Annotated in this window: 43 protein-coding genes; 20 read left to right on the top strand and 23 right to left on the bottom strand. The window is 67.7% G+C overall.

Annotated elements, in window-relative coordinates; genetic code table 11:
- Nucleotides 1–109 precede the first annotated feature (109 nt).
- Nucleotides 110–949, bottom strand: a complete 840-nt coding sequence (locus ACWEH3_RS04615; protein WP_355073162.1) for an HAD family hydrolase — start codon at nt 947–949, stop codon at nt 110–112.
- 155 nt (nt 950–1,104) lie between these two features.
- On the opposite strand from ACWEH3_RS04615, the gene ACWEH3_RS04610 reads away from it, so the two are divergent.
- The 6 genes from ACWEH3_RS04610 to ACWEH3_RS04585 are packed head-to-tail and all read left to right on the top strand — an operon-like array spanning nt 1,105 to nt 8,930.
- Nucleotides 1,105–2,082 carry an ABC transporter permease subunit gene (locus ACWEH3_RS04610; RefSeq protein WP_445110234.1) on the top strand — a complete coding sequence of 326 codons (978 nt, stop codon included), beginning with the start codon at nt 1,105–1,107 and terminating at the stop codon, nt 2,080–2,082.
- Nucleotides 2,079–2,999, top strand: a complete 921-nt coding sequence (locus ACWEH3_RS04605) for an ABC transporter permease (protein ID WP_355073166.1) — start codon at nt 2,079–2,081, stop codon at nt 2,997–2,999. Before ACWEH3_RS04610 ends, ACWEH3_RS04605 begins: the two co-directional genes overlap by 4 nt.
- Nucleotides 2,996–4,846: an ABC transporter ATP-binding protein gene (locus ACWEH3_RS04600; protein WP_450016885.1), complete on the top strand. Its 1,851-nt coding sequence runs from the start codon at nt 2,996–2,998 to the stop codon at nt 4,844–4,846. The genes ACWEH3_RS04605 and ACWEH3_RS04600 overlap by 4 nt, the downstream gene beginning before the upstream one ends.
- A 12-nt stretch (nt 4,847–4,858) precedes the next feature.
- Nucleotides 4,859–6,559, top strand: coding sequence for an ABC transporter family substrate-binding protein (locus tag ACWEH3_RS04595; RefSeq protein ID WP_450016883.1), 1,701 nt, complete (start codon nt 4,859–4,861; stop codon nt 6,557–6,559).
- Between the two features lie 32 nt (nt 6,560–6,591).
- Nucleotides 6,592–8,271 (top strand): ABC transporter family substrate-binding protein, encoded by a 1,680-nt coding sequence (locus ACWEH3_RS04590; RefSeq protein ID WP_450016881.1) that lies wholly within the window; start codon nt 6,592–6,594, stop codon nt 8,269–8,271.
- A complete protein-coding gene (locus ACWEH3_RS04585) occupies nt 8,268–8,930 on the top strand; it encodes a hypothetical protein (RefSeq protein ID WP_450016879.1) in 663 nt (220 codons plus the stop codon). The genes ACWEH3_RS04590 and ACWEH3_RS04585 overlap by 4 nt, the downstream gene beginning before the upstream one ends.
- Nucleotides 8,931–9,245: 315 nt before the next feature.
- Here the strand turns inward: ACWEH3_RS04585 and ACWEH3_RS04580 are convergent, their stop codons facing one another.
- A complete protein-coding gene (locus ACWEH3_RS04580) occupies nt 9,246–9,998 on the bottom strand; it encodes a TetR/AcrR family transcriptional regulator (protein WP_450016877.1) in 753 nt (250 codons plus the stop codon).
- Between the two features lie 105 nt (nt 9,999–10,103).
- Here ACWEH3_RS04580 and ACWEH3_RS04575 point away from each other — a divergent pair, with 105 nt between their 5' ends.
- From ACWEH3_RS04575 to ACWEH3_RS04565, 3 genes are all read left to right on the top strand, one after another.
- Nucleotides 10,104–11,186, top strand: a complete 1,083-nt coding sequence (locus ACWEH3_RS04575; RefSeq protein ID WP_450016875.1) for an alpha/beta fold hydrolase — start codon at nt 10,104–10,106, stop codon at nt 11,184–11,186.
- Nucleotides 11,187–11,407: 221 nt separating this feature from the next.
- The gene (locus tag ACWEH3_RS04570) at nt 11,408–12,145 is read left to right on the top strand and encodes a FadR/GntR family transcriptional regulator (protein WP_450016873.1); all 738 of its coding nucleotides are present in this window, start codon (nt 11,408–11,410) and stop codon (nt 12,143–12,145) included.
- A gap of 8 nt (nt 12,146–12,153) precedes the next feature.
- Nucleotides 12,154–12,870: a sterol desaturase family protein gene (locus tag ACWEH3_RS04565; RefSeq protein ID WP_450016871.1), complete on the top strand. Its 717-nt coding sequence runs from the start codon at nt 12,154–12,156 to the stop codon at nt 12,868–12,870.
- A 366-nt stretch (nt 12,871–13,236) separates the two neighbouring features.
- On the opposite strand, the gene ACWEH3_RS04560 is transcribed toward ACWEH3_RS04565, so the two are convergent.
- Nucleotides 13,237–13,791: a TetR/AcrR family transcriptional regulator gene (locus tag ACWEH3_RS04560; protein ID WP_450016869.1), complete on the bottom strand. Its 555-nt coding sequence runs from the start codon at nt 13,789–13,791 to the stop codon at nt 13,237–13,239.
- 119 nt (nt 13,792–13,910) lie between these two features.
- Here ACWEH3_RS04560 and ACWEH3_RS04555 point away from each other — a divergent pair, with 119 nt between their 5' ends.
- The 4 genes from ACWEH3_RS04555 (at nt 13,911) to ACWEH3_RS04540 (ending at nt 18,240) form a co-directional block, all read left to right on the top strand.
- Nucleotides 13,911–14,657: a carboxymuconolactone decarboxylase family protein gene (locus ACWEH3_RS04555; protein WP_450016867.1), complete on the top strand. Its 747-nt coding sequence runs from the start codon at nt 13,911–13,913 to the stop codon at nt 14,655–14,657.
- A gap of 134 nt (nt 14,658–14,791) precedes the next feature.
- Nucleotides 14,792–14,998 carry a heavy-metal-associated domain-containing protein gene (locus tag ACWEH3_RS04550; RefSeq protein ID WP_450016865.1) on the top strand — a complete coding sequence of 69 codons (207 nt, stop codon included), beginning with the start codon at nt 14,792–14,794 and terminating at the stop codon, nt 14,996–14,998.
- A gap of 16 nt (nt 14,999–15,014) precedes the next feature.
- Nucleotides 15,015–15,959 carry a hypothetical protein gene (locus tag ACWEH3_RS04545; RefSeq protein ID WP_450016863.1) on the top strand — a complete coding sequence of 315 codons (945 nt, stop codon included), beginning with the start codon at nt 15,015–15,017 and terminating at the stop codon, nt 15,957–15,959.
- A 34-nt stretch (nt 15,960–15,993) separates the two neighbouring features.
- Nucleotides 15,994–18,240, top strand: coding sequence for a heavy metal translocating P-type ATPase (locus tag ACWEH3_RS04540; protein WP_450016861.1), 2,247 nt, complete (start codon nt 15,994–15,996; stop codon nt 18,238–18,240).
- An 84-nt stretch (nt 18,241–18,324) separates the two neighbouring features.
- On the opposite strand, the gene ACWEH3_RS04535 is transcribed toward ACWEH3_RS04540, so the two are convergent.
- Both ACWEH3_RS04535 and ACWEH3_RS04530 read right to left on the bottom strand, forming a co-directional pair.
- Nucleotides 18,325–18,954, bottom strand: a complete 630-nt coding sequence (locus ACWEH3_RS04535; protein WP_450016859.1) for a ComF family protein — start codon at nt 18,952–18,954, stop codon at nt 18,325–18,327.
- Between the two features lie 200 nt (nt 18,955–19,154).
- Nucleotides 19,155–20,102, bottom strand: a complete 948-nt coding sequence (locus ACWEH3_RS04530) for a DNA-processing protein DprA (protein WP_450016857.1) — start codon at nt 20,100–20,102, stop codon at nt 19,155–19,157.
- 367 nt (nt 20,103–20,469) lie between these two features.
- Here ACWEH3_RS04530 and ACWEH3_RS04525 point away from each other — a divergent pair, with 367 nt between their 5' ends.
- A complete protein-coding gene (locus ACWEH3_RS04525) occupies nt 20,470–21,564 on the top strand; it encodes a threonine aldolase family protein (RefSeq protein ID WP_450016855.1) in 1,095 nt (364 codons plus the stop codon).
- Nucleotides 21,565–21,688: 124 nt separating this feature from the next.
- Here ACWEH3_RS04525 and ACWEH3_RS04520 read toward each other — a convergent pair whose 3' ends face one another.
- Together ACWEH3_RS04520 and ACWEH3_RS04515 are read right to left on the bottom strand one after the other, a co-directional pair.
- Entirely contained in the window at nt 21,689–22,033 is a 345-nt protein-coding gene (locus ACWEH3_RS04520; protein ID WP_450016854.1) for a hypothetical protein, read from the bottom strand.
- A 105-nt stretch (nt 22,034–22,138) separates the two neighbouring features.
- Complete coding sequence (locus ACWEH3_RS04515) at nt 22,139–23,002, bottom strand: SDR family NAD(P)-dependent oxidoreductase (RefSeq protein WP_450016852.1); 864 nt, start codon at nt 23,000–23,002, stop codon at nt 22,139–22,141.
- Nucleotides 23,003–23,087: 85 nt separating this feature from the next.
- Between ACWEH3_RS04515 and ACWEH3_RS04510 the strand changes: the two genes are divergently transcribed.
- The 3 genes from ACWEH3_RS04510 to ACWEH3_RS04500 all read left to right on the top strand — a co-directional run bounded on the left by ACWEH3_RS04510 (nt 23,088) and on the right by ACWEH3_RS04500 (nt 25,169).
- Nucleotides 23,088–23,909 (top strand): helix-turn-helix domain-containing protein, encoded by an 822-nt coding sequence (locus ACWEH3_RS04510; protein ID WP_450016850.1) that lies wholly within the window; start codon nt 23,088–23,090, stop codon nt 23,907–23,909.
- Between the two features lie 150 nt (nt 23,910–24,059).
- The gene (locus tag ACWEH3_RS04505) at nt 24,060–24,584 is read left to right on the top strand and encodes a helix-turn-helix domain-containing protein (protein ID WP_450016848.1); all 525 of its coding nucleotides are present in this window, start codon (nt 24,060–24,062) and stop codon (nt 24,582–24,584) included.
- A 12-nt stretch (nt 24,585–24,596) separates the two neighbouring features.
- Entirely contained in the window at nt 24,597–25,169 is a 573-nt protein-coding gene (locus ACWEH3_RS04500) for a PIN domain-containing protein (RefSeq protein ID WP_450016846.1), read from the top strand.
- A gap of 520 nt (nt 25,170–25,689) precedes the next feature.
- Here ACWEH3_RS04500 and ACWEH3_RS04495 read toward each other — a convergent pair.
- A complete protein-coding gene (locus ACWEH3_RS04495; RefSeq protein ID WP_450016844.1) occupies nt 25,690–26,178 on the bottom strand; it encodes a DNA-directed RNA polymerase subunit beta in 489 nt (162 codons plus the stop codon).
- A gap of 282 nt (nt 26,179–26,460) precedes the next feature.
- Here ACWEH3_RS04495 and ACWEH3_RS04490 point away from each other — a divergent pair, with 282 nt between their 5' ends.
- A complete protein-coding gene (locus ACWEH3_RS04490) occupies nt 26,461–27,387 on the top strand; it encodes a helix-turn-helix domain-containing protein (RefSeq protein WP_397076984.1) in 927 nt (308 codons plus the stop codon).
- A complete protein-coding gene (locus tag ACWEH3_RS04485; protein WP_397076983.1) occupies nt 27,384–27,590 on the top strand; it encodes a DUF397 domain-containing protein in 207 nt (68 codons plus the stop codon). The genes ACWEH3_RS04490 and ACWEH3_RS04485 overlap by 4 nt, the downstream gene beginning before the upstream one ends.
- Nucleotides 27,591–27,736: 146 nt before the next feature.
- Here the strand turns inward: ACWEH3_RS04485 and ACWEH3_RS04480 are convergent, their stop codons facing one another.
- From ACWEH3_RS04480 to ACWEH3_RS04420, 13 genes are all read right to left on the bottom strand, one after another.
- Nucleotides 27,737–28,075: a glycosyltransferase gene (locus ACWEH3_RS04480; protein WP_450016841.1), complete on the bottom strand. Its 339-nt coding sequence runs from the start codon at nt 28,073–28,075 to the stop codon at nt 27,737–27,739.
- A 36-nt stretch (nt 28,076–28,111) separates the two neighbouring features.
- Entirely contained in the window at nt 28,112–28,576 is a 465-nt protein-coding gene (locus tag ACWEH3_RS04475; protein WP_450016839.1) for a hypothetical protein, read from the bottom strand.
- Nucleotides 28,573–28,881 (bottom strand): hypothetical protein, encoded by a 309-nt coding sequence (locus tag ACWEH3_RS04470; protein WP_450016934.1) that lies wholly within the window; start codon nt 28,879–28,881, stop codon nt 28,573–28,575. Before ACWEH3_RS04470 ends, ACWEH3_RS04475 begins: the two co-directional genes overlap by 4 nt.
- A 315-nt stretch (nt 28,882–29,196) precedes the next feature.
- Nucleotides 29,197–30,291: a glycosyltransferase gene (locus tag ACWEH3_RS04465; RefSeq protein ID WP_450016837.1), complete on the bottom strand. Its 1,095-nt coding sequence runs from the start codon at nt 30,289–30,291 to the stop codon at nt 29,197–29,199.
- Entirely contained in the window at nt 30,288–31,655 is a 1,368-nt protein-coding gene (locus ACWEH3_RS04460) for a glutamate-1-semialdehyde 2,1-aminomutase (protein WP_450016835.1), read from the bottom strand. Before ACWEH3_RS04460 ends, ACWEH3_RS04465 begins: the two co-directional genes overlap by 4 nt.
- A 160-nt stretch (nt 31,656–31,815) precedes the next feature.
- Nucleotides 31,816–33,180: a GNAT family N-acetyltransferase gene (locus tag ACWEH3_RS04455; protein ID WP_450016833.1), complete on the bottom strand. Its 1,365-nt coding sequence runs from the start codon at nt 33,178–33,180 to the stop codon at nt 31,816–31,818.
- Nucleotides 33,177–34,535, bottom strand: a complete 1,359-nt coding sequence (locus tag ACWEH3_RS04450; protein ID WP_450016831.1) for a glycosyl hydrolase family 28-related protein — start codon at nt 34,533–34,535, stop codon at nt 33,177–33,179. Before ACWEH3_RS04450 ends, ACWEH3_RS04455 begins: the two co-directional genes overlap by 4 nt.
- A complete protein-coding gene (locus ACWEH3_RS04445; RefSeq protein WP_450016829.1) occupies nt 34,532–35,797 on the bottom strand; it encodes a Wzz/FepE/Etk N-terminal domain-containing protein in 1,266 nt (421 codons plus the stop codon). The genes ACWEH3_RS04450 and ACWEH3_RS04445 overlap by 4 nt, the downstream gene beginning before the upstream one ends.
- Nucleotides 35,798–35,808: 11 nt before the next feature.
- The gene (locus ACWEH3_RS04440) at nt 35,809–37,074 is read right to left on the bottom strand and encodes a hypothetical protein (RefSeq protein WP_450016827.1); all 1,266 of its coding nucleotides are present in this window, start codon (nt 37,072–37,074) and stop codon (nt 35,809–35,811) included.
- A gap of 83 nt (nt 37,075–37,157) precedes the next feature.
- Complete coding sequence (locus tag ACWEH3_RS04435; RefSeq protein ID WP_450016825.1) at nt 37,158–38,174, bottom strand: CgeB family protein; 1,017 nt, start codon at nt 38,172–38,174, stop codon at nt 37,158–37,160.
- Nucleotides 38,171–39,442, bottom strand: a complete 1,272-nt coding sequence (locus ACWEH3_RS04430) for a lipopolysaccharide biosynthesis protein (RefSeq protein WP_450016932.1) — start codon at nt 39,440–39,442, stop codon at nt 38,171–38,173. Before ACWEH3_RS04430 ends, ACWEH3_RS04435 begins: the two co-directional genes overlap by 4 nt.
- A gap of 146 nt (nt 39,443–39,588) precedes the next feature.
- Nucleotides 39,589–40,719: a glycosyltransferase family 4 protein gene (locus ACWEH3_RS04425; RefSeq protein ID WP_450016823.1), complete on the bottom strand. Its 1,131-nt coding sequence runs from the start codon at nt 40,717–40,719 to the stop codon at nt 39,589–39,591.
- Nucleotides 40,716–41,792 (bottom strand): glycosyltransferase family 4 protein, encoded by a 1,077-nt coding sequence (locus tag ACWEH3_RS04420; RefSeq protein ID WP_450016930.1) that lies wholly within the window; start codon nt 41,790–41,792, stop codon nt 40,716–40,718. The genes ACWEH3_RS04425 and ACWEH3_RS04420 overlap by 4 nt, the downstream gene beginning before the upstream one ends.
- Nucleotides 41,793–42,052: 260 nt before the next feature.
- Here ACWEH3_RS04420 and ACWEH3_RS04415 point away from each other — a divergent pair, with 260 nt between their 5' ends.
- On the top strand, nt 42,053–42,871 hold the full coding sequence (locus ACWEH3_RS04415; protein ID WP_450016821.1) for a glycosyltransferase family 2 protein: 819 nt from the start codon (nt 42,053–42,055) through the stop codon (nt 42,869–42,871).
- A gap of 42 nt (nt 42,872–42,913) precedes the next feature.
- Here the strand turns inward: ACWEH3_RS04415 and ACWEH3_RS04410 are convergent, their stop codons facing one another.
- Both ACWEH3_RS04410 and ACWEH3_RS04405 read right to left on the bottom strand, forming a co-directional pair.
- A complete protein-coding gene (locus tag ACWEH3_RS04410; RefSeq protein ID WP_450016819.1) occupies nt 42,914–43,057 on the bottom strand; it encodes a hypothetical protein in 144 nt (47 codons plus the stop codon).
- On the bottom strand, nt 43,054–44,238 hold the full coding sequence (locus tag ACWEH3_RS04405; RefSeq protein WP_450016817.1) for a class I SAM-dependent methyltransferase: 1,185 nt from the start codon (nt 44,236–44,238) through the stop codon (nt 43,054–43,056). Before ACWEH3_RS04405 ends, ACWEH3_RS04410 begins: the two co-directional genes overlap by 4 nt.
- Nucleotides 44,239–44,249 lie beyond the last annotated feature (11 nt).

Below are 44,249 nucleotides of genomic sequence, written 5' to 3'. Positions count from 1 at the left end.
CTAGCGACCGCCGCTTGCTCCTTCGTCGCGTACGCGGCGGTCGCTCGGACGCGAGCCATAAGGGGGCCGCGAACACGCCGCGCCGCAGGCGCGGCAAATCGAACACAGCTCACACCCACCAGCGTTCGAGTACGCGCGCGACTCCGTCGTCGGTGTTCGATTCGGCGATCTCGTCGGCGGCGGCGAGGGCTTCGGGGTGGGCGTTGCGCATCGCGACACCGTGGCCGGCCATGGTCAGCATGGGGACATCGTTGGGCATGTCGCCGAACGCGACGATGGTCGATTCGTCCACGCCGAGCCGCTGGGCGACCACCGCCAGCCCCGCGGCCTTGGTGATGCCGGGCGCGGACAGTTCGATGAGCCCGTGCTCGGTCGAGTAGGTGATGTCGGCGCGTTCGCCGATCAGCGGCGCGAGCACCGTGCGCATGTCCGAGCTGCGCGCACCCGGCAGCCGGATCAGCATCTTGATGGCGGGCGCGTCGATCACCTCCTCCCTGGCGACCGAGGTGTCGTCGGGATTGAGCCAGGCGTGCTCGTACTGGGGCGAGCTGACGAACTGGGGCGTCACCGCGTCGTGCGCGCTCTCGCCGACGCGTTCGGCCGCGAGGCCGCAGCCCGGCAAGGCACGTTCGGCGACGTCGGCGAGCCAGGCGAGCGTCGGCACGTCCAACGTCATGCTGACCAGCACCCGGTCGGCGGCGCTGTCGTAGATCACCGCGCCGTTGCCGCACACGCACAGCGGCGCGTACCCGAGCCCCTGCACCACCGGGTCGATCCAGCGCGGCGGACGGCCCGTGGCCAGCACGAACGGCACACCGTCGGCGATCAGGGCGCCCACCGCCGCCTTCGTCCGCGCGGTCACCCGCTCGTCGTGATCGATGAGCGTGCCGTCCACATCGGTGGCGACCATCTTCGGTTTGGGGAGGTGCAGGGGCGTCACCCATTCCATCCTGCCGGACAACCTGCGGCTCGCGCCCGGCCACCGTGCTCGGATGTGCCCCGGACATGCCCGGATGTCGTGTGGCACGCGCGCCGCGAACCACGTCCTTATGATCGGGGGCTAATACCGACGCTGGCCCGTCCAGCCGAAAGACCAGAGGACTGATGACCGGCTTCCTGCTACGACGCGCGCTCAACTATGTCGTGCTGTTGCTGCTGGCTTCGTTCCTGACGTTCAGTTTGGCGTCCCTGACGTTCCGGCCGCTGGACAGTCTCGAACAACGCAATCCGCGCCCGCCACAGGCAGTGATCGACGCCAAAGCCGAGGAGCTGCACCTCAACGACCCGATCCCGGAGCGCTACATCACCTGGCTGAAGGGCATTCCGCACGGTGATTTCGGCACGACGCTGGCCGGTCAGCCGGTCAGCGAGGAGCTGCCGCGGCGGGTCGCGGTGAGTCTGCGGCTGCTGATCGTCGGCTCCCTGGTCGGCACGGTGCTCGGCGTGCTGATCGGCGCGGCGGGGGCGATCCGGCAGTACAAGTTCAGTGACTACTTCACCACGGTGGTGTCGCTATTGATCTTGAGCACGCCGGTGTTCCTGCTCGCGACGCTGCTGAAATACGGTGCGCTGGAGATAAACTCGCTCACCGGATCGCAGATCTTCCTCTACACCGGCGAGACGTCGGCGAACAAGATCGAAGGATTCGGGCCGCAACTGCTCGACCGCATCCAGCACCTCATCCTGCCCACCACCGCGCTGGCCCTCGGTGCGATGGCGGGCTACAGCCGCTACCAGCGCAACGCGATGCTCGACGTGCTGCAGAGCGATTTCATCCGCACCGCCCGCGCCAAGGGGCTCACCCGCAGCAAGGCGCTGTACAAGCACGGCCTGCGCACGGCGCTGATCCCGATGGCTACGCTGTTCGCCTACAGTCTCGGCGCCCTGATCACCGGCGCGACGTTCACCGAGAAGATCTTCGGCTGGCACGGCGTCGGCGAGTGGCTGGTCGACTCGATCAACGCCCAGGATCTGTACGTCGTGGTGACGGTCACCGCGTTCGCCGGCCTGGTCGTGCTGGTGTCGGGTCTGCTGTCCGACATCGTGTACGCGATTCTCGATCCAAGGGTGCGTGTGGGATGACCGAAGCCGAGATCATCGTCCAAGGCGCGCCCGAGGTCGCCGCGACCGGGCGGCGCAAGCTGGTCCTGCGGCGCTTCCTGCGCAACAAACCCGCCGTCGCGGGCGGCATCGTCCTCATCACGCTGTTCGTCGTCAGTTTCGCACTGCCGCCCTTCCTGCCCTACGACTACCAGCAGCTGGACTACACCGCCCTGCTCAAGCCGCCGAGCCCGGAACATCCGTTCGGCACCACCCAGATCGGTCAGGACGTCCTCGCGCAGACCCTGCGCGGATTGCAGAAGTCCCTGGTCATCGGCCTGTGCGTGGCGCTGTTGTCCACCACGATCGCCGCCACCGCCGGTTCACTCGCCGGACTGCTCGGCGGCTGGACCGACCGGGCGATCATGTGGCTGGTCGACCTGCTGCTGGTGGTCCCGAGCTTCATCATCATCGCGCTGTTCGCGCCGCGCACCAAGGGCAGCGGTTCCATTCTGCTGCTCATCCTCCTGCTGTCCTGCTTCGGCTGGATGATCTCGGCGCGGATCGTGCGCGGCCTGACGCTGAGCCTGCGTGATCGCGAATTCGTCCGGGCCGCGCGCTACATGGGGGCGCCCACCCGCACGGTGATCCTCAGCCACGTCATCCCGAACATCGCCTCGATCCTGATCATCGACACCACCCTCACCGTCGGCTCGGCGATCATGGCCGAAACGGGGCTGAGCTTCCTAGGTTTCGGCGTGCAGCCGCCGGACGTGTCGCTCGGCTCGCTGATCGCCGCGGGGACCAAATCAGCGTTGACTTATCCCTGGCTGTTCCTGTTCGCGGGTGGTCTGCTGATCATCACCGTGCTGTGCGCCAACCTCGTCGGTGACGGACTGCGCGACGCGTTCGATCCCGGCGCGAAGCGGGCTCGGTCGAAGAAGAAGGCGAAGGCATGACGACGACGACCTCCACCGCGCCACTGCTGGAGATCACCGATCTGCGGGTGTCCTTCCCCAGCGAGGAGGGCCGCATCGACGCGGTGCGCGGCGTCGACTACACGGTCTCCGACGGCGAAGTGCTCGCCATCGTCGGTGAATCCGGTTCGGGCAAGTCGGTGTCCTCGCTGGCGGTGATGGGATTGCTGCCGGAGCAGGCGCGGATCACCGGTTCCATCCGGTTCCGCGGACGCGAATTGCTCGGTCTGGGCGATCGCGAACTGTCCAAGCTGCGCGGCAGTTCCATCAGCATGGTGTTCCAGGACCCGCTCTCGGCGCTCACGCCGGTCTACCGGGTGGGCGATCAGATCGCCGAAGCCCTGCTGGCGCACGGCAAGGCGAGCAGAGGCGACGCCGCGAAGCGTGCGGTGGAGCTGCTCGACCTGGTCGGTATCCCGGACCCGGAAGTGCGGGCCAAGGCGTTTCCGCACGAATTCTCCGGTGGCCAGCGCCAGCGCGTCGTCATCGCGATGGCGATCGCGAACGACCCGGCGCTGATCATCTGCGACGAGCCGACCACCGCGCTGGACGTGACGGTGCAGAAGCAGATCCTCAATCTGCTGCGCAAAGCGCGCGACATCACCGGCGCGGGCGTCATCATGATCACCCACGACATGGGCATCGCCGCGACCCTGGCCGATCGGGTCGCCGTCATGTACGCGGGCAAGATCGTCGAAACCGCCACCGCGAGCGAGCTGTTCAACGCGCCGCGGATGCCGTACACCGTTGGTCTGCTCGGCTCGATCCCGCGCATGGACGGTCCGCCGCGGCGACCGCTGATCCCGATCGTCGGCGCCCCGCCCGCCATGCACGCGCTGCCGCCGGGCTGCTCGTTCGCACCGCGCTGCCCGGTGTCGATCGGCGAATGCCGGGCGGCGGAACCGCCGCTGGAGGCAGTCGAACCGGGCCATACCGCCGCCTGCATCCGCACCGCCGAGGTCGGCACCGACGAGCTGTTCGACGCCTATCGGCGCGAGATCGCCGAGCCGGAGGCCGAAGCGCGGGTGGAGTCGGACGTGGTTTTGCGGGTTTCGGACCTGGTGAAGGTCTTCCCGATCACCTCCGGTGTGGTGCTGCGCCGCCGCAAGGGGGAGATCAGGGCGGTCGACGGCATCAGCTTCGAGGTCCGCGGCGGGCGCACCTTGGCGCTGGTCGGTGAGTCCGGCTCCGGCAAATCGACCACCCTCACCCAGATCCTCGATCTGGTCCCGCCGCAATCGGGCGCCATCGAGATCATGGGCAACGACGTCGGATCCCTGAGCAAGGCGCGCAAACGGGAGATCCGCCGCAAGATGCAGATCGTCTTCCAGGACCCCACCGCCTCCCTCGATCCCCGCCTGCCGATCTTCGACGCCCTCGCCGAGCCGTTGCGCATCGACGGGCGGCCGCGAGCCGAGATCGCCCACCGGGTACCGGAACTGCTCGAAAAGGTGGGTCTGCGCCCGGAACACGCCGACCGTTACCCCGGCGACTTCTCCGGCGGCCAGAAACAGCGCATCAGCATCGCCCGCGCACTCGCGCTGGACCCGGAGCTACTGGTGCTGGACGAGCCGGTCTCCTCGCTGGACGTCTCGATCCAGGCGGGTGTGCTGAACCTGCTACGCGACCTGCAGACCGAGCGCGGCCTCTCCTATCTGTTCGTCTCACACGATCTGTCCGTGGTGCGGAACCTGGCCCACGACATCGCGGTCATGTATCGCGGGAAGATCGTGGAGTACGGCCCGGCGGAGCAGATTTTCGCCGCCCCGCAACACGAGTACACGCGGGCGCTGATCGACGCGGTGCCGGTGCCGGCAGTCAGCAGATAGTAGGAGGGCGCGATGCGGATCCGATCCATCCGGGGCTGTGGTCGCCCGCGCTCGGCGCGCTGGGCGATTCCCGTCGTCGCGCTCGGACTCGTGGTCGCCGGGTGCGGCGCGGACGGCGCCGAGTCGGCGACCGGCCTGTCCGACGAGCTCGGCACGACCAGCGACATCAATCCGAAAAGCCCCGACGAGCTGCGCGAAGGCGGAAATCTCCGGCTGGCCGCCACAACGTTCCCAGCGAACTGGAACACGCTGTCCAACGACGGGAACGACGGCGAGATCGCGGACATCGAGCGGCCGCTGATGCCGCGCGCGTTCACCACCGACGCCGCGGGCCGGCTCACGGTCGACACCGACTACTTCACCGACGTCCAGCTCACCGGCACCGATCCACAGCAGGTCACCTACACCATCAACCCGAAGGCGGTGTGGTCCGACGGCGTCCCGATCACGTGGGAGGACATCCGTTCCCAGGCGAACGCGCTCAGCGGCGCGGACAAGCGCTTTCTGATCGCCATCACCAGCGGGTTCGACCGAGTCGAGAAGGTAGAGCGCGGCGTCGACGACCGGCAAGCCGTCGTCACGTTCAAGCAGCACTACGCGGAATGGCGTGGCCAGTTCGCCGGGAACATGGCGCTGTTCCCCAAGTCGGTGACCGCCGATCCGGAGACGTTCAACCACAGCCTGGTCGACCATATGGGTCCGACGGCAGGCCCATTCGTGATCGAGTCCACCGACCGCGGCCAAGGCCGCATCGTCTTGGCACGCAACCCGAAATGGTGGGGCGATCGGCCGAAGCTGGACACCATCACCTACAGCGTGCTCGATCGAGCCGCGTGGGTCGGCGCGCTGCAGAACAACGAACTCGACGCGGTGCGGCTGAGCACTATCGATGACGTCAAGACCGTCCGCAGCACCTCGGGCATGGTCGTGCGCCGGGCGCCGGGTAATCGCTGGCGCCACATCACATTCAACGGCGCCGCCGGCTCCATCCTCGCCGATCCGAAACTGCGCGTGGCCATCTCGAAGGCCATCGACCGCCAGGGCATCGCCACCGCCACCCAGAACGGTCTGGTGGAGCACCCTCAGCCGTTGAACAATCACATCTTCCTGCAAGGACAGGAGGGTTATCGAGACAACAGCCTCGGCTACGACGCCGCCGCCGCGGCGAAGGAACTCGACGATCTGGGCTGGAGACTCAACGGTGACGTCAGGGAGAAGGACGGGCGCAAGCTGGTCGTCCGCGACGTCATGTACAACGACCCCACGTGGGTACAGATCGCCCAGATCATTCAACAGAACCTGGCCGCCGTCGGTGTCGGGCTGGTGATCGATACCAAGCCGGGCGCGGGCTACTTCACCGAGGTCATCCAGCCCGGAGATTTCGATGCCGCGCAATTCGTGTTCTCCGGCGACGCGTTCCCGCTCAGCAGCATGCCGCAGATCTACGCCTTTCACCCCGACGATCTGCAGGGCAACTACGGTCGCATCGGGTCTCCGGAACTGAACGCCTTGATCGATCGCGCCCTCTCCGAGCTGGACCCGGCGAAGGCCATCGAGCTGGCCAACCAGGTCGACCGCGCGGTCTTCCAAGAGGGCCATTCCCTGCCGCTGACCCAGTCCGAGGGTAATTTCGGCGTCCGCGGCGACATCGCCAACTACGGGTCTCCCGGGCTTGCGTCGTACGACTACACCAAGATCGGTTTCCTGAAGTAGACACGCAGCAGCGCTGCGGGAAGGAGCGAACCATGCGGATTCGTTCACTGACGACACGACTGGCGATAGCCGCCGTCGCGATCGGGTTGGTGGCTTCCGGGTGTAGCTCGGACGAGGAGGGCGCGCCCGCGGGCTCGGCCGCCGAACTCGGCACCACCAACGACATCAACCCGCACGATGTCAGCGAGCTGCGCGAAGGCGGTAACCTCCGGCTGGCGATTTCGGCGTTGCCCGCGAATTGGAACGCCTTGTCCAACGACGGCAACGACGCCGAGACCGGCGCCATCGAACGGCCGATGCTGCCGCGCGCGTTCCGCACCAACGCGGCGGGCGAGCTCTCGGTCAACACCGACTACTTCACCGACGTACAGCTGACCAAGACCGATCCGCAGCAGGTCACCTACACGATCAATCCCAAGGCGGTGTGGTCCGACGGCACCCCGATCACCTGGGAGGACATCCAGTCCCAGGCGAACGCGCTCAGTGGCGCCGACAAGTCGTTCCTGATCGCCAACAACAGTGGGTTCGATCGGGTCGAGAAGGTCGAGCGCGGCGTCGACGACCGGCAGGCGATCATCACGTTCAAGCAGCACTACGCCGAGTGGCGCGGGCAGTTCGCGGGCAATACATTCCTGTTCCCGAAGTCCGTCACGGCTACTCCCGCGGCGTTCAACAAGGGTTTGGTCGACGGCATCACGCTGACCGCGGGGCCGTTCCTCGTGCAGTCCACCGATAGGGCACAGGGACGTATCGTCCTCGGCCGCAACCCCAAGTGGTGGGGCGACACACCCAAGCTCGACACGATCACCTTCAGCGTGCTCGACTCCTCCGCGCAACTGCCCGCGTTGCAGAACAACGAGATCGACGCGGTGGGCCTCGGCACCCGCGACGAACTGCGCACGGCGCGAAACACGCCGGGGATCGCCATCCGGCGGGCGCCGGGCAACAGCTGGAACCACTTCACCTTCAACGGCGCCCCCGGTTCCATCCTCGCGGATCCGAAATTGCGCGTCGCGATCTCGAAGGCCATCGACCGGCAGGGCATCGTCACCGCCATCCAGAACGGCCTGGTGGAGCATCCGAAGCCGCTGAACAACCATGTGTACCTCCAGGGCCAGGCGGGTTACCAGGACAACAGCCTCGGCTTCGATCCCGCCGCCGCGGCGAAGGAACTCGACGACCTGGGCTGGAAGCTCAACGGCGATGTCCGGGAAAAGGACGGCCGCAAACTCGAGATCCGCGACGTCATGTACCAGGAGGACACCTGGGTGCAGATAGCGCAGATCATCCAGCAGAACCTGGCCTCGATCGGGGTCAAGCTGAACATCGAAACCAAGCCGGGCAAGGGCTTCTTCACCGAGGTGATCCAGCCGGGCAACTTCGACGTGGGCCAGTGGACCTGGGTGGGTGACCCGTTCCCGCTCGGCAGCCTCAACCAGATCTACGGATACAACCCGAACGATCTGCAGGGCAACTACGGTCGCATCGGATCGCCGGAACTGAACTCGCTGATCGAGCAGACGGTTTCCGAACTCGACCCGAACAAGGCCAGGGAACTGGCGAACCAGGTCGACCGCAAGGTATTCGAGGAAGGCCACTCGCTGCCCCTGATGCAGTCCGCAGGCAATCTCGCGGTGCGCGCCGACCTGGCCAACTATGGCGCACCCGGCCTGGCGTCCTACGACTACACGAAAGTCGGCTTCTTGAAGTGAGTTCCGGACTGGGCCATCCGCTGGCCTATCCGATCAACGTGACGATCGGCGCCCTCGCGGTCTGTGCCGCTTGGGCGCCGTTCGGCACTCTGGATCAGGTGGCGGCGATCGCGGCCGTCGCGCTCGGCGTCTGCGGGTACACCGGGTATCGGCTCGCCCTCGCATTCGGCATACTCCGATTCAGTCGTCCGCCCAGCGCGCCGACCGTTCGGGTTGCCCGCATCCGTCAGCAGCATCGCTTGGTCGGCCGGTCGTGGTTGGAGGTGGGCGGCACAGGTCGCCCGCGGTGGGTTCCGGTGTACTTCGATCCCGCGCTGGTCACTCTCACCGAAACCGAGGGGGAACTCACCGACCGCACGATTCACGTCGCGGGACGACGCCTCTACCCGTCCGGCCGCATGCGCGACGTCGAACCGCCCGGTCGTCTCATCGATAACCCCAGCCGCCCCGACCCCGGCGCACCCGTCCACATCGCGAAGGCCACCCGCCTGCGGCGCCGCCTCCTGCTCGACTCCCAATCCACCGTCGCCGCCCCCATCGCCGCCCTCCTGTGGGTCTACCTCGACGGCGGCGGCTTCTCGGTCTTCCTTGCCGCCACCACCATCGCCGCCGCCTGCACGATCTGGCTCTCCGCCGTGCAGGGCTCCGACCCCACCTGAATCGCCGGCCAAGAGCACCGCAGCGCCGAGCACTCGCGCGCGGCCGTCCGCTCCGTGAAACCACACGCCACCTCGCGAAAGTGCCCATGCGCCAGGCGCGCATCGACGTCCATCAGTGTCCGTTCCGCGTGAACTTTTCGGATTGCGCAGCGGCTGACCTGCGGCCCGGAGTGTTCGGATCTCCCCTGCGGATTGAGGGATCTCGGCCGGGCACAGACCGGCGTCGGACTCGAACACCGCCACATCGACCGACTCGCCGACGGCGAGGCCATTCACGACACCGTTGTCTCGGACGGGGCGGCGGCAGAAGCGATGTCATTTCCCGCCGTGGTCGATGAGCATCTGGACGCCGTCGAGTATGCGCTCGAGGCCGAATTCGAGCGGGTCGGCAATAGCCTCCGGCGCGAACGCGCCCTCGGCGATGGCTTTGGTCAGGGCGGGGAAACGGTCGGCGTGGCGGTCGAGTAGATCGCCGGTGAGGCGGTTCCATTCCTCGTCGTGGCTCTCATCGAAGTCGGCCATCTGCTGGGCGTGGTTGCGCACCAGAGCGACGATCAGGAGGAAGACCTGATGCCGTTGGGCGGCGGTCAGGCCGGTCGGCTCCAGAACCGCCAGTGCGGCGTCCAGCCAAGCGAGTTGGGCCGGCCCCATGCGCTGACGACGCATCGCGGTCGCGGCGAGTAACCAGGGATGGTTCTGGTACACCTCCGATGACCGGCGGGCCCACTGCGAGAGCCGGAGCCGCCATCCGCTGCCGACAACCGACAGATCGGGACAATCGGTCAGTACGGCTTCGACCATCAGCTCAACGAGTTCGGTTTTACCGGGCACGTAGCGGTAGAGCGCCATCGCCGAGACGCCGAACTCGGCGGCGACCTTATTCATCGACACGGCGTCCAAGCCCTCGGCATCGGCGAGTGCCACCGCGACCTCCGCGATGCCGCGGGGCGAAAGCTTGGGCTTGGGCCCACGGGTGCGCCGCTCCTGCTCCCCCCACAGCAATGCCACGCTCGCCCGCAGGTCACGTGCCTTTTCCTTACCTTCTCGGGCAGCGTCTGTCCTGGCCATGACAGTCCTTTCTGGTGGTTACCGGCGGATGGGTTGACACCCACCTCCAATTGTATATACCTTAAACCTAACTGCTGACGGCATAAACAGTTTAGGGAGATAACAATGCTTACGACCATCGTCCTCGCCGCCATCGTCGCTGCCGCTGCCGCGCCCGTTGCCGGGCTGCTCGGCCACCGGCAGCTCAGGCGTGCGGCCAACGCCAAGCGGCTGCGCATCACCACGGCGAACGGCATCGACGAGTCCGGCTTCATCCGCATCGGCGGTATCGACCAGTGGATCTCGATCCGCGGCGACGACCTGCGCAATCCGGTTATCGTCGAAATCCACGGCGGCCCCGGCGCTTCCAACCTCGTCTTCGCCCCACGCACCCGCGGCTGGGAGAAACACTTCACCATCGTGCGGTGGGATATGCGCGGCGCCGCCAAGACTTTCGGCCGCACCGCGCCGGACGGACAGGGTGAGATGAGCCTGGAGCGGTGGTACCGCGACGCCCTCGAGGTCACCGAGCATGTACGGGCCCGGCTCGGCGTCGAGAAGGTCCTGCTGGTCGCCAACTCCTTCGGCACCGTTGTCGGGCTGCGCTTGGCCCGCAACCACCCTCAGCTGTACAGCGGTTACGTCGGCGCCGACCAGAACATCAACGCCGGCGGGCGCAACCATTCGGCATACAACGCACTGGTGAGCCGGCTGCAGCAGGCCGGAAAACGTAAAGAGCTGGCCACGGTCACCGGCATGGGTGCCGACAAGTCAGCGTGGTCCGCCGAGCAGTTGGCGGAGTACAACAGGCTCGTCGTCACCACTGATCCGCTCACCTACGACACCATAAAGACCGTGGTGATCCGCTCGCTGTGGTTCTCACCGCTGCACACGCTCGGCGAACTGCGCACCTACTTCAAAGGCATGACCTTCTCCGAGCGATTTGCACCCGAGGCCGTGACGATCGACGAATGGACCGAGGGCACCACATTCGATATCCCACTGTTCATCTTCCAGGGCGACCAAGACGCCCTCACCCCGCCCGAACCGGCCAAGCGGTTCTTCGACGATGTCACCGCGCCGGTCAAGCACTTCGCGCTGATCGAAGACGCCAGCCACTTCGCCTCCTTCCGCCACCCCGACCAGTTCCTCGACCTGATGCTCACCAAGGTCCGCCCCACCCTCACCGCCCCGCCGACCCATCGGTGACAACGGACATCCCGCGACCACGCTCACCACATGCGAAACCCCTGAGCCACAAGAGCTTCAGGGGTTTCGCACTGTCATGGTCACGCGGCCACGGATCAGACGGCGAGCCGACCGCGATCCAACACTTGCGCACCGCCCATCCGTCGGCCAACGCCAGCTCCTTGAGACCGGAATTGGTCTGACCACTTGACCTCCCGACCACCGAGGCGCACAGTAGAGGCATGGCGTTGCAACCTGTGGTCAAGCGATCGGTGTCGGCGGACGTGTTCGAGCAGATCGCCGCGGATGTGCTCAGCGGTGAGCTGGCGCCCGGGGCGACCTTGCCCAGTGAGCGGCAGTTGGCGGAGGCACTCGGGGTGTCCCGGCCCGCGGTGCGGGAAGCCTTGCAGCGGCTGGCCGCGGCCGGGCTGGTGGCGGTGCGCCAGGGAGACGCGACGACCGTGCTGGACTATCGACGCGGCGCGGGGCTCGAGGTTCTGCCCAGGCTGCTGGTGCAGGCCGGGGAACTGGACCCGTCGGTCGCACGCAGCATTCTGGAGGCCCGCTTGCACAACGGGCCGAAGGTGGCGGAGCTGGCCGCGCGCCGGGTCGGCGCGATCGGCGCGGGCGAGGTTCGTCCCCTGCTGGACGCTTCCCTCGAAGCGCTTGCCGCCGAACAGGATCCGATCGCACAGCAACGACATGCGATGGAGTTCTGGGATCACGTCGTGGACGCGGCCGACTCGATCGTGTTCCGGCTGATGTTCAACATGTTGCGCGCCGCCTATGAACCGGCGCTCGCGGCGCTGGCCCCGATCATGTCCGCCGAGGTGGGCAACGTCGAGGCATACCGCGAACTGGCCGCCGCCATCGCCGCGGGCCGGCCGCAGAAGGCCGCCGGCACCGCTCGGGCGCTGCTCGAGCCGGCGACCACCGCCCTGATCGAGGTCCTCGGCGGACCGCCGGTCACGCACAGCTAGGAACGATCATGACCAAACCGAAAGCATCCGAACACGCTTCGATCGACACGGACGCACGGGCGCGGGTACGCAGGGATGAGCGGGCGCTGCGGCGCGGACTCACCCTCGGCCAGGCATTCGAAGAATTCCTCCGCCACCCCTCGCCGTGGATGATCGGGACCACGCTGGTGGGCGCGCTGATCGCTCGCGTCCTCGTCGGCGATTGGCAGCTCACCGATCTGCTGGTCCCCGCCGTGATGCTGGCGGCGTTCCCGGTCTTCGAGTGGATCGTGCACGTCACGGTGTTGCATTGGCGGCCACGGCGGCTCGGCCCGATCGCACTCGACAGCGAACTGGCCCGCAAGCACCGCGAGCACCACGTGGATCCGCGCGACATCCCGCTGATCTTCATCCCGACGAAAACGCTGGCAGCGCTGGTCGTGGTGTTGATCGCGCTGGCGGCCTTCGCCTTCCCCCGTTCGGGCCTCGGCCTGACCTTTCTGATCACCATCACCCTGCTCGGCCTGGGCTACGAGTGGACGCACTACCTGATCCACACCGACTACAAGCCGAAACGTTCGCTCTACCGGGCGGTTTGGCGCAACCATCGCCACCACCACTACAAGAACGAGCACTACTGGTTCACGGTCACCAGTTCCGGCACCGCCGACCGCCTCTTCGGCACCTACCCCGACCCGGCCACGACCGACACCTCACCCACGGCCCGCAACCTGCACTCCGCCTGATTCCAGCAGGTGCCGCCCCGCGATAAGTCAGCCGGGGCGGCACCCGGCGCGCGTACCCACGACCGCACTTCCCGCACCGGGCATTCGGACCGCTGCGACCAAGGCGGTCCGGCGACGACTCCACCGGGTGGCACGCCGGTGAGCTCGCCCAACGGCCGCAGTCGCCACGACGCCGACAGCGACGGGTCCGCGATGACTACCCCGGGCGCCGCTCAGCGATCCGGGTGGCCTCGTCACAACGCCGACCGTCTCGCGACGAGTTCATGAAGCAAACAGGTCCGTAGCCGAGAAGCGGGTACACGCCACGGGCCCGATCACCGCGAGCGAGTAGACCCCGCATGCAAATCGGCGGTAGTACGCCAACTCTCACCGCCTCGCGAGCAGACGCTCCGCGATCGTGCGCGCACGATGGGCCGCTTCCGGAGTTCCCTCACGGACCGCGGTGACGATCGCCCCGTCGACCAGCAGCGCGAGTTCGGCGGCCAGCTCCTCAGCGTCGGATCGTCCCGCTTCGGTGAGCAGTTCGTTCAGGTATTCGATCACCCGGCGCTTGTGGCGATCGGCGACCTGATGGGCGGCGCTCTCTCGATCGGCCACCTCGACCATGGTGTTGATGAACGCGCAGCCGCGAAAGTCGCTGCGGGCGAACCGTTCGGCCAGAGCGTCGAAGACCGCGAGCGGGCGGGCGGCCGGGTCGACGGTTTGTTCGACCGATTCGCGCAGCCAGTCCAGCCACCGGCGGTCGCGATCCTCCAGCACCGCGACGACCAAGTCGTCCTTGCTCGCGAAGTGGCGATAGAAGGAAGCCCGGCCGACGCCGGACTCCTGGAGCAAGCGATCGATGCCTACGGCACGAATGCCTTCGGCATAGAACAGCTCCTCCGCCGTGGTGAGCAAACGTTGCTTGGCCTGGGTTGGCATGACTCCACGTTAGCAGAACGGAACCGAGCAGTACCATCTCACTTGACCCAGACGGAACCGCTCAGTACCGTATTTATTCGGCACCGATCGGTACCATATTGTTCGAGCTGGAGGCTTCGATGTCCCGCCTGCCCCTTGTGTCCACCGACTCCGCCGACGCCGAGCAGTCCGATCTGCTCGCCGAGGTGCAGCGCCAGTTGGGCCGGGTCCCGAATCTCTACGCCGCGATGGCGAACAGCCCGGCCACCCTGCGCGGATACCTGGACCTGCGCGACGCGCTGACCAAGGGAAAGCTCTCCGCCCGGGTGCGCGAGCAACTCGCCCTGCTGGTCGCCAGCGAGAACGGCTGCGACTACTGCACCGCCGCGCACACCATGCGCGCCGACCGGATGGGCTTCACCGAGCAGGCGATCGCCGACACCCGCGCGGCGCGGGCCGACGACCCGCACGCCGACGCGATCCTGCGCGTCGCCCGTGACATGCTCCGCTCCCGCGGCCGGCTCGACGACGCCGGCCTCGCCTCGGCGCGCGCCCGTGGCGTCAGCGACGCCGAACTGAGCGAGATCGTCGGCCATGTCGCACTGAACGTCTTGTCGAACTACTTCAACCATGTCGCCGAGCCAGAGCTCGACTTCCCGCCCGCGGCACCGACGAAAGGCACGGCGATGGAAGCGAAATGGCGGCCCGCGAGCAGGGTTGTCCTGGTCGAGGGTTACTCCCTGGTGGACCGTGAAGGCCGGGCCGCACGCACCGTCGACGACGTCCACATCGCGATCGAGGGCGGATTCCTACACGTCAAGGTATCGGACTCGGCCGATGTGCAAGTGGTCTCGGCACCCGCCGTCGCGCTGGTGACCTACCGCTGATCCCGACCCACACAGCCCGGTCCGCGACTCGTCGCGGGCCGGGCTTTCGTCTGCGCGACGACTTGACATCTTGATACCCTAGGGGGGTAGGGTAGAGATCGAGAAACAGCCGAACCAGCAGGAGGACACCGACCATGAGCACCACCGCCGTGACCGTCACCGGCATGACCTGCGGCGGCTGCGCCGCATCGGTCCGCACCGAGATCGGCCGCATCTCCGGCGTCGAGTCGGTGGCCGTCGACCTCGCCGACGGACTGGTGACCGTCGAGAGCGCGACCCCGATCGAACGCGCCGAACTCGCCGCGGCGGTGGTTCGCGCCGGCTACGCGGTCGTCGGCTGACGGACGGAGCACTCCGATGAACGCAATCATCAAATTCGGCGGTTTCGCCCTCGGCCTCGCCGCGGTCTTCGGGATCGCCCTCGCGGCCGGTGCGACAATCGGGCCGGAGCCCACCGAACCCGCCGCCCACGACTCGAACGCACACGGCACCGCCCAAGGCGAGGACCACGCACTACCTGGAGGAATGGTGGCGACCGACCGCGGCTACACCTTGCGGCTGGACACCACCCGAGCCACCGCCGCGGCGAACGTACCGCTGCGCTTCACCATCCTCGACCGGGACGGAAAGCCCGTCACCCGCTACGTGCGCAGCCACGAGAAGGATCTGCACCTGATCGTCGTGCGCCGGGACATGGCCGCCTTCCAGCACGTGCACCCGGTGCTCGGCGCCGACGGGACCTGGAGCGTCCCACTCGACCTCAGCCGCGCCGGTGACTATCGCGTGTTCGCCGACTTCACTCCGCAGGGCGGCGAGAACCTGACACTCGGCGCGGACCTGCTGGTGGCGGGCGTCTACGACCCCCAGCAGCTGCCCGCGGCGACCTCCACCACCAACGTCGGCGACTACACCGTCACGCTGGACGGCGCCGCAGTTCCGGGTCGGGCTTCCAAGGTGACGCTGTCGGTGAGCCGCGCGGGCAAGCCGGTGACCGACCTACAGCCCTACCTCGGCGCTTACGGCCATCTGGTGGCCCTGCGCGCCGCCGACCTGGGCTATCTGCACGTCCATCCGGAAGGCCACCCCGGCGACGGCGTGACCGCGGCCGGACCGGGCATCACCTTCGCCGTCACGGCGCCGAGCGCGGGCGACTACCGCCTGTTCCTCGACTTCCAGCACGAGGGCGTGGTCCGCACCGCCGAATTCACCTTGGCCGTCGCGCCGGGTACCCCCGCCGTAGACGTCTCGAGCCACAACGAACACACTGGTCAGCAGCAGGCGCCGGACGGCCACGTGCACTGACCCGCCGACCGCCGCACAGAACGGAGCACCCACGATGACCACCGCGACACAACCGCCGCCCTCCGGGCAGGTCGAACTCGTGATCGGTGGAATGACCTGCGCGTCCTGCGCCGCCCGGATCGAGAAGAAACTCAACAAGCTCGACGGCGTCACCGCGACCGTGAACTACGCCACCGAGAAGGCCCGGGTGGACGTCACCGGTGACGTCTCGCCGGACGACCTGATAGCCACCGTCGAACAAGCGGGCTACACCGCCGTCCTGCCCGCGCCCCCGAAGCCGCAAGAAATCGCCGCCGAGGAAGATCCCGCGGCGAGCCTGCGCACCCGACTGCTGACCTCTGTGGCGCTGTCAGTGCCGGTGATCGCCATGGCGATGATCCCGGCCTTGCAGTTCACCAACTGGCAGTGGCTGTCGCTGACCTTGGCCGCGCCGGTCGTGGTGTGGGGCGCGCTGCCGTTCCACCGCGCGGCGTGGACCAATCTGCGCCACGGCGCCGCGACCATGGACACCCTGATCTCGATGGGGACGCTGGCCGCACTGGGCTGGTCGCTGTACGCCTTGTTCTGGGGCACCGCGGGCAGGCCGGGCATGACGCACCCGTTCGAGTTCACCATCTCGCGGATGGACGGCACCGGCAGCATCTACCTGGAGGCCGCGGCGGGTGTCACCACGTTCATCCTGGCCGGGCGCTTCTTCGAGGCGCGCGCCAAACGGCGGGCGGGTGCGGCGCTGCGGGCCTTGCTCGAGCTGGGGGCCAAGGAGGTCTCGGTTCTGCGCAACGGAACCGAGCTGCGCATTCCCGTGGAGCAGCTGACGGTCGGCGACCGGTTCGTCGTGCGGCCGGGCGAGAAGATCGCCACCGACGGCGTCGTGGTGGAAGGTTCCTCGGCCGTCGACGCCTCGATGCTCACCGGTGAGTCCGTCCCGGTGGAGGTCGGCACGGACGACGCCGTGGTCGGCGCGACCGTCAACGTGGGCGGCCGGATCGTGGTGCGCGCCACCAGGATCGGTTCCGACACACAGCTGGCACAGATGGCGAAGCTCGTCGAGGACGCGCAGACCGGCAAGGCACAGGCGCAACGGCTGGCCGATCGGATCTCCGGGATCTTCGTGCCGATCGTCATCGCGCTGTCGGTCGCGACGCTCGGATTCTGGCTCGGCACCGGCGGTTCGGTGGCCGCGGCGTTCACCGCGGCGGTGGCGGTGCTGATCATCGCCTGCCCGTGCGCGCTCGGACTGGCCACGCCGACCGCGCTGATGGTCGGCACGGGACGCGGCGCGCAACTGGGCATCCTGATCAAGGGTCCCGAGGTGCTGGAGTCGACCCGGCGGGTGGACACGATCGTGCTGGACAAGACCGGCACCGTCACCGCGGGCAAGATGACGCTGCTCGATGTCGTCGCGGCCGAGGGTGAGCAGGCCGAACGGATTCTGGAACTGGCCGGGGCACTGGAGGATTCCTCCGAGCACCCGATCGCCCAGGCCATCGCCAAGGGCGCCCGCGAGCGGGTGGGTGAGCTGAAGCCGGTCGAGGATTTCGCGAACGTCGAGGGCCTGGGCGTGCAGGGCACGATTGACGGGCACGCGGTGGTCGTCGGCCGCGCGCGGCTGCTCGCCGACTGGTCACAGCATCTCGACGACGACCTGACCCGGGCGATGGGCGCGGCCGAAGCCGAAGGAAAGACCGCCGTCGCGGTCGGCTGGGACGGCGAGGCGCGCGGTGTGCTCGTGGTGGCCGACGCGGTAAAACCCACCTCGGCCGAGGCGATTTCCCAGCTGCGCGCTCTCGGGCTCACCCCGATCATGCTGACCGGCGACAACCGGGCCGCCGCCGGCGCGATCGCCGCACAAGTCGGCATCGATGAGGTGATCGCGGAGGTGCTGCCGCAGGACAAGGTCGACACCGTCAAGCGGTTGCAGGCCGAGGGCAAAGTTGTCGCGATGGTCGGCGACGGTGTGAACGACGCCGCGGCACTGGCCCAGGCCGACTTGGGCCTGGCCATGGGCACCGGCACCGACGTGGCCATCGAGGCGGGCGATCTGACCTTGGTCCGCGGCGACCTGCGGGCGGCGGCGGACGCGATCCGCCTGTCCCGCCGCACCCTCACGACGATCAAAGGCAACCTGTTCTGGGCCTTCGCCTACAACGTGGCCGCGATCCCGCTGGCCATGGCGGGATTGCTGAACCCGATGCTCGCGGGCGCCGCGATGGCGTTCTCCTCGGTCTTCGTGGTGAGCAACAGCCTGCGGTTGCGTGGCTTCCGCTCGACAGCGAACTGACGAGCGCACCGGACGGGGCGGCACGCGTCGTGTCGTCCGGGGCGTCATGAGCAACCTACTCGGCAATGCAGTTGACTCGGTGAATCATTCGCTCGCCGGAGCCACCACAAACTGGGCGGCCGCCGAACATATATTCCCGTTGATCGGGCAAGCAAGAGGGTCATAGTGATTTCGGAGTGTTTTCAGCAGTTGCGCATGCTCAGACCAGTCCCAGCGCAGCCATCGATCGAAACATAAGGCCGTCACGGTACGCGCGCCCGCATCCTTCACAGCGATCGCGGCCCCTTGCATACTTGCACCAGTTGTCCACGTGTCATCGACGATGAGCACGTTCTTACCTTCCACCACCGAACGATACCTGTCCGGTACGATAAACCGGTCATTCACAAGTGCATGCCGCACGTCAGCGCCAGGCCCGGTATCGAGCAAAAATTTTGTGGGCAGAATCGGCGGCGAAGTCAGCTTCGTCAGTACAGCGTTGGCGAGGGTCGATACAGGATGCTCCCGTCCATTTCGCTGGTGCGAGGGAACGAACGTCAACGAATCCCAGCGCCAGCCGAGGTCCGCAGCAATGCATCTATGATGAAGGGTGACTGCCGCCCTTATCACAAGCTGAAGGTTTTCCCGACACAGGTCGACGCCCTCTTTATACGCACGTACTTCGTGAGCCGACTGATGCTTGCCTCCCGGCAGGTTACCCTGCGCGTACGTCAACAAAATCGTCTTATCGGCAAGAAGACTTCCATACACTGTACGATGTTCTCGGCATGGTCCACAGTAATCGGCATTGGCCGCCGGGCCACGGCACACCCGGCATATTCCAGGTGTCCCCGGCACGTAGGTATTGTGGAAGGTGGTCCCGACACGCTCTTGGACAACCTGTCTCAGCACGTTGGCCGCAGGGCTGATGGATCTCATCGATCGTTGTGCAGCCAGTTTCGGACCAGCGCACGGTGTCCCAGAATCGTATCGATATGCTGCGCTACTTCGTATGGAGAATCGGCAACGTAGACACCCGGTTTTCCACGAAGTTGCCGCGCCCACTCGGTCGATTCGGCAACCGTAGCATTCAGGATCACCGGCCTGCCGTGCGCAACCGCTTCCCGCGCCTGCGTACGAGTTCCACTGTGCTCTCCGGCTTCGACGATCACCGTCGCCACTCCGTAGGCACTCATAATTACATTTCTTGCCAGGAATGAATATCTCGTGGGTGAGTATTCAGGCAGGAAATGCGTCAGCAACATACCCCGCTCCGAGATTTCTCGCTGTAGCTCACGATTGGATCGCGGGTACACATGGTTGAGACCGTTGCCTAGCACGGCGACCGTTCGACCGCCTGAATCGAGCGCTGCTCTGTGCGCCGCCGTATCAATCCCCTCAGCCAGTCCGGCCACGACAGAAATATCGCGCGCAACCAGGCTGCGGGCAACCTCTTCTGCAAAACGGACACCACCATCGGAAGATCGACGAGAGCCTACGACACACACGCCGTCATCGTGGTCGAGCAGCAATCCGTGCGTGAAGACTACGGGCGGCATCTGCCGGACCGTGCGCAGTTGCGGAGGGTAGGAATTATCGCGGAACGTATGGAACTCGAAAGGACCACGCTTCCATACCTCGATGTCACTTCGCGCCGCTTCCAAGAAATCAGGGTTGTCTGATTCACCGAATAGATCTCGGGGATGGATGGCATCCCAGAGCGCCCTCGCCCCGCCATGTTGAATTACTTCCTCGGTCAGGCACGACCAGTCTCCATTCTTTGGCTTCAGCCGCATTAGAGATACGAGCGCGGCGCGTTCACCATCATCCCAAGTCAGGGAGCTGTCGGTTACGCTGTCCGTGGGTGCATGCGGGTTCGTCACTTACCTCCTCCAACCTGCAAGCTATCGAACGCACGTTCGAATAATGTCATCCTAGACCAACAGGCCCATGCCATGGGATCCATAGGGCCTCCCAAGTCATTGCGGGAGCGATGTCCACGCCCGACGTTATACGATCTCGTCGCTCGATGGTCGGTCCCGACGTCTGCCGAGAGTCATGAGCGATGTGACCGCCCATACCACCACGGACGCCCGTCAGCCGTGACCCGATGTCCGGTCGAATCTACCGATCGCGAATAGTTCCCCATGACGCCCGGGCAGGACGCCACCTCGACGTGATCGACCGTCGGGGCGAGGTGGTGGTTCACGACGAGAACGGCGCGTTCCCCGTGTCGACCGAGGAGGACCGGTGAGCGACAGCGCTACCGAGAGCGAGCCGCTACGCGGATTCGCCAGCGACAACAACGCCTCCGTACACCCGGAGATCATGGCGGCGCTGGCCGCCGCCAACAAGGGACATCAGCCGGCCTACGGCGAGGACGTCCACACCGCCCGGCTACGCGAGCTGATCAAAGGGCATTTCGGCGAGCGTGCCGAGGTCTATCCGGTCTTCAACGGCAGCGGCGCGAATGTGGTCGGGTTGCAGGCGATGTGCGACCGGTGGAGCGCCGTGATCTGCCCGGAGTCCGCGCACATCCACCTCGACGAGTGCGGCGCACCCGAGAAGGTGGCCGGGCTGAAAGTGATCCCGGTGCCCACTCCGGACGGCAAGCTGACGACGGAGTTGCTCGACCGGTACGCATGGGGCTTCGGCGATCAGCACCACGCCCAGCCCAAGGTCGTCTCCATCACCCAGAGCACCGAACTCGGCACCCTCTACACGCCCGGTGAGATCGCGGCGATCGGCGGGCTGGCGCGTGAGCGCGGCATGCTGCTGCACGTGGACGGCGCCCGGCTGGCCAATGCGGCCGCCGCGCTCGACCTGCCGCCGCGCGCGTTCACCACTGACGCCGGGGTGGACGTGCTGTCGTTCGGCGGCACCAAGAACGGCCTGATGCTCGGTGAGGCGATCGTGGTGCTCGACCCGGACGCGGTGCGCGGCGTGCAGTACCTGCGCAAGGCCGCGTTGCAGCTGGCCTCCAAGATGCGGTACGTGTCGGCGCAGTTCGTCGCGCTGCTGGAAGGTGACCTGTGGCTACGCAACGCGCGGCACGCCAACGCGATGGCGGCCCGGCTGGCCACGGCCGTCGCCCGGGTGCCGGGTGTCGAGATCGTACGGCCGGTCCAGGCCAACGCCGTCTTCGCCATACTGCCTCGGGAGGTCACCGAGCGGCTGCAGAAACGCTTCCGCTTCCACACCTGGGACGAGCGCACCGGCGAGGTCCGTTGGATGTGCTCGTTCGACACCACCGAGGCCGACGTGGACGCCTTCGCGACGGCGATCGCTCAGGAAATGGCCGCTCAGGACGCGTTCCCGGAAACCGCGGGCAACCGAGCACGATGATGAAACACCGGACGGGACGGCACACGTAGTGTCGTCCCGTCCGGGCATCCGCCAGGAGGTCTCATGCGCATAACGCCATGGGCGAGCATACCGCTGGCACACCGAATTCCGAAACGAAAAAAGCTCAGCCGCGCAGCGTGGTGACCGTGACCAGCGAGGGTTGGATGAATGCCCCGTAGACCTCGATCGACACCCCTCCGGTCGGGGTTTCGGTGGCCCATCGGGCATGCTCGGTGATCCCGTCGCCGAGAAGCGCTTTCGCTCCGGGCGACCATGCGACGGCTACCTGGCTCAGCGCCGGTCCGAGGTTCAGGTTCGCGATCGCCGCGGATTCACCGTTGTCGAAGTAGACCTCCGTGCCACCGGGGAACGGATTCACCGCGACCGCCGAGGCACTCGCCCCGCCGAACGCCGCTGCCGAACCTCCCGCTACGAGCGCGACCAAGACCGTCATGACCCGTCGACGCATCCGAATCCCCTTTTCGTGTAAACGCACTGACCACGCGGCCAGTCATGTCACCCTTGCCGAGCAGGCAGCGTTCGGCAATTCGATGTGAGGCCAATCACATATACCCTATGACGTGCGCACCGCGGCATCGAATGCCCGCACATTGTCCGCAGCCCATTCGGCGAAAGTTCGCGCCCGCCCGAGTATCCGCCGCACGTCGTCGGTGACGATCGCGTTATGTCCCGCACGCACATAGGCTTGCCCCGCAAGCGCACCGTCCGCGAATTCGGCGGACATTCCGGACGCCAGCATGTGCTGCCGCGCCTCGTTTTCCGGAATGTCGGCAACCTCCACCGTGCGGCCGGTCACGGTAGCCAAAGTGGCGGCCAAATCGTGCGTGGTGAGCAATTCGGGCCCGGTGAGGGTGTAGATCCGCCCCGCGTGCTCGGCGGAAACCAGCGCTTCGGCGGCGACACCGGCGACGTCACGGGGATCGATCACACCTTGTGCGGCGAAGCCGGTCATATTCGGCACCGGCTGCCCGGCACGAATCGCGGCGGCCCAGCTCAAGGTGTTGGAGGCAAAAGAGCTGGGGCGCAGAATAGTCCAGTCGACTCCGCTCTCGCGTACGGCTTGCTCGCCGGGCAAATGCCAGGTTCCGACCCGGCCGAGACCGGTATCGCCGGTGCCGATGGCGGAAAGTTTGACGATCCTGGCAACTTTCGCATCCCGCGCGGTGGCGATGAGCGCCCGATCGGCCTCCACATATTCCGGGCCCAGCACGCCGACGACGAACGCGGCCTCCGCACCGGCCATCGCCTTCGCCATGGACGCGAGGTCGGTGTAATCGCCGCGCACCACTTCGACGCCTGCGGGCACCTCCGCCCGGTCCGGGTTCCGGGTGACGGCGCGAACCGATATCCCCCGCTCGCTCAACTGCCGGACGATTTCACTGCCGATGGTGCCGGTCGCACCCGTGATCACGATCATGGGGACCACGGTGCCGGGCGTTCGCGCAGGTCTCTAGGAAATTCCGGCACACCTGGCGTGGCCGCGACTGCCTACAGTGGATCCGGTGATCACCCTGCCGCGCGTCGTGACCGCCGATCTGGTCGAGACGTCCGAGCCCGCACCGGAGTCGCTGCGGCCGTGGCTGGTCGAACTCGGCCGCATCCCCACCGTGCTCGACCTCTCCGAGCCGTTCGCGCACATTCCGCAGACGGCCACCACGATCGTGCTGCGCGCCGAACACGGGGATGCCGGAGCTACCCGCGCCGCGCTCGTCGTCGGCCCGCAGACCAAGGCGAGCTACTCGCGCGCGAGCAAACCCGCGGGCTGTGTGCGCCTTCGACTCGCGCCGGGCGCCGTCCCCGCGCTGCTCGGAGTCCCCGCGGGGGACCTCACCGATCGCGTCGCGCGACTGGACGACCTACCCGGCCCGGTCGCGCACCTCGCCGCCGAGCTGATCGAACTCGAGCACGACGAGGTCGTGCCGTACCTCGAGAACGAACTGCCGCGCCGCATCCCCGACGACCCGGCCCAGCGCGCCCACCGCCGATTGCTCGCCACCGCCGTAGCCACCATCGCCGCCGCCCACCCGCTCCCCGTCCCGGAACTCGCCACACGCCTCTCCGTCAGCGAACGCCAGCTCCGCAACCTCTTCACCACCGGAATCGGCGTCTCCCCGAAACACTTCGCCCGCATCGACCGCGTCCGGCGCGTCTTGTCCCGAGCCGAAGACACACCGTGGGCCGACATCGCGGCAGGAACCGGCTACTACGACCAGTCCCACATGACAGCCGATTTCCGCAGCCTGATGGGCGTGCCGCCGACCTCGTTCCTCCGAGGAGACGTGCCCGCCCCTTCTCCGTGCCGCGCACTCACACGCTTCCGCTGACCGAGGCGACCGAGCACGGCGCAACACGAGCAGTTGCCGAACTGTGTCCACCACCTCTCTCGACATCGCACGGAAGCCGTGCGATGCTTATTCGAAAGATTCGAAACATCTTGCGGAATTTTCGCTTGATGTGCGAATGGAGGCACAGACATGACTACGGCGATCGAAGCGCGGACGTTCGTGCCGGAACACACTGAAACATTGCCTTCGCTGCTAGACTTCCTGATCGCGCACGCCATCTCGCAGGGTCCGGGTCCCTCAGTGCGCTATGCGCTGGTCGGTGCGAGCGAAAGCGATCGGATAGAGCTCCCACCCGAAGTACACGAGGCACTGGTGCAGGTGGTCACGGCGATGCAGGCGGGTAAAGCCGTAACTGTCGCGCCGCGCAGCATGACACTGACCTCGCAGCAAGCAGCCGACCTGCTGGGCGTCAGCCGGCCGACGGTCATCAAGCTGATCGAGCGCGGTGAACTGCCTGCCGAGCGCATCGGTTCCCGTCACCGTCTGCGGCTGGACGACGTACTGGAGTACCAGGAAGCGCGCAAGGTACGGCAGTACGAGGCGATCGCAGCGAGCACCGTCGATATCGACGCCGAGGACGATCCCGACGCGGTGCGAGCGCGGCTGAAGGAGGCACGCCGTGCTGTGGCGGCGCGGCGACGAGCGCAGAGCTGAGAGAATCACCGTGTGTTCGCGGTAGTGCTCGACACCTGTGTGCTCTATCCCAGCTTGCAGCGGGACTTCCTGCTGTCGCTCGCCGTGGAGAGCTTGTACCGGCCGCTATGGTCGGACCGGATCCTCGAAGAGGTCGAGTACACCGAAACCGCCAAACTTGTTGAGCAGGGCGAGGTTCAAGGCGAGGCCGAGCGGCGGGCACGGCGGCTCGTCGAAACGATGCGAGCAGCGTTCGACGATGCCTTGGTGCGGAACTGGGAACCCCATGAGGGAACCTTCGGGCTTCCCGATCCCGACGACGAGCACGTGCTCGCCGCCGCCCTGGTCGGTGGAGCGGGCGCGATCATCACCAGCAATGTGAAGGATTTCCCGGATACGCGGGTGCCCAGGCATATCCAGGTGATCGAACCAGCGCTCTTCGCGGCAAACACAGTCTCGACTGCTCCCGAGACAGCACTTCGCGCATTGACGAGCCTGAGCCGCCGTTACCGCAACCCGCCCCAATCGATCGATGAGCTGCTGAACATTCTCGAGAAACGCTACGACATGACCGAAGCTGTGGAAATGATGCGCTACGTCGGCTGATCTCACCGGCTCGCGCTCACTCGTTGCCGCTAGCAGGGCACGAACGATCGCAATACAAGCGTTCACAAGGGAGGCGGGGCAAGCCGTGTGCGCCGTCCGGGAGGATCTCCACCGCGTCGGGGTAATGGGTGTGCCGCCATTCCCGCGCGAAGGTCATCGCCGCCGTGGCGCATGCGGCGAAATCCATTCGCAGCCCGTGTAGGAATACGCTCACGTGAACGTCGTTCGATGGATTCATGGATGAATCGCCGCACATCACGCAACTGGTCCCGGTGTGGACGTCGCGCACTCGCTCACGACTCCGGCGGCGTTCGTTTCGGTGCGGCGGAAGTATCGGTAGTCCTCGCGGCTGGCTATCACCGCCGCGACGAGCGTCGCGCACGATGAGTAGTCGCATTCGTAGTGCAGTTCCAGCGCCTTTCTGGCATTCGCGGGACTGGATACCGGCCAGTGTGGGTTGTCATGCGCGCGCCGGAACCGCAAATCATCGACGCGGAGGAACCGCCTCGTGCGCAATTCGTCATCCGACATGAGTTGTCCCCGACCTGTGCCGAGTACGCGGCATCTGGTCCGCCCACGCCCGGACGGCTTCGACCACGAACCTGCCTGCGGGGCGGAATGCGTTGCGCGGCGGCACTATCCAGTGCCTGATTGCGCCTACCGCAGCGGTTGGCGAAGGCAGCGCGATCATCGCTCCCGTCCGCGCAACCGACACGTCCAGCCGGAACAGTTCGGCGAACAACCGCACGTCATCGGGCAGATCGGGCTGGATGAGGAAGGTCCAGCGCCCCGAACGCGGATGTCCCACAATCGGTCCCAACGGGACGCTTCTGTTCTGCATGTGCGCCTTCACTGCCTGCCCCAGGCGAATGGGCATCGTCATCGCCCACACCGACCCCGCTCGCATCACGATCCGCCCTAGTTCCGGCGGGTCGACCACAGCGGGCAGACCGCACTCCTGCCGATAGAACAGGCAGCGCGACAACGGCGTATCTCCACGCGTTTCCATCTGTACCCCCTTCTCGCACATCGAAAGACGGTTGACGAGCTCCCGGTTCCACCGACCCGCGAAATGCGGCCAGCCCTGCGAGCACACGCGCAGCACAGCAGTCCCACACCATGCATGGGTGATCCAATGAACGATTCGCGAAAACTGCTTCGTTTTCCCAGGTGACCACCCATACTTGCTGTTCGGTGGCACCCGTGACGCGACAGTAGCGTCATCCACAGCTCGGGGGTGGGGCCACCCACGAATGCAGTGCTTGCCATCTACCAGAAGGGGAACGCAGCAGTGGTCAAGCCGCTCACCAGGGGGAATTCACCGCGCAACACCGTGTCGTCGCCATCCATAGGGCGAACTCCGGGCGTGCCGCATCGGCAGCTGGGCCGCGTCTTACGCGCGATGCGCCTGGAATCCGGCCTGTCGATCCTGATGGCCGCGAAGGCGATCGGTCGTGGCTCCGGGACCTTGCAACGGCTCGAGACGGGCCACGCGAACAAGATCTCCGATTCCGACATCGACAGCTTGTGTCGGCTCTATCGGCAGCCCGAGCGCGCGAGTGAGCTGAAAGCTCTCGCCGCTCAACGTATGGAGCAGAGTTGGTGGGACGAGTACACCGACCAGGTAGCGCCCAGTTTCGGCGTATATCTGGGCTTGGAGTCTGCGGCCGAATCGGTGACCATCTATCGGCCGGACATCGTGTCCGGCTTGTTCCAGACACGCGAGTATGCCGAGGCTTTGGATCGGGTGTACTTCGTAGAAGATTTGCCCGAAGAACGTGAGCGGCGACTGCGCATACGGCGCGAGCGCCAGAACCTCATACTGCGCACAGTCTCCCCCCTCGAGGTCGACCTCGTGATCGACGAAGGAGTGCTTCGGCGAGTGGTCCACGGACCGCGGGTAATGGCGAGACTGTGCCGCCATCTTGCCGATTTGCCGCCGAACGTGTCGGTGAGAGTGCTGCCCGACGCCGCAGGCTACCCAGTGGGTACGACGGCTGGGCCGTTCACGATTCTCGATTTCGGCACCGACAGCGCAGGCAAAGCTCTCGAGCCCCCTGTCGTATATATCGAGAGTTACGCGGGCAGTATTCACCTCGAAAGGCCGGACAGCGTGCGCCGTTATCGCAACGCGTTTCAGAAGATTCAGCGGGTAGCGTTGGATCGCACCGAAAGCAAGCACCTGCTACGGCGGGTGGCAAAGGAGTACGCGCCATGAGCATGGACCTACCCGGGGCTCGCTGGTTCAAAAGCAGCCACAGCGGCGGCAAGGACGACTGCGTCGAGGTCGCGCACCTGGAAGGCGGCATAGTCGGCGTGCGGGACTCCAAGAGTCCGACCGGAGTGGCACTGGTGTTTACACCCGGCGCATGGGACACCTTCACCGCGCACGTGCTCAACGGCGAGTACGACCGGCCGTGATCTGAAGCCCGGTACGGCGACGAGCGACCCGTCGCCACCGGGCTACCTCGTACCCGTCCGCCTCCGTTTGCGACACCACTTCGAGGGTCGAACACAGCCGTGCCTGGGCTGATCTCAGCGGGGTGCCGCCGACTGAGGGTTGATTCTCAACTGATCGCGTCGATCAGCAGTTTTGCAGCCACCGCCGCTCCGTCCGAACGGACCATCCCGCCCACTTCGTTCGCGCGCGCTCGGGTGGTAGACGCCAATGCGATGTCGAGAGCGGCGGACAATGACGCCGCGTTGGGGTCGGCTTCCGCACACGCCGCGCCGATGCCGAGGTCGACCACCCGGCGTGCCCAGTACGGCTGGTCCATCATCTGGGGTACCACCACTTGCGGGACGCCCGCCCGGGCGGCGGCGGTCGTCGTGCCCGCGCCGCCGTGGTGGATGACGGCGGCGACCCGAGCGAACAGCGCCTGGTGGTTGACCTCGTCGATGGCCATGCAGTCGGGCAGATCGTCGATCAGGGCCAGCTCGGCTCAGCCACTGGAAAGGAGGACTCGGCGGTCGTGGGCGCGGATCGCCTCGATTGCCGCCCGGGCGATTCCGCTGCGCATCGGCATACTGCCGAACCCGACATACACCGGGGGTGTGCCCGCGTCCAGGAACGACGACAAGTCGGTGGGCAAGGCGCGTTCGTCGGGGACGATCCAGGCACCCGTCTGCACCACGTTCAGTTCCGGCGACTGCGGCCATGGACCCAGAACGGGGTCCGCGGCCAGCCACGGACTCTCGGTGATGACGTGGTCGCGTACGTCGGTTACCGGCGCTAGCCCGAGCGCCGCCCGGCCCGTATCGAGCGCGTGGCCGAACTGTGCGTTGCAACCGTGGGTGTCGATTTCCCACAGCAGCTGGTTGTCTATCGCCTCCGGTGCGGGTCGATCGCCCGGCAGCGGCATCGGCGGGTGATGTGGCGAGGGCAGACTGGTCGGCTGATAGCTCACATACTGGTAGTGAAGCCGAGCTTCTCGGCGACGGACCGGGCCGCGACCTGGGTCACGCCGGTCGCGACCACAACGTCGCATCCCGCGGCCGCTGTGGCGATCGTGTCGAATTGGATTCTGGGCCAGTCCGTCACATACCGCGATAGCTCGGCCCCCGACGGCCTCCCGGCTCGCGAACCGGCCTTCGGCGGCCCCAGCGGCACTATCGGCACCCCCGAGTCAGCGCAACGCTGGGCGATATCCGGTGGCGCGCACACCCGCACCCGCGCTCCGAATTCCCGCAACCACAGCGCGAGCCCCAACATCGGCTCGCTGTCGCCGCGCGACCCACTCGCCGTCAACAGCACCCGCACGGGTCACCGACGCTCTACGGCTGGATGCACGCTGATGCGCCTGGTCCGAACGAAGTCGACGATGCCGCCCATACCGACCATCATCGACCCGGAACACGTTGCGCCCCTGCGCATCCGTTCCCATCACGGAGAATCTGTGATACGTCATGACAGCCGTTGTTACGACCGGCGCGACGAGGTCATGGAGCAGACGCGCTCGACCATGCGGCCAGGCATGGCACCCTGCGCCGAGCAAATCAGCGTTCGGCACTTCGCTGGGCGGCCGATTCACAGAGCGACGCACGCGGCCATCCGTGCCCGAAACGCGGGGGGTGCGAACGTCTCCGCGTGGGCGCGGACGATGCGCGGGTCGTAGTGAGTGGCGTCGAAGTCGGCCATCGCCGCGGCCAGGCGGGCGACGACGTCCGGATCGGCCCCCGGAGCAATGTGTTCGCCGGTCGTGCCCGGTCGTACCGTGTCGAGCGCGCCGCCCGCGCCGATGGCGATCACCGGGGTACCGCAGGCCATCGCTTCGACCGGGACGATGCCGAAATCTTCCACGCCGGGCATGAGCAGGGCGCGGCAGCGTTGGTACATATCCCGCAGGACGTCGGTAGAGGTGGCGCCCAGAAAAGTTGTCTCGGGTCCGGCGAGGGCTTCGAGCTGAGGCCGGAAGCGACCGGCGCCCAGCACGACCAGCCGTACGCCGGCGAGTTGCGCGGCTCGTATCGCGAGATCGGCGCGTTTGTAGGGAACGAGGCGACCGGCGCAGAGAAAGAAGTCCTCCCGGGCACGTGTGGGATCGTGGGTGAAACGGTCGACATCGACGGGGGGATTGATCACGGTGGCGGTCAGGCCCCACCAGTCGCGGATCCGGTCGGCGACGGCGGTCGAGTTGGCGATCACCTGGGTCAGGCGCGGCGCGGCTCGCAGTTCGGTGCGGCGGGCCAGTGCGCCCAGGGCACCGAGGGCGAACTGACCGGCCCGTCCGCCTGCTTCGCGGATGCGAAACTCTCGATCCCAGGCCCATCGCGCGGGGCTGTGCACATAGGCGATCACGGGCGCGTCGGTGGCCAATGCGGCCTGAGTGGCGAACGAGTGGTGGCTGACGACCACGGCGTCATAGCCCCGCAAAGGCATACGACGTAGGGAGCGGGGAACGAACGGCAGCAGAGGGGCGTGCCGACCGCGGGTCACCGTGTGGGCACGGGAGAGCCAGGTGTCGTGGACATGCCGGACGGGCGGGCGGATTCCGTCCGCCGTGACGATCGGGGCGTAGACGTCCGCGCCGGGCCAGGTGCGGGCGAACTCGCCCACGACGGCTTCGGATCCGCCGAATTCGGTGAACCGTTCGTGGACGATGGCGATGCGGGGTGTGGTCATCGAGATGTGCTCGTTTCGATCTGCCGCGGCGCGGCGGTGCGGCGAATCGCGGGAGCGACCGATCGTCCGCGCAGCAGTCCATCGACGGTGCCGCGTTCGAGGGCGGTCCGGTACACCTGGGCCGCGGCCGCGCAAGCCGACAGGGTGGCGGCGATCGCGTCGTGGTCGTGTGCCGCCGAGGTGACGAAGGATTGCCCGAGTACTCCGCGTTGAAGCAGTTCTTGCAGGAACAATGTGCGGAATGCCTGGCACGGGTTCCCGTGGGAATCGAGGGTTTCGAAGATCAGGCAGGAGGAGCGACCGCGGACCCGGAGGTGGTCGCCGATCCCGAGTTCGGTGGCCAGCGCGGTGAACCCGGTCGCAAGTGCGGCGCCGGCCGCTTCCATTCGGGCGATCGGATCGCCGGTCCGGTAGGCCGCGGCGACCGCGCGGAAGGCCGCCAGCCCGCTGGTTTCCGGTCCGTGCGTGGTGGACAGCAGAAACACGCGGTCGGCGTCGGTGCGCAGGCCACCCCGTTCCAGGTACTCGCGCCGTCCGGCGAGCGCCGATATGGGGAATCCGTTACCCATGGCCTTCCCCCAGCAGGACAGGTCGGGAGTTACGCCGTAGACGGACTGCGCGCCGCCTGCGGCCCAGCGAAATCCGGTGATCATCTCGTCGAACACCAGCAGGGTGCCGTGCCGATCGCACAGGGCGCGCACGGCTTGGAGATAGCCGGGCTCGGGTTCCGCGGTGGCGGTGGCCGCCTCCATGACGACCGCGGCCACGGTGTCGCCCGCCAGGACCGCGGCGAGGGCGTCGGCGTCGTTGTAGGGAAACCGGACGGTTTCGGCGGCGACCTGAGCGGGGATGCCCGCCGACATCGGTGTCGTCGCGATGAACCAGTCGTCGACCGAGAAGAACGGCTGCTCGCAGACGGCGATCCGCTGGCGACCGGACACGGCCCTGGCCAGCCGGACGGCGGCGGTGGTGGCATCGGAGCCGTTCTTGGCGAACTTGACCATGTCCGCACCGGGAACCAGGTCCAGGAAGTCCTCGGCCGCGAGCAGTTCCAGCTCGGTCGGCCTGCTGAAGTTCACTCCGTCGGCGATCGTGGTCGTCACGGCGTCGAGAACCGGCGCGAAGGCATGGCCGAGGGTGACCGAACGCAGTCCCATCCCGTATTCGACGTACTGGTTGCCGTCGGCATCCCAGACTCGGCATCCGTTGCCGCGCACCAAAATCGGCGCCATCTGCTCGGGGTATTGATCGGCTCCGCGGGCGTAGGTGTGAGCGCCGCCCGGCACCAGCTCGTGCAGCCGACGCTGCAGCGCATTGCTGCGGGCGAACCCGTGGTGCGGTGGGAGGCCGGGGTGCAGAGTCATCTGGTGCTCCGTATGCGGTGCGGGCAGGGTACCGGCGGAAGCCGTACGGCAGAGCGGTGCCGGTGAAGTGTCGGACAGGAATACGCTCCGGCGTCGAGGAGGTCGCGGGACCGGCCGGAGGTGTTGTGGTCGTGCGCCGGGGCGCGCCCGGTCGCCGAACTCACGGGACCGGCTCCCCACGCACCGGCGCGTCATCCGTGGCAGCCGTGCGGGCCGGATGACTGTACGCCCAGAGGTCGTGATCGCCGCGGGGTCCGAAGACATCGAGGTGCCCGCGCATCCGCCCCTCCTCGGCGAACCCGGCCGCGGCGACCGCAGCCGCTGCGGCGACGTCGGATACCGGTATCGCGATGGCGACGCGGAGAATCTCGAGCCGTTCGGTCGCATGGCGCACCAGCAGGCGGAGCACCCTCGCGCGGGTTTCCGGGCGAGCCGACGCGTCGGTCCAGACGCTGAGCCGGATGTTGCGATCGAACATGTCCAGCCCGTGCAGCCGGGCTTCGCCGACGAAGCGGCCGTCGTCGAGGATCGTCAGCGTCAGCCCTGGCCCGGAACGCAGTCCTGCCCTGGCTTCGGCGAGTTCGGCCAGCCAGTAGCGCAGGGAATGTCGGCGCAGCCACGCGGCCGGTGACATGTGCGGATCATGTGCCAGCGTCGCCCGGTTGCGGATACGGGCCGCGCGGCGCTGCCGGAAGTCGGAGACACGGCGTGACCGCACCAGCACCCCGCCGCGCTCATCGGAGTCGGAGAGGGCGACGGCGGCGCTGCCCCGCAACCACCTGAACACCCGGCGCAATCGGGAAAGCTGGTACCGCAGACGCGCGGCTGCGATGCTCACGCGGGGCGGCCCGTGCGGGACAGCGGGGGCGGCGGGCAGTTGCGTCGTCATCGGGTGGAGTCGCTGCCGGGCCAGGTAGACGGCGGTGAACCCGAGGTCGGGCCGATCGGGGCGGGTCACCGCCCACAGCTCGTGGTCGCGGCGTGCGCCACCGGCATCGAAATAGGCGGTCATCCGGGCTTCGTACCGCAGGCCCGCCGTGGCTGCGGCCTTGGCCGCGGCGACGTTGCCGGGTGCGATCGGCGCGGTGATTCGCATGAGGCCGAGATTGTCGAAACCGAAGTCCGTCATCATGGTCAGGGCGAGAGCGCCGATACCGCCGCGCGCGACGGCGGAACTGATCCAGATGCCGAGTTCGGCGCTGCCCGCCGCCGCGTCGATCGAGGCCAGTTCGACCTGTCCGGCGAACCGACCGGCCACCTCGATGACCATGCTCACCCGCCGCACGGCGCGTGCCTCGGCCCAGTTGTCGAGGCATTCCCGCACCCAGTGGCGGGCGGTGTGGCGGTCGGGCCAGTCCTGCTCCGAGCTGACCCAGTAGGGCTCCATGATCGCGCGATCACGGAGCCGGATCCGCCGCCACTCGGCGAAGTCGGCGAAGCGCGGCGGCCGCAACCGCACCCCCGTTCCGAGGGGACCGGTGATGGTCTGCTGCGCTTCGATACGGCGGTACTGTCGTCGGGTCATCCGCCGGGACGCTTCCTGCCGAGCGCGACCGTGCCGAGCTTTCCGTCGTCGGAGACCGTGAGCCGCCAGTAGCCGCCGTCGGGCGCCTTGAGCACTGGACCGTTGTCGGCGCGCTCGCAGACCCAGGTTCCATCGGCGGTCACCGCGGCGCGGACGGCGCCGTCGCTGCTCTGTGCCTGGAACACGTCCGCGCCGTGCGGGCTCGCTTGGGACACCACGGTGCCGGTGAAGCGCGGAGTGCGCATGCCCTTGCGGCCGATGACGTTCCAGCCGGCCGGAAACGTCTCGACGGGAATGTCGTCGGTGATCCCCGAGATCAATCCGACCGCGGTGCCTTCCGGACAGCCGACCGGATCCACGCGCACTGGGATGCCCGGCGGCTGCGACTCCGCGTCGAAGATCACGTTCGCCAGATACGGCTGTCGGCAGTAATTCAGTTCGATCCCGACCGAACGGGCCGCGACCTTCGCGTTGACCATGCCGAACTGCGCTGGCCCGCCGCGCCCGTTCTCGCCGACCGACACGGCGACCTCGGCTCCTTCGAACCACACGTTGGTCAGCCACCAGTCGTTGGCGGCGCCGTCGACCCGCAGGTGCCGGTCGGTGGTGAGCGGGTTCTGGTCGGAGACGAATTCGACGTTGGTGAGTGCCAGCCCGGCGTTGTGGTCGTTGCCGGTGCCGAGGACGCCGGTGTGATTACTGGTGAACTTCGAGGAGGTGACGTAGTTCTGGATACAGGATGTGGTCAGTCCGATCCCGAAATTGTTGATGTCGCAGTTGATGAAGGCGGTGCCGCCGGTGTTGTCGCGCAACACGACGCCGCGCTGGGTCAGGTACCGCGGATGGTTGTCGCTGAGGTGGTTGCCGCGCAGTACCACCGCGTCGAAGGAGCAGCGGAAGCATTCCGACAGGTCGACCGCCGTCGAGCCGGGACCTGTGGTGTAGATGCCCAGCCTGGCGAAACGGACCCGGCTGCGTTTGCGCAGCCGCACCAGCGTGCCCTCGCCCGCGTAGACGATCGTGGTGACGTCGGCGCCGTCACCGAGAATCGTGGCGTAGTCCGGCAGATCGGGCATCGACTCGACCCGGTAGTGCCCGGCGGGCAGGTAGAGCACCAGCGGCCCGTCCGGGTTCTTGGCCACGGCTGCGGCCAAAGCCTTGGTGTCGTCGGCGATACCGTCTCCGACGGCTCCGAAGTCCCGGACGTTACGTGCCGCGGGCGCATCGGTGGTGGGCGACCGGAACTGCGGGTCGTCCGGCTCGGCTGTGGTGCAAGCGGCGGTGATCGGAAGTACTGCTGCCGCACCCAAAGTCGCGGCGAGCAAGCGGCGCCGCCGGAGAATGTCGTCGCTCATACCCTCAACCATCCCACCAGTCGATCCGCCGCCGATCCGGGCGCGTGGTAGCCGACCACGCCGGTCGGCCCGGCCGTGCCGAACGCGGTCAGGGCGGTACGCAGCTGCGGTTCGGTGAGGCTGCCGAGATCGGCGACGCCGAGGACGGCATCGGACAACGGCGCCACGGCGACCGCGTCGGCGGCACAACTGACCGGTGCGGTCTCGATGACCACGCGGTAATAGCGCTCACGCAGATCGGCGATGAGATGGGCGAAGTGCTCCGAGGCGATCAGGTCGGACGTGTCCGGCTCGATGTGCCCGATCGGCAGCACCGCGACCCCGGTGCCGCCCCAGTCCTCGGTGATCGCCCGGTCCAGCGGTACACCGCCGCGCAACAGCGTCGTGAGGCCCGGACCGGGCACCGTGCCGGAGCTTCCGTCGCCGGAGGTGTCGGCGTCGACGAGGATCACCGGATGACCGGCATCAGCGAAGGCCAGCGCCAGGGTGTGCGCCACCTTCGATTGTGATCGGCCGGTGACGCTGGTGCATTCGATGGTCTGGGCACCCCGCAGGTGATTGCGCAGTCGCCGGGCCGCCTCGGAGGCGGATTTTCCGTGGTCGAAGGCGGCGACCACCGGGACCGGCGCGACCTCGGCGAGGTCGCTACTCGTGCGAATACGCCGGTCGGTGCGTTCACGCAGGAACGCGGCCGCGAAACCGAGCAACAGTCCACCGAACAGGCCGATGGCGACGAACCGGCTCGTGCCGGGGCCTGACGGAGCGGCCGGTAGTCGGGCACGGTCGACGACCGAGACGCGGGCGGCGGGAGCAGCGCCTGTTTCGATGGACTCGAGACTGTCCACCAGAGCACGGAACTGGGCGACCGTGGCGTCGGTGAGATCACGCGCCCGCTGCGCGGTGGGCGCGGAGACCGCGATCTCCAGGATCGTGGTGGCGGGCGGCGACGAGGCGGTGATCCGCCCGCGGAACTCATCCGGCGATTCCGTCAGCCCTTGGTCGTGGACGACCCGCTCCGCGACCGCGGCGCTGGTGGCCAGTTCGAGATAGGACCGCACGCGCTGCTGGGCCGCCAGGCCGCCCTGGTAGGAGTCGTTGACCGAGGTGCCGGTGGCCATCGAGACGTACATCGTGCTGCTGGCCACGTACGTCACGGCGCGGGACGAGGCGTACCAGGCGCCGGCCACCGTGACGGTCAGTGCGATGGCGGCGATCAGCACCCACCGCCGCCGGACGATATGCCAGATATCGATCAAACCCATGAACTGCGACCTCATGTCTTCGTAACTGCTGAAGCGTGCGCCGGTGACGGGAGCGGCGTCGGGCGGCGGCGAAATTCCGTGACGATCAGATGGACGAACCAGGCGAGCACGGCCGACTGGGCAAACTTGCCGAGATTTTCGAAACTGCCGAGGATCCCGCGTTCGAACAGGGTGGAGGCGCCGGTGATCGCGAGCCCCAGCACGAGGACCGGGAAGAACCGCGAATACAGTGAGCGCTCCCACGCGAGCAGCAGCGCGAAGGTGAACACGACGGCGACGAACACGCCTGCCTCGCCGCCGAGCAGATAGCCTTCGTTCACGTTGCCCTCCGCGAGGGACACCGACACGGTGCTCATGTCCACCGACGCGCCACGCACGTCGTGCGCCCAGGCCGTACCGGATTGGAGCTTCTCGATACCGAGTACCTGCGCCGGGATCAGGCTCAGGCTCGCGTGGTGGAGAACCTCGCCGGGCGACAGCCAGCCCCCTGGACCGACGAAGTAGGCGTCGGTGGCGGCTTCGAGCAGGTCGAAGCGCCGCAGGATACTCAGGAACGGCCGGACGTTCTCCGGGTAGCGGGAGTCGACGACGGTGGCGTCGAGCGCGGCCGTGCCGGAGTTCTTGAACGACTGCAGCCAGCCGAATCCGGCGACGCCGAGCACGCCGATCAGCGCCACGCCGATCGTGGTGCGCCGGTTCCAGCCGACCATCGAAAACCGCACGGCCAGCGCGAGTGCGGCGGCGAGGATCGGTGTCTTGGACTGCACGGCCGACGACCAGTACAGCTCGCCCGCGAACAGCGCGCCGAGCACCAGCGCCGTGGCCTGTGGCCGTGCGGGCCGGAGGAAGACGATCATCCCGAGCGCCGCGATCCCGGCGAACGTGGCGACGAAGCTGAGCAAGGGGTTGCCGCTGCTGACCTCACCGGCCGCACCCAGCGATCCGGTGGCCACCGATGCCGCCCGACCCAACAGTCCGAGCGCATAGAGCACGATCAGCGTCGGGATCACGTCAGGGTTTTCGACCGCCGCCGGGACGGCGCTCGGGGGGTGCCGCCGCCGCCAGAGCGCGTAACCGATGACCAGTAGCGCGTAACACCACAAGCCGAACACCACGTGGTCGAGCACCAGACCGATCCCGCGGTCGTATCCCAGTCCGGCCAGCCGGGGGTCGGAGACATTGTCGCCGTAGTGCGGGTCGGGCCGCACCGCGAGCAGCACCAGCGGCCGCGCCACGTAGGACAGCGACCAGAACAGGGCCTGCGCGATGAAGAACACGCGGGCGATGCCGGGAACCCACAGCGCGGCCGTCGCGACCGTGACCAGTGCGGCCGCGACGGCGGCTATTTCGGTGTAGGCGTTCAGTTCCCGACCTCCGCGGCGAGGCCGACGATCTGCCGGGCACGATCCACGTAACGATGCCCCGCGGCGGTGATCCGCCGGTGCCCGGCCGCCGCGACCTCGGCCGCCCGCTCCGGGTGGGCGGCCACCCAATCGAGAATCGAGACCAGTTCGTCGGTGCCGTCGAACAGGAAGCACTCGACGGTGTCGCGCAACAGCTCGGCATGTTCGCCGGTGCGTTCACCGACGAACAATCCACCGGCCGCGGGCACCTCGAAGGTACGGCAGGTGTGGGTGTCGCGGTTGCCGGAGTTGAGCAGCACCAGATTGGCTGTCACCTCGGCGACCGCCGCGGAGTATTCCGGACCGTACACCGCGCCGCCGACGACGGCGCGAGTGGCGCGCAACTCAGGAACGCGGCGCCAGCCGGGGCCGCGGACCAGCAGGCGCGGTCCGTAACGGCGTGCCAGCGAGACCAGTTCGGCGCGTCGTTCGGGTCGGCACACTCCGATGAAACCGACCAGATGATCACCCGTGCCTCGGCGCGCCGCCGGATGATGCCAGGCCGGGTCGTAAGCGCTGAGCACGAAGCCCGCGGCACGGACGCCACGCGCCAGCAACTCCGGCACGTTGTGCTGTTTGGTGGTGACGATGAGGTCCCAGCCGGGTTCGGCGGCCAGGTAGGCATCGGTCAGGTTCTCGGGATTGGACACGTCGTCGGGGCTGTAGTGCACATGCAATGCGGCGGGGATGTCGAGCAGTCGCTGCTGGTCCAGATGGATCCCCTTGAACACGAACAGCATTTCGGGCCGGAATGTGGCAGCGTTTCGTTCGATCCGGGCGTGTACCCGTTCGACCGTGCGCCGGTCGCGTCGACCGGTCGCCTTCGCGTACACCCACGGCGGCGACAGCCTGGCCGGAAGGGTCACCGGTGTGGAGTCGACCACGAGCACGTCGTGGCCGGCCTGACGAAAGCCGTCGGCCAGCGAACGCGCGTTGCTGCCGAGCCAGTCGTCGCCGACGAACAGGATTCTCATGGTCGGATTTCCTTCCGGGGCACGATCGGCAGGGGCACGGTGTCGGCTTCGGCCCGGTCGCGGCGCGTCAGGAAGCGCACCCGCAGCAGATGCCAGCTGGCGACGGTGATTTCGGCCACCAGCAGGCCGTAGACCAGGGTGTGCACCGAGCGGGTCCGCACGGTGAGCACGAGTGCGCCTGCGGCGACCAGAGTCCCCAGCAGCGCGCCGATCAGGACGCCGGTGGTGTCCTGGCGCACCGGCAGGATGGCCGTGGTGATGAAGGAGGTGACCGTCGTGGCGGGCAGGATCAGCACCTCGATCCGCAACAGGCCGGTGGACGCGGCGAACTCGGTACCGAAGACCAGCCGGATGAGCAGTGGCGCGGCCAGCCAGATGCCGACCGAAGCGAGCGCGGCGACGGCGACCGTCACGGCCAGCGCCTGGAGACTGTGCCGCCAGAACCCGCGATCGTCGCCGCGCCGGGCCATCCGTGGCAGCAGCGCGAAGCCGATGGCGTCGAGCAGTGATTGGACCGCGCGCACGAGGCGGTCGCCCGCCGAGTACAGCCCCAGCGAGACGGCGTCGAGCACGGTCGAGTACAGCGTCGCCGCGCCCTGACCGTAGCCGGTGACCAGCAATCGGGAGACGAACACCGGCACGCTGCGGCGCAGCACGACCCCGTAGTAGCGAGGACGGGTCGGCGACCCGTACCGGCGCCAGGCGTCCCACCATGTCAACGCCACCGTCGGCACGGAGGACAGCAGTAAGCACAGCAGGGCGATGTGCGAGTTCGGCACCTGGGGAAGCAAACCGACCAGCAGCCCGAGATAGCACAGCCGGCCGATGGTCTGATACGCGGTGGAGGTGCCGAATCGTCCCTCACCGATCAGCAGCCAGTCCTCCGACAGGGACCAGAAGCCACCGACGAACAGCCCGAGCAGCACCATCTGCGCTGCTTCCGGCACGCGCACGGCGGAGGCTACGGCGAGCGCGACACCGAACAGCGTCGCCGTGGTGAGCCGGATGGCCAGATAGTCGCCGCGCAGCTGGTTGATCTCCCGCAAGCGGGTGTCCTTGCGCGCGTTGATCTCCGGCACGCGGGCGGACAGGAACTGCGTGACTCCCAGATCCACGACGAGCGAGCCGATGAAGTAGGCCGACATGCCGATGGCGAGCAGGCCGAGGCCGTTGGCGCCGAGCACCCGGGCGATCAACGGCACGGTCACGACCGTGACGATGTACTGACCGTATCTGCCGAAACTCACCAAGGCGATGTCGCCGAGCACCTCGAACCGGCTCGGCTTGCTGTGCGCGCCACCACCTCCTGGCCCGCGCGCCCCGTCGGCGCGCCGGTGCACCCCGCTGGGGCGCGGGGGCAGTTCGACCCGGGGGAAGACGTCGGTGGTGAGCGTGGCCAGGTAATCGGGTTCGGTCACGGCGGCGCCACCTCGTCGAGAAAACGGGTGACCACATGTGCCGTGGCGCGGATGTCGAAGTCGCGCGCGCGGTCGGCGCCCGCGGCGGCGATCCGGGCGCGTGCGGCTGGATCGCCGAGCAGTTCGGTGAGAGCCGTGGTGAGGGCGGCTTCGTCACCGGCAGGCACCAATCGGCCGGTACGCCCGTCGTCGATGATCTCGGCCGGGCCGCCGGGCACCGTCGCGATCACCGCGCAGCCCGCGGCCATACCTTCCACGACCACCTGCCCGAACGGCTCGGGCAGTACCGAGCAGTGCACGAGCACGTCGGCCTCGGCGAGGTACCGGTCGGGGTCGTCGACGTGACCGGTGAAGGTCACGGCCAGACCGAGTTCGTCGGCGAGTCGTTCCAGGTACTGCCGGAACGGCTGTTCATCGAAGAACGTCCCGCCGACGAGGTACACCGCGGACGGCCGGGTCGGTACCGCCGCCAGGGCTCGCAGGAAGACGTCCTGACCCTTCCAAGGGCTCAGCCGTCCCACGACGACCACGACCGCCTCGGCGGCCGCGCGGCCGCGCGGCGACGGCGGTGCGGCAGGCAGGGCGACGCCCGGATAGGCGACGGCCGCCGGGACACGCGCGGGCAGCGTGGCACGGGTGCCGTGACTATTGGCGAGCACTCCCCGGCAGACCAGGGCGGCCAGCAGCCGGATCGTGGTGGCCGGGAGCAAGCCGAAGTAGTCCCGGGACACCCGGTCGTGGACCTGCCAGACGAGCGGCACTCGCGCGCGGCGGGCCGCGACCGCCCCCAGCACGAGCGCTTTGCTGCTCTCCGCGACCAATACCCGAGCGCGCAGCTCGCGGACCGCTCCGCCGACCGTCCAGCCCAGCCGCAGCAGCGCGAGAAACCCGGTGATCAGCCGCAACGGGCCGGATCCTGTGGTCATCGCCCGGCTGTCGAATCGGCCTGTCACGACACGAGTCTCGATCCCCGCCTCGCGGGCGCGGGCCAGCACCGGGCCGTCCTCGGTGCACACCAGCGCCACTTCGGTGCCCTGCGTCCGCAGCGCGCGCAACAGCCGCAGGGTGGCCAATTCGGCCCCGGAGGGCGCGGCGGTGTGGCCGAGGAAGACGGCGGGTCCGCTCATGCGAGCTCCCGGTACAGCGCCGCATGCCGCCGGGCGGCGGCATCCCAGCTGAAAGTCTCCGCGTGGGCGCGGCATTGCGCCGGTGTGGGCCGACCGCCCGCGATCGCCGCGCTGATCCGAGCCGCGAGCGCGGTGGGGTCGCCGGGCGGCACGATCAGCGACGGATCCAGGCCCTGCACGGCGTCGGGCAAACCACCGCACCGGGTGACCACCGGCGCCCGTCCCGCGGCGAGCGACTCGAGGGCGATCAGGCCGAATCCCTCCAGGGCTATGGTCGGCACCACCGTGAGTGCGGCGGAGATGTAGCGGGCGGCCAGCTCATGGTCGGGAATCCGGCCGGTGAACTCGACGCTGCCGTCGAGCCCACCCTCGGTGGCTCCGCGCCGGAGATCCGCCTCGGCGCTGCCGGCTCCGACGATGACCAGACGAGCCTCCGGGTGTTCGGCGAGCACCGCGGGCCAGGCGCGCAGCAACACATCGATCCCCATCCGGCGCTCCAGCCGACGCACACAGAGCACGACCGGCGCAGACGCGGGGACCGGGGCGGGGCGGAACCGTGTGAGATCGACCCCGGGCGCGATCACCTCGATACGATCGGGCGCGATGCGGTAATCGTCGCACAGCACGTTGCGGAAGTGTTCCGAGAGCACAACGAAACGATCCGCGCAAACGTATCGCATACGTTCGATGTGGTATTTGGCGAAGGCTGCGACGGGATGCTGTCCGTGCATTCGACTTTCCGCTGCCCACGGGCCGTGGAAATGCACGACGAGTGGTAGCCGGCGACCACGCCGGTCCCGGGCGGCCGGGCCGTAGAGGCAGAAGTGGCGATCCACGACCGTGCCGGGGTCCAATGCGTCGCGAGCGCAGAACGCGGTGCGGGCGCGGCGCAGGGTCGACCCGCCGACCGGCCCCCAGGATCGGGCTCCGGCATGCGTCCGGTCGGGCAGGCCGAATGCCGCGGCCGACATCGAAATCCCTGGGACATCCGATAAAGCGCCGTGCAAGTCCGTGAAATATCGGCCCAGGCCGCCGGGCGCGGCGCCGAACCATTCCGATCCGGTCATGTGCACCTTCACCGCGCCGGACGCACTCGTCATGACCCGATCCCTTCGTCCCGTTCGCCGCACCGTGAAGTCGTCTGCCGAACTCGTTCACGGCCGGAAAGTATAAGGCTGCACACCGGATTCATCCTGGTCGTGCAGAGGTGCGGTAACCGATATCCAGCACTGGGAATTCCGAACGCAGATGCCAACTCGCGGTGAAATGTGGCATAGTTTCGGCAATTACGAGGCAATGTCCGATCGCGATTCTGACAAAGGGGCGGCTTGGGATGCGGAAACTGTCGGTGTGCGTGCCGGCCTACAACGCGGAACGAACTCTTTCCGCGACCCTGGACTCGGTGCTGGCCCAAGATCTCGATTTCGAAGTCGTGATCCTCGACAACGCGAGCACCGACCGCACCGGTGACATCGCGCGGGCGCGGCGCGATCCGCGCGTGCGTGTGCTGCGCAACGATCGGGTACTGCCGATCGGCGCCAATTGGGACCGGGCGATCCGGGAATCCACCGGGGACCTCGTGAAGGTGGTCTGCGCCGACGACATCCTGCGCCCCGGCGCCCTCACCGCGCAGTCGGCGGAGTTCGACGACGACGCGATCGCGTTGTGCGCGGGCAGGTTCGACGTGATCGACGAGGCCGGCGACATGCTCGAGACGGGGCTGGGGCTGCCGCAGCTGGTCGGTAGGCACGGCAGCCGCCATCTGGCCCGGATGATCGTGCGTCGCGGACCGGCCGACTTCGGCCCCACGGCGGCCGCCATGTTCCGGCGTACCGACTACGACGCCGTCGGCGGACTGCGCGGCGACCTGGTGTTTCCGATGGATGTGGACCTGTTCGCCCGCGTCGGCAGCCGCGGCGCTTTCGTCGGGCTCGGCGACATCGTCGCCGCGTGGCGGAACTCCTCGTTCAACCTGTGCAGTCGCACCTCGACCCGTAGCAAGCTCACCGAGCAGCTGCGATTCCATCATCGCCTGGGCACCGATCACCCGGATCTCGTGCGTCCGGCCGACGTGCTGGCCGGTGATCTGCGCCTGGTCCGGGCGTTGGGTACGCGGCTGCGGGTGCGCGCGCGGGCCACGGTCGGCCGCTGAGCACGATCGCGGTTGCTTCTGTCGGGTAGCGTCCACCGTCGATCACACCGTCGAGTTCGCGCCGTAGACAGCGGCGGTGCCGCCGCACACCGGCAGGACAGCCACGATCATCAGCGCCGTGGCCGGTGCGACCGAGTAAGCCGGCCAGTGCAGCCGGTGTCGGCGCATCCGAGGGGTGGTGTTCATCGGTACGGCTGTCCTTCGCTCGTGAACTGCTGGCCGGGGGGTGTGGCTGTCGGGATGGGGTCGAAGGATGGGGTTCCGTCGTCCACACCTCCTTTTCTGGGTCCGCGGGGATCGTCGAGGAACCAGCGCCCGTCGAGTTCCGGAAGTCCGGACGACACTTCACCGAGCAGGTCGGGCAGCGTCAACAGCACCCGGTCGGGTGCTGCCGCGATCAGCTCCCGTGGGCTGATGATCGGGATGTCGGTGCCGGGCATTCGGCATCCTTGCTTGGCGGGCGCGACGTCGGCGACGCCGGCGACGAGCCCCTGGTGCGCATCAGCCAGCGACAGCAGGGCAACCGCCCGGGACGCGGCCCCGTAGGCGTAGACCCGCTGCCCGGCTGCGGCCGCATCGACCAGCCAGTTCCGCAGCGCGCGGACGTGATCGTCCACGATCCGCTGTAGCCGGCGCAGCGATTCCGAGGTGATGAGCTCTCGTTCGCGGGACAGGATCTCGCGCACGGTGTGGTCGGGCGTGGCGGGGCCGCGCCGAGCTGCCACCAGCACCGTCCCGCCGTAGAGATCGAACTCCCACGCGGTGGTCACGCCCATGCCCGCGTCGGTGAGCGCCAGGCTCAGCGCATGCAGGGAGTAGTACGCGAAATGCCCGTGGCGCAACGCGTTCCACTGCCGCTGTGCCACGATGGCGGCGAGCGAGTGGTACTGCAACAGCAACAACCCGTCCTGGGCGACGGCCGCGGCGCGGGCGGCGAAGGCGGCCCGCTGGTCGGGTTCGTGCATGATGCCGAAACAGTCCAGAACCAGGTCCGCCCGTGCCGCGTCGGCTTCCGCGCAACCACGCTCGGCCAGCAGCGGCAGCCACGAACCGCCGTGCGGACTGCCGAATTCGATGACCGTGTTGCCGCGCAGCAGGCCGGCCGCGTCGACCCGCGCGATCGCGGCAGCGGCCTGATCACGGAGGGCCTGCGGCTCCACTCCACGGGGTTCGGACGCCACGGTGTCGTCTTCGGCGAGCTGTGCCAGCTCGCATCGCGCACACCGCACCATCCGCAGGGGATGCCTGGTCTCCGCCGGCGTCACCGGCCGTGCCGCTGGCGGGAAATCATCAGCTGCTGGCACCGTCCCGAGGTCCAGGACGGTGTGCAGAACGGCGCCGGAGCAGGCGCGGCAGCGGCCGGTCATGACACGATGTC

It is taken from the genome of Nocardia sp. NPDC004718 (assembly GCF_053601535.1).
This window is presented reverse-complemented; position numbering and strand designations above follow the sequence as displayed.

Coding starts and splice junctions, on each gene's coding strand:
- ACWEH3_RS04515 (WP_450016852.1), bottom strand. CDS start 23,002: ATGATCGTGATCACGGGTGCGACCGGCACCATCGGCAGTGAAATCGTC.
- ACWEH3_RS04560 (WP_450016869.1), bottom strand. CDS start 13,791: ATGCCAACCCAGGCCAAGCAACGTTTGCTCACCACGGCGGAGGAGCTG.
- ACWEH3_RS04410 (WP_450016819.1), bottom strand. CDS start 43,057: ATGAACACCACCCCTCGGATGCGCCGACACCGGCTGCACTGGCCGGCT.
- ACWEH3_RS04460 (WP_450016835.1), bottom strand. CDS start 31,655: ATGACTCTGCACCCCGGCCTCCCACCGCACCACGGGTTCGCCCGCAGC.
- ACWEH3_RS04590 (WP_450016881.1), top strand. CDS start 6,592: ATGCGGATTCGTTCACTGACGACACGACTGGCGATAGCCGCCGTCGCG.
- ACWEH3_RS04445 (WP_450016829.1), bottom strand. CDS start 35,797: ATGGGTTTGATCGATATCTGGCATATCGTCCGGCGGCGGTGGGTGCTG.
- ACWEH3_RS04610 (WP_445110234.1), top strand. CDS start 1,105: ATGACCGGCTTCCTGCTACGACGCGCGCTCAACTATGTCGTGCTGTTG.
- ACWEH3_RS04520 (WP_450016854.1), bottom strand. CDS start 22,033: ATGCGTCGACGGGTCATGACGGTCTTGGTCGCGCTCGTAGCGGGAGGT.
- ACWEH3_RS04555 (WP_450016867.1), top strand. CDS start 13,911: ATGTCCCGCCTGCCCCTTGTGTCCACCGACTCCGCCGACGCCGAGCAG.
- ACWEH3_RS04570 (WP_450016873.1), top strand. CDS start 11,408: ATGGCGTTGCAACCTGTGGTCAAGCGATCGGTGTCGGCGGACGTGTTC.
- ACWEH3_RS04545 (WP_450016863.1), top strand. CDS start 15,015: ATGAACGCAATCATCAAATTCGGCGGTTTCGCCCTCGGCCTCGCCGCG.
- ACWEH3_RS04455 (WP_450016833.1), bottom strand. CDS start 33,180: ATGACCCGACGACAGTACCGCCGTATCGAAGCGCAGCAGACCATCACC.
- ACWEH3_RS04565 (WP_450016871.1), top strand. CDS start 12,154: ATGACCAAACCGAAAGCATCCGAACACGCTTCGATCGACACGGACGCA.
- ACWEH3_RS04575 (WP_450016875.1), top strand. CDS start 10,104: ATGCTTACGACCATCGTCCTCGCCGCCATCGTCGCTGCCGCTGCCGCG.
- ACWEH3_RS04435 (WP_450016825.1), bottom strand. CDS start 38,174: ATGAGAATCCTGTTCGTCGGCGACGACTGGCTCGGCAGCAACGCGCGT.
- ACWEH3_RS04550 (WP_450016865.1), top strand. CDS start 14,792: ATGAGCACCACCGCCGTGACCGTCACCGGCATGACCTGCGGCGGCTGC.
- ACWEH3_RS04540 (WP_450016861.1), top strand. CDS start 15,994: ATGACCACCGCGACACAACCGCCGCCCTCCGGGCAGGTCGAACTCGTG.
- ACWEH3_RS04595 (WP_450016883.1), top strand. CDS start 4,859: ATGCGGATCCGATCCATCCGGGGCTGTGGTCGCCCGCGCTCGGCGCGC.
- ACWEH3_RS04495 (WP_450016844.1), bottom strand. CDS start 26,178: ATGGAAACGCGTGGAGATACGCCGTTGTCGCGCTGCCTGTTCTATCGG.
- ACWEH3_RS04605 (WP_355073166.1), top strand. CDS start 2,079: ATGACCGAAGCCGAGATCATCGTCCAAGGCGCGCCCGAGGTCGCCGCG.
- ACWEH3_RS04465 (WP_450016837.1), bottom strand. CDS start 30,291: ATGACCACACCCCGCATCGCCATCGTCCACGAACGGTTCACCGAATTC.
- ACWEH3_RS04405 (WP_450016817.1), bottom strand. CDS start 44,238: ATGACCGGCCGCTGCCGCGCCTGCTCCGGCGCCGTTCTGCACACCGTC.
- ACWEH3_RS04485 (WP_397076983.1), top strand. CDS start 27,384: ATGAGCATGGACCTACCCGGGGCTCGCTGGTTCAAAAGCAGCCACAGC.
- ACWEH3_RS04480 (WP_450016841.1), bottom strand. CDS start 28,075: ATGGCCATCGACGAGGTCAACCACCAGGCGCTGTTCGCTCGGGTCGCC.
- ACWEH3_RS04580 (WP_450016877.1), bottom strand. CDS start 9,998: ATGGCCAGGACAGACGCTGCCCGAGAAGGTAAGGAAAAGGCACGTGAC.
- ACWEH3_RS04505 (WP_450016848.1), top strand. CDS start 24,060: ATGACTACGGCGATCGAAGCGCGGACGTTCGTGCCGGAACACACTGAA.
- ACWEH3_RS04450 (WP_450016831.1), bottom strand. CDS start 34,535: ATGAGCGACGACATTCTCCGGCGGCGCCGCTTGCTCGCCGCGACTTTG.
- ACWEH3_RS04615 (WP_355073162.1), bottom strand. CDS start 949: ATGGAATGGGTGACGCCCCTGCACCTCCCCAAACCGAAGATGGTCGCC.
- ACWEH3_RS04600 (WP_450016885.1), top strand. CDS start 2,996: ATGACGACGACGACCTCCACCGCGCCACTGCTGGAGATCACCGATCTG.
- ACWEH3_RS04425 (WP_450016823.1), bottom strand. CDS start 40,719: ATGAGCGGACCCGCCGTCTTCCTCGGCCACACCGCCGCGCCCTCCGGG.
- ACWEH3_RS04415 (WP_450016821.1), top strand. CDS start 42,053: ATGCGGAAACTGTCGGTGTGCGTGCCGGCCTACAACGCGGAACGAACT.
- ACWEH3_RS04470 (WP_450016934.1), bottom strand. CDS start 28,881: ATGTTGGGGCTCGCGCTGTGGTTGCGGGAATTCGGAGCGCGGGTGCGG.